The following is a 57,671-nucleotide window of genomic DNA, read 5'->3' as shown; positions in this document are numbered from 1 at the left end:
TGACAGCGATATGACCCGAGGCTTGATCCATGGTTGGCAAGAACATTTTGATCGTTGACGACGAAGCGCCCATCCGCGAAATGATCGCGGTGGCGCTGGAAATGGCTGGCTACGATTGCCAGGAGGCGGAAAACGCCCAGCAAGCCCACGCCATGATCGTCGACCGCAAACCCGACCTGATCCTGCTCGACTGGATGCTGCCCGGCACCTCAGGTATCGAGCTGGCCCGCCGGCTGAAGCGCGACGAGCTGACCGACAGCATCCCGATCATCATGCTCACCGCCAAGGGTGAAGAAGACAACAAGATCCAGGGTCTGGAAGTCGGCGCCGACGACTACATCACCAAGCCGTTCTCACCCCGCGAACTGGTGGCACGCCTGAAGGCTGTGCTGCGCCGTGCCGGCGCCGGCGATAGCGAGACACCGATTGAAATCGGCGGTTTACTGCTGGACCCGGTCAGCCATCGCGTGACCATCGACGGCAAGCCCGCCGAGATCGGCCCGACCGAATACCGCCTGCTGCAATTCTTTATGACCCACCAGGAACGTGCCTACACCCGCGGCCAATTGCTCGACCAGGTCTGGGGCGGCAACGTGTATGTCGAGGAGCGCACCGTCGACGTGCATATCCGGCGCCTGCGCAAAGCGCTTGGCGAAGCCTACGAGAACCTGGTGCAAACTGTACGCGGCACCGGTTATCGTTTCTCCACCAAAAGCTGACTCAGCCGCTTTGCTGTAACACCTTTGCTTTGGATATCCCGTGAATCAAAACTGGCACAGCGTCCTCCTCCGCCGCCTGCTCCTGATTATCGGCGGCTGCCTGCTCCTCGGCTTGTTGAGCGGTTACTACGCCTGGGCTCTGGTGCTCGGCCTGGGCGCCTACCTCGCCTGGAACCTGCGCCAACTGCTGCGCTTGCACACCTGGTTGAAACAGTACAAAACCGATGAGCCGCCGCCCGACGGTCATGGCCTGTGGGGCGAAGTGTTCGACAGCATCTATCGCCTGCAACGCCGCGACCAGCGCGCCCGTGGCCGTCTGCAAGCGGTCATCGACCGCGTGCAGGAATCCACCGCCGCCCTCAAGGACGCGGTGATCATGCTCGACCGCGACGGCAACCTGGAATGGTGGAACCTCGCCGCCGAAACGTTGCTGGGCCTGAAAACTCCGCAAGACAGCGGCCAGTCGATTGCCAACCTGGTGCGCCACCCGCGCTTCAAGGAATATTTCGAGCTGGGCAATTTCAGCGAACCGCTGGAACTGCCGTCGCCGCTCAACGACCACCTGCGCGTGCACTTCCAGATCACCCGCTACGGCAACGACGAACACCTGATGCTGGTGCGCGACGTGACCCGCGTGCATCTGCTGGAGCAGATGCGCAAAGACTTTATCGCCAACGTCTCCCACGAACTGCGCACACCGCTGACGGTGATCGCCGGCTACCTGGAAACCCTGCTCGACAATGTCGAAGAGGTGAACCCGCGCTGGCGCCGTGCCCTGCAACAAATGCAGCAGCAAGACCGACGCATGCAAACACTGCTCAACGACCTGCTGTTGCTGGCCAAACTGGAAGCCACCGATTACCCCTCGGACAACCAGCCCGTGGCCGTCGACCTGTTGCTGCTGTCGATCACCGCCGACGCCCAGGCGCTGTCGGGTAACCGCAATCACCGCATCAGCCTGGAAGCCGACAACCGCCTGCAGCTCAAGGGCAGCGAAGCGGAACTGCGCAGCGCCTTCTCCAACCTGATCTTCAACGCGGTCAAATACACCCCGGACGAGGGTAGCATCCGCGTACGCTGGTGGGCCGACGAAGCCGGTGCGCACCTGAGCGTGCAGGACAGCGGCCAGGGCATCGAAGCCAAACACCTGCCGCGCCTGACCGAGCGTTTCTACCGCGTCGACTCCAGCCGCGCAGCCACCACCGGCGGCACCGGCCTCGGCCTGGCCATCGTCAAGCACGTGCTGTTGCGCCATCGCGGGCGCCTGGAAATCAGCAGTGTGGTCGGCCAGGGCAGCATCTTCACTTGCCATTTCGCCCCCGGCCAGGGCTTCAAGCGCTAGGGTCTGTTGCCGGTTGATTCACACCGGCGGGGCTGGGCAAACCCAGCCTCAGCCGCTAATCTGCAGCACTGGCTGCGCACACCGACGCGCCGATTCCTGACCACCCGGAGCCGTTGAAACACCCCTATGGACCCTTCCCCTAGTTACACCGCCGCCTCATATTTCGCCGACTTCGGCCTTATCTTCTTCGCCCTGTTTCTGGTCTTGCTCAACGGCTTCTTCGTCGCCGCCGAGTTCGCCATGGTCAAGCTGCGCGCCACTAAAGTGGAAGCCATCGCCCAGCAAAACGGCTGGCGCGGGCATATCTTGCGCACCGTGCACAATCAGCTGGACGCTTACCTGTCGGCCTGCCAACTGGGCATTACCCTGGCCTCCCTGGGCCTGGGCTGGGTCGGCGAGCCGGCCTTTGCCCACCTGCTGCAGCCGCTGCTGCACTACGTCGGGGTCAACTCGGAAGCCGTGGCCCACGGCATCGCCTTCTTCACCGCTTTTTTCATTATTTCCTACCTGCATATCGTGGTCGGCGAGCTGGCGCCCAAGTCCTGGGCCATTCGCCAGCCCGAGCGCCTGTCGCTGTGGACAGCCGCGCCGCTGTACATGTTCTACTGGGCCATGTACCCGGCCATCTACCTGCTTAACGCCAGCGCCAACGCCATCCTGCGCTTCGCCGGCCAGGGCGAGCCGGGGCCGCACCACGAGCACCATTACAGCCGCGACGAACTCAAGCTGATCCTCCACTCCAGCCGCGCCAGCGACCCCAGCGACCAGGACATGCGCGTCCTAGCCTCTGCCGTGGAGCTGAGTGAACTAGAGGTGGTCGACTGGGCCAACTCCCGCGAGGACCTGGTGTTCCTCAACAGCACCGCCAAACTCGACGAAGTGTTCAGCCTGTTCCGCCGCCACAAGTACAGCCGCTACCCGGTGTACGACGAAGAAGCCGGTACCTTCATCGGCATCCTGCACATCAAGGACCTGCTACTGCAGCTGTCACTGTTGGAAATGCTGCCCTCGGCGTTCAAGTTGCAGGAGTTGCTGCACCCGGTTGAACGGGTGTCCAAGCACCTGGCCCTGTCCAGCCTGTTGGAGCGCTTCCGCCACGGCGCCGTGCACTTCGCCTTGGTCGAAGAAGCCGACGGCAAGGTGATCGGTTACCTGACCATGGAAGATGTACTGGAAGTGTTGGTCGGCGACATTCAGGACGAACACCGCAAAGCCGAGCGCGGCATCCTCGCCTACCAGCCGGGCAAACTGCTGGTGCGCGGCGACACCCCGCTGTTCAAGATCGAACGCATGCTTGGCGTCGACCTTGATCACCTCGAAGCGGAAACCCTCGCCGGGCTGATCTACGAAAGCCTCAAGCGCATGCCGGAAGAGGAAGAAGTACTCGACGTCGAAGGCCTGCGCATCATCGTCAAAAAGATGAAAGGCCCGAAGATCGTCCTCGCCAAAGTACTCAAGCAGGATTGATCTGCGCCAGAGGTGAGTGCCGGCAGGGCTGACTATACTTGCCAGCACTCACTGCCAAAGGCCGCGCCATGTCGCTACTGCACGATCTTCAGGAACAGAGCCCGCTGCAGCAGAAGCTGCACCAGCTCCTGCACACCCTGCAGCAAAAACACCCGCAGGTGCAGCGGTTGGCGGTGGCGTTGTACGACCACGGCAGTGACTGGGTAAAGACCTTTGTCGCGGTCGACGACCAGGCCAATCCACTGCCCCACTACCATGCGCGACTGAGTGAAACCACCTGGCTGCTGGACGTCGCGAACGCCCAGACGCCGCGGGTTATCAACGACTTCAGCGTGCTTGAGCACAGCCGCAAACGCCATATCGATGCCCTGATCGCCGCCGGCTACCGCAGCAGCTACACCGTGCCGATGTGCGTCAACGGCCATTTCTTCGGCTTTATCTTCTTTAACGCCAAGCAGATCGACGTGTTTTGCCAACCCCTGCTGAGCGAACTGGACATGCTCGGCCACCTGGCCAGCCTGATGGTCTACAACGAACGCGCCAGCGTGCGTACCCTGCTCGCCGCACTCAAATCGGCCACCCACCTGACCCATGCCCGCGACCCGGAAACCGGCAACCACCTAGAGCGCATGTCGCGCTACTCGCGCCTGATCGCCCAGGCCATGGCCGCGCAAAAGGGCCTGGACGACAACTTCGTCGAGCATGTGTATCTGTTTGCCCCGCTACACGACCTGGGCAAGATCACCATTCCCGACTATGTGCTGCTCAAGCCCGGACAACTCGACCCGCAAGAGCTGACCATCATGCGCCGGCATGCCCGTGCCGGCCTGGAGCTGGTTGATCAGATGCTGGGCAACTTCGGCCTGGCCGCCGTCAGTCAGGTGCAGATGCTGCGCAACATCATCCACTACCACCATGAACTGGTGGACGGCTCCGGCTATCCGGATGGCCTGGCCGGCGAGCAGATTCCGCTCGAATCACGGATCGTCACCGTGGCCGACGTGTTCGACGCCCTGACCAGCGAACGACCGTACAAACAGCCCTGGCCCAACGCCGAAGCCTTCGCCTTCCTGCGCCAGCAAGCTGGGCTGAAATTCGATCACGACTGCGTGATGGCCCTGCTGGAGCAAGCCGAGGATATCGAGCATATCCAGCAATGCTTCCGCGAAAACGCCTACGGCTAACTGACCAGCTCGGCCCGCGCCGCTGCCCGTGGCCGAACACTCTGGCGCAGAATCAGCTCAGCGGCTTTCTCGCCGATCATGATGCACGGCGCGTTGGTGTTGCCGCTGATCAGCGTCGGCATGATCGACGCATCCGCCACCCGTAAGCCCTCCAGCCCAATCACCTGCAACTGCGGGTTGACCACACTCAGGGCATCCACGCCCATTTTGCAGGTGCCCACCGGATGGAACACCGTGGCCCCATGCTCGCGGATATAAGCGAGCAACTGCGCATCCGTTTGCACCTCGGCGCCGGGCAGCATTTCCTTGCTGCGCAGGCCGTCAAAACCACGTTCGGCGAGAATCCGCCGGGCCAGTTTTAGTCCCTCAATCAGCACCCGTGCATCGTCCATGTCAGCGAGAAAGTTGAAGTCGATCTCCAGCTCGCGCTGGGCATTCAGCCGCAGCTCGCCGATGGATTTCGGCCGCAGCACGCAGGTGTGCACGGCATAGCCATGGCCCCACTCGAACAAACGACCGCGGTGGCTGCGATAACCGGGCACGAAGTGGAACTGCACATCCGGCAAATCCGTGGCCAGTGGCGTACGGGCAAAGCCGCCGGCCTCGACATAGTTGGTGGTCAGCCAACCCCTTTTCTGCAGCAGGTACTTGAACGGCGCGGCCACCACGCTGGCCAGCGAGCCCCAAGAAAAGCCTAAGGTCAGCGGGCTGGCCGAACGCACGGTTATCAGGCCGTCGAGGTGCTCCTGCAGATTTTTGCCCACGCCCGGCAACTCATGCACCACTGGCACGCCAGCGGCCTCCAACTCGGCGCGCGGACCAATGCCGGAGTTGAGCAGGATCTGCGGCGAGCCCAGGGCGCCGGCACACAGAATCACCTCGCAACGACAACCCAGGCGCAGGCTTTCGCCATCAACGCGCAGGGCCACGCCGCTGACCCGCTGCCCTTCGACAATCAGCGAGTCGACCTCGCAGCCGGTCAACACCGTCAGGTTGCTGCGCTCGCGGATCGGCGCGACAAAGGCGCGGTAGCTGGACAGGCGCTTGGCGTCTTTTTGCGTCAGGTTGTAGATACCGCAGCCTTCCAGCTCGCCGCCATTGAAGTCATCGTTGCGACGGATGCCGAGTTTTTCGGCCGCGCTGACGAACAGCCGCGACAGCGGATTGGGATCGCGGGCGCGGTCCACCACCAGTTCACCCTGGGTGCCGTGCAGCGCCGGGCTCTGCCCGAGCAGGTTTCGTTCGGATTTCTTGAACAGCGGCAGCACGTCGTGTCAGCCCCAACCCGTGCACCCCAACTCGGCCCAGCGGTCGTAATCCGAGGCATCGCCACGGATGTAGATCATGCTGTTCATCGAGCTGGAGCCACCCAGCGCTTTACCGCGCGGCGTGTGCAGGCGACGGTTGTTGAGTTCCTTCTGCGGCGTGGAGAAGAAGTTCCAGCTGAACACGCGGCTCTTGTACAGGCTGATGGTGCCAGCCGGCACTTGCACCCGCGGGCTGGCGTCACTGCCGCCGGCTTCCAGCAGGCACACACGCACCTGCGGGTCGGCGCTCAGGCGGTTGGCCAGCACGCAACCGGCGGAGCCGGCACCAACAATCAGGTAGTCATAGCTCTGGGCGAAGTTCGTCACTCAATGCACCTCTTCCATGTCGTCGTGCAGCAGCTCCAGAATCTGCCGTTTCATGCGGATGAACTCCGGCTCCATGACCACGTCGAGGCTGCGTGGACGGGCAATGGGCACGTCGAGCACCTCCTTGATCCGCCCCGGCCGCGCGCCCATCACGTAGATGCGGTCGGCCAGCAGAATGGCTTCGTCGATGTCGTGGGTGACGAACACGACGGTCTTCTTGCTGTTGCTCCAGACCTGCAACAGCAGTTGCTGCATCTGTAGGCGGGTCTGGCTGTCGAGGGCGCCGAACGGCTCGTCCATCAGCAGAATTTGCGGGTCGTTGGCCAGCGCCCGGGCAATCGCCACGCGCTGCATCATGCCGCCGGAAAGCTGCTTGGGATAATGCTCGGCAAACTTCTTCAAGCCGACTTCACCGAGGTAGAACTCGACGATGGTGCGGATCTCGTCCGACATCAGGCCGCGGCGGCGCAGGCCGAATTCGATGTTCTGCCGCACCGTCAGCCAGGGGAACAGGGTGTAGCCCTGGAATACCATGCCGCGGTCCACGCCCGGCCCGTCGACCTTGCTGCCGCCAACGTAAATCTCGCCTTCGCTCGGCTCAGCCAGACCGGCGGTGAGGTACAGCAGGCTCGACTTGCCGCAACCGGACGGCCCAACGATCACCGCAAACTGCTGGTCCGGCACCTCGAACGAGACCTTGTCGAGGGCGGTAAAGGTTTCGCCAGTGGGCGACTGGTAGCGCAGGCTCACGCTGTCCACGCGCAGGCGCGATTCGACGGCGGCGTATTCGCTCAGGGCCGGCATGATGTAGTGCTTGTGGGGTGCCCGGGGGCTCTTCGCCGTTGCCGTCATTGGGATGTCGCCTCGTTCTATTGTGCCCATGCCGTCACCTTCAAGCGCAGCAGTCGAAACAGTTGATCGGTCATCAGGCCCAGCAGGCCGATAATGGCGATGGCGAGAAAGATCACGTCGACCTGAAAACCGCGCATGGCCTTCAGGCTGATGTAACCAAGGCCACTAGACGCCGCCACCAGCTCGGCCACCACCAGGTAGGTCCAGGCCCAGCCCATGGTCACCCGCAGGGTGTCCAGCACACCCGGCAGCGAAGCCGGAGCCAGCACATGCAGAACCACGTCACGACGGTTGGCGCCGAGGGTGTAGCTGGCATTGATCAGGTCCTTGGACACGCCCTTGGAAACGTCGGCGATCATCACCAGTTGCTGGAAGAACACGCCGAAGATAATCACCGCGACGCGCTGCTCCAGACCGATGCCGATCCACAAGATGAACAGCGGCACAAACGAGGTCACCGGCAGGTAGCGGATAAAGTTCACCAGCGGTTCGAGCAGCGCCTGGACGATGCGAAAGCTGCCCATCAGCAAGCCCAGCGGCACCGCCACCAGCGACGAAATGGCAAAGCCGATCAGCACTACTTCCAGGCTGGCTAGCACATGCTTGCCCAGGGTGCCGTCAGCCCCCAGGCGCACACCCGCCGCCAGCACATCGCCCGGCGAGGGCAGAAACATCGACGGCACCAGGCCGCCATACGACAGGCCAACCCACACCGCCAGCACGCTCAGCCAGCACAGGGTGCTGGCCGTAAGCACCAGCGATGCAGGCAGCCCGACCTTGGGAGTCAGGCAGCGCTGCAACCAGGATTTTGTGGCCATAAGCGCCACCTCCGTTTGCGGAAAACGAGTGAAAAATGGGATGCACAGGACCCCATAGGCGCGGCGCAAACCGCTCCCACGGGCAGGCCCTTAAGGCGTCACGAAGCGGGTATCGACCAGGTCTTCATAGGCCACGTTGTAGGGCTTGCCCTGCAACTGGCTCCAGGTCTCGTTGGCCAGGCTGATGATGGCGGCGATATCACCCGACTTGCCGGGAGTGCCGAGCAGCTTCTCGCTCATGGCCTGATCGAAGAAGCGCACGCCCTTGGCGGCGGCGGCCAGCTCGACCGGATCGGCCAGGTAACCCCCCACGCCCTTGGCCATCACCGCGTAAGCCTCCTTGGGATGGCTCTTGGTGTACTCGACCGCCTTGTACAGGCCGCTGACCAGGGCCTTGACGTCATCCGGCTGCTTGTCGATCACGTCGCAGGACAACGCCACCACATCGACAATCACTCCTGGTGTGCTGCTGCTGTCGATCAGCACCTTGCCCTGGCCCTTCTGCTTGACCAGCGACAAGTGCGGCTCCCAGGTCACGGCGGCGGGCACGCGACCGGCGATAAAGGCCGTGGCGGCATCATCAGCAGTCATGTTCTGGATCTCCAGATCAGCCATCTGCATGCCGTTTTTCTTCAGCAGGTAAGACAACCAGAACTGCGACACCGAGCCCTCGTTGACCGCCACCGATTTGCCCTTCAGTTGGGCCAGGCTGCTGACGTCCTTGCCCACTAGCACGCCATCGCCGCCAGCACTTTCATCCAGCGCGGCAACCGCCTTGAAGCAGAAGTCCTTGGAACGGTACTTGAGGATTTCATCGATGGTCGACGCCGAGCCAGACAACTTGCCCGAGGCCTGAGCGGCCATGTACATGGACGACTCCTCGATGGTGGTCAGCTCCACCTCCAGGCCCTGCTCCTTGAAGTAGCCGAGGTCGCGGGCCAGGTACAGGGTGCCGTAACCGACCCAGGTGGTATGGCCGATCGACAGGGTGCCGGCCTGGGCCAGCGAACTGACGCTCGCCGCCAGGGCGGTGCAAGCAAAGGTAAAAGCAAAATGCGTGCGCAAGGACTTGATCATAAAACGCTCCCACAGCCTGTTGGCTTTAGTTATTGAATGCGGGGCAGTGCTGGCCAACGGCCAAAAGCGTGCAGTGATCCAGGCCTCAGTCGGGCCCGAATTCAATTTTTCGATAACGGTTTAAGCACTTATTCAGTGCAGCCGGCACGATGGTTTCAGGGTCGGGCCGGCCTCGGGTAGCGCTACAGCAGACCCAGTTCCTGCGCGGTGCGGTCCACCGCGCGCTTGGTTTTTTCCACCAATTCATCCAGTTCGGTACGGCTGGCGACCAGCGCTGGCGCCATGATCATGCGGCCCTGGGTCGAGCGAATAATCAGCCCTTCCTCGAAGCCCAGGGTGCGGCAACGCCAGGCGATATCGCCCTCGTTGGCGAAGCGTTTGCGACTGGCTTTGTCCTCGGCGAACTGCAAGGCGGCGACCAGGCCGACGCCCTGAATATCACCCACCAGCGGGTGCTCACTGAAGGTCTCGCGCAGCAGCGTTTGCAGGTACGGACCCGTGTCGGTTTTCACCCGAGTGACGATCTGCTCATCACGCAGGGCCTTCAGGGTGGCGATGGCCACGGCGGCGGCTACCGGGTGACCGGAATAGGTCAGACCGTGGGCAAACACGCCGCCCTCATCGACCAGCGCCGAAGCGATGCGTTTACTCAGCACCAGGCCGCCCATGGGGATGTAACCCGAAGTCAGGCCCTTAGCGATGGTCAGGGTGTCCGGCTGGAAATCGAAGTGCTGGTGGGCGAACCATTCGCCGGTGCGGCCAAAACCGCCAATCACTTCATCGGCGCACAGCAGCACGTCGTATTGACGGCAGATACGTTGAATTTCCGGCCAGTAACTTTCTGGAGGGAAGATCATCCCGCCCGCGCCCTGGAAGGGTTCGGCGATAAAACCGGCGACGTTCTCGGCACCCAACTCGAGGATTTTCGCCTCCAGTTGCAGGGCGCAGCGGCGGCCGAATTCCGCCGGGGTCAGGTCGCCGCCTTGGGCGTACCAGTAGGGTTCGTCGATGTGGGCGACGTCTGGGATCATGCCGCCCATCTCGTGCATAAAACCCATGCCGCCGAGCGCGGCGCTGGCTAGGGTCGAGCCGTGATAGCCGTTCCAGCGGCCGATCATGATCTTCTTCTGCGGCTGCCCCTGGATTTGCCAGAAGCGCCGCACGGTGCGGATCAGCGCCTCGTTGGCCTCGGAGCCGGAGTTGGTGTAAATCGCGTGGCTGTAGTGCGCCGGCAGCAAGCTAAACAACAGCTCGGACAGCTCGATCACCGCCGGGTGGGTGGTGTGGAAGAACAGGTTGTAATACGCCAACTGCTCCATCTGCCGGGCCGCAGCGGCGTTCAGGTCCTTGCGCCCGTAACCGAGGCAGGTGCACCACAGCCCAGACATGCCATCCAAGTAGCGCTGGCCGTCGTTGTCCCACAGGTACAGGCCCTCGCCCTTGACGATCACCCGCGCGCCTTCGGCGTTCAGCGCCTTCTGGTCGAGAAAGGCGTGGATATGGTGCGCAGCATCCAGGGCCTGATAGTCGGCGGTGGTACGGCGGGGGGTCATCGGCATTGTCATCGCAAGGGTCCTCGTGTCCCGATTCTCAGCGCAGCTGGAACCAAGTAGTTTTTAGCTGGGTGTATTTGTCGAAAGCATGCAGCGACAGGTCGCGGCCAAAGCCCGATTGCTTACCGCCGCCAAACGGCACCGTCACATCCAGAGCATCGACGGTGTTCACCGACACCGTGCCGACCTTGAGCTGCCGGGCCACGCGGTGGGCGCGGTGCAGGTCGTCGGTCCACAGCGAGGCGGCCAGGCCGTAGATGCTGTCGTTGGCCAGGCGCACGGCCTCTTCTTCCGTATCGAAGGCCGTGACGGCCAGCACCGGGCCGAAGATTTCCTCACGGGCCAGCCGCGAATCGGCGCGCACGTTGGTGAATATGGTGGGTTCGATAAAGTTGCTGGAGCCGTTGCAGCTGAGCTGGCGACCGCCGCACACCAGGGTCGCGTCCTCGGCCTCGGCACCGCGGATAAAACCCATGACCTGCTCGGTCTGCCGTCCATCGACAATCGCACCAGCGGCACTGGCCGGGTCCAGCGGATCGCCCGGCAGCCAGTTACACGCCTTGGCCATCACCAATTCGACGAACTCGTCGTGGATTGAGCGTTCAACCAGCAGCCGCGAGTTGGCGGTGCAGACTTCGCCCTGGTTGAAGAAGATGCCGAAGGCGGCTTTTTCCGCTGCCAGATCGAGATCACGACAATCCGCGAACACTAGGTTGGCGCTCTTACCGCCGCACTCCAGCCAGATCTGCTTGAGGTTGGATTGCGCCGAGTAGGCCATGAAAAATTTGCCCACTTCAGTGGAGCCGGTGAAGGCCAGGCAATCCACATCCATGTGCAGACCCAAGGCCTTGCCGGTACTTTCACCCAGGCCCGGCAGCACGTTGAATACGCCCGCCGGAATCCCCGCTTCCAGCGCCAGTTCGGCCAGGCGCAGAGCGGAAAACGGCGACTGCTCGGCCGGTTTGAGAATCACCGAATTACCCGCAGCTAGGGCTGGCGCCAGCTTCCAGGCCGCCATGTCCAACGGGAAGTTCCATGGCACCACGGCGGCGACCACGCCGAGCGCTTCGCGGGTAATAGTGGCCAGCACGTTGGGCGCGCTCGGGGCGACTTGATCGTAGAGTTTGTCGATGCTTTCGGCGTACCAGCGGAACACCCCAGCGGCGCCCGGCACGTCGATGTTCCAGGCATCCATCACCGGCTTGCCCATGCTCAGGGAGTCGAGCAGCGCCAGCTCATCGCGGTTGGCCAGGATCAGCTCGCTGAGCTTGAGCAGCACCTCTTTGCGCTCGCTCGGCGCACAGCGCGACCAGGCGCCGCCTTCGAAGGTCTGCCGTGCGGCCTGCACGGCCAGCTCGACATCCGCCGCGCCGCAGGCCGCCACATTGGCCAGCAACTGATTGGTGGCCGGGTTGTGCACGGCAAACGTGGCGCCGTCGACGGCGGCAACAGCACAACCGGCGATCAATGCACGGTCGATAAAGCGCTGTTGGGCGGCCTTGTTTTGCCAGTCGTTAAGCTCGAACACCACTAACCCCCTAGGTACGGAAAACCCGCGAGGCGGGTCTGCTGGTTGGCACTTGTGAAGCGATAGTGGCCCATGCCCGAGCAGAGGAAAATTATTAAAAATGTCATCGGGACATACGAAAAAACTGGCTTGCCGCGCACCATTAAGGCGCCCTGTGCCGGCTCGTGGTGCAGTGCGCAGCGCCCTCAGGGAGCAGGCTTATTCACCGCAGCCAATACACCCCAGCACCAGGCCGAGCCGAGTGCCATTCGCGTCAGCGACCGCCGCTGGCGCGTAGCGTGCAAGCCCTCTGGCCAACGGGCCATTGCGCCGCCAACACGCACCATCCTGACGCAGCCACAGCCGCCAATGGCCGCGCCACACAGGCCATGAAAAATATTGTCGTTGGCGAAAAAAATCGTCAGCAGCCCGGCAGCCTGCACCCGCCCTCAACGCGGTAAGGTGTGCCGGTTAACGAGCACTCAGAGGTTTACCGTGGCCGCTTATTCGTTGCGCCAATTGAAATACTTCGTCACCACCGTCGAATGCGGCAGCGTCGCCGAAGCGTCGCGCAAGCTGTATATCGCCCAGCCGTCGATCTCCACGGCGGTCAAAGGCCTGGAAGAAAGTTTTGGCGTGCAGTTGTTTATCCGCCACCACGCCCAGGGCGTGTCCCTGACCCCCAGCGGCGCGCGCTTCTACCGCAAGGCTCAGGAGCTGCTGCGCATGGCTAAGGAGTTTGAACAGAACGCCCTGGCCGACAACGACATCGTCGCCGGGCAGATCGATATCGGCTGCTTTGAAACCGTGGCGCCGCTGTACCTGCCGCGCCTTATCGCCGGCTTCAACGCCCTCTATCCCGGAGTGGAAATCCGCATCCGCGACGGCGAACAACAGGAGCTGGTGCAGGGCCTGACCTCTGGCAGCTTCGACCTGGTGATCCTCTACGAACACGACCTCGACGGCACCATCCAGACCCAACCGCTGATGGCCCCGCAGCGGCCCTACGCCCTGCTGCCCGCCGACCACCGCTTTGCCCAGCAGACCCAGGTGTCGCTGCGCGAACTGGCGCTGGAACCGATGATCCTGCTCGACGTACAACCGAGCCGCACCTACTTCGTCAGCCTGTTCGACGAGCTGGGCCTAACGCCCAATATCGCCTTCAGCTCACCCTCGATCGAAATGGTCCGTGGCATGGTCGGCCAGGGTTTCGGCTTCTCGATCCTGGTCACCCGCCCGCACAGTGAGCACACCTACGACGGCAAGCGCGTGGTGTGCGTCGACATCGCCGAAGACATCACCGGCTCCGCCCTGGTCGCCGCCTGGCTAAAACGCGCGCAACTGACCAAGTCGGCGCAATTGTTTGCGGATTATTGCGCCGAGCAATTGGCGCAGCCGGCGGTGGAGTGAAGGGCTGACGCGCACGCTAGACCACCGTAGGATGGGTTGAGCGCAGCGACACCCATCGTCGGTAAACATATGAAATATCTGAGCAGTAACTGAGCGGGAATTATGACAACGACCATCCAAAGATATATGGATCTCCCAAAATTCATAAGCCTTCTTCAGACTAATTCGCTCTACCTAGCGAAAATGTCTATTTTTGAAGATGCATTGGAGGGTGGCTTAACAGCTACAGATTATCTCAAAACATCCAATGATCTCGCACTGCTAGATTTGGCAATCAACGGATTACTTCCAGTTGCAAACGAGGCCGAACACACTCGAACTCATCGTTTGGAAAATGCCCAGAGAATTTCAAAAGAAATTTCTGCTAGAAAATTTGAAACGCCTTTCGGCTCATTTCTTTGCGACAAAGCAGATACAGTTTTTCCTGCTTGCCGAGAATGGCTCTATGTAAGCTGCTGGCATGAATCAGAGCATGAGTGCTCTGCCATGTGGAAATTATATGGAAATGACAAAAATTCATTATGTTTATTTTCCACACTAGAAAAACTGAAGGGGAGTTTGAGCCGCAAAAGTTCACTTAACCAACTCGAGATTGAACCAGTAAACTACATAGATCATAAAAGAGATATACTTCCCTCCAAACCCATCAGTCCATTTATTGCAAAATCAAAACCATATTCATTTGAAAAAGAAATTCGACTTATAGCCTGGAATTCTGAGATAGATATTTCAATAAACCCGAAGAACGAGAAAACAGGCATCTTTATTGACACCAACCTACATACGCTTATTGAGAAAATTATTATCTCACCGCATGCGGACAGCTGGTTTAAAGCCACAGTAGAAAAGCTTTGTCGTGATTCTGGCTTAAATGCTGAAATCCAAAATTCTTCTATTCACATGCAGCCAATAACGGACATATATCAGGCGGCGCGATGGGTTACGCCGCTGCGCGGCTAACCCATCCTACGAACGTCCCCCCTCTCCCGCCACGCGCTTATTCGCCTTGTTGTAGCCACTCGACCAACCGCCCAAGCATGGCGTCGCACTGCGCCAGTTGCTCGACGCTGACAAACTCGTCCGCCTTATGGCCCTGGTCCATGCTTCCGGGGCCGCAGACCACGGTAGCGATGCCGGCCTGGTCGAACAGGCCGCCTTCGGTGCCGAAGGCGACGGTGCCAAAGTCATCACGACCACACAGCAGCGCCAGCAGTTGCGCGGCGGCGCTGTCGGGCGCGGTGGCAAGGCCGGGGTAGATGCATAGCGGGGTGAAGCGGATATCCGTGGCGGGCTGCACGGCCCGCATCTGCGGCAGCAATTCGCTGGCGGCGTAGGCCTGCAGTTCGGCGGCGACTTGCTGCGGATCGTCGGCCGGCAAGGCACGTACTTCGAAGTCGAACTGGCACTCGGCGGGGACGATATTCAGGGCGCGGCCACCGCTGATCATGCCGGTCTGCACGGTTGAATAGGGCGGATCGAAACGCGGGTCATGGCGTTCTGGCGCAGCCAGGCGTTGGCCGATTTCGCCCAGGCGACCGATCAACCGTGCGGCGTATTCGATGGCGTTCACCCCTTGCGGCGCGTAGGCGGAATGACAGGCGGCGCCGTGCACGGCGCAGCGGATCGCCAGCTTGCCCTTGTGGCCGAGCACCGGGCGCATCTGTGTGGGTTCGCCGATCAGGCAGATGGCCGGTTTGTCCGGCCGGGTGGCCAGCTCGGCGAGCAGGCTGCGCACGCCGAGACAGCCGACCTCTTCATCGTAGGAAATGGCGATATGCACGGGCAGGCGCAGCGGCTGGGCAAGTAAGGCCGGCACGGCGGCCAACACGCAGGCGAGGTAGCCCTTCATGTCGGCACTGCCGCGGCCATACAACTTGCCGTCGCGCTCGGTCAGCTCGAACGGCGGCACACTCCAGGCCTGGCCGTCCACCGGCACCACGTCGCTGTGCCCGGACAACAGCACCCCGCCCGCCCCGCTCGGCCCCAGGCGCGCATAGAGATTGGCCTTGCACCCATCGGCGCTGAACAGCAATTGGCTGTCGACACCGAAACCGGCCAGATAAGCACGCACAAATTCGATCAGCGCCAGGTTGGACTCGCGGCTGACGGTGTTGAAGGCAATCAGTTCGGCCAACAGGTCACGGCTGGTGCGCATGCCGGTATCTCCTCAATAGGGGCGATAAGAGCGGTGGTAATCACTCATCGCCCGGTACGCCGTAGCTGGGCGCCTGGGTCGGGTCGAGGGCGCGGGTTACATAGTCATTCATCTGCGGACGATAGGCGCTCCAGAGCTTGCCCAGCTCGCCGATGGGGTCGTGTTCGGCCCAATCCACGCGCAGGTCAACAATCGGCCAGAGCAGGTCGCTGACCACCGACAGCGCCGCCGAATGCACCGGCCCGGCTTCGCCACCGGCCGCCATGGCCGCCTGCATCGCCGCCAGCAGGCGGTCGGCCAGGAGCTCACCGGACGCAGCGGCAAACGCCTGGACCATAGCGGCGATCACCTGCGGGCTGGCCAGTAGATTACCGGCGGCCACGCATTGCTCACCGGCCAGGGCGTTGTGCACACCGAGGGCTTCGCTGCCGGTGAACAGCGCGGTAGCGCCATGCTGGTCGATCACCGCGACCTGGCGATATTGGCTGTAGCCATGCCGGGTCAGGGCTTTGTCCAAGGCCGCTGCGGCGGACTCGCCGGCTTCAAGTAGGTCGAGAATTTCCGGGCCCAGGGCCGGCAAGGTGATGTTCTGCGTGGCAACCGCCCCGACACCGCCACGCACCCAAGGGCAGCGGGCGCCAACGGCGATGCTCGACGAGCTAATGGCGATGCCCAATTGCCCAGTTTCAGCACAGCGGCCAACGATGGAAAAGGTCATGGGAACTCCTTAGTTGGCCTGCCAGTCGTCCGGCACGACGGCGATCACATCAATCTCCATCAGCCACTGCGGCTGGCCGAGGGCCGACACCACCAGGCCAGTGGAGATCGGAAACACACCTTTAAGCCATTTGCCGACCTCCTGATAGACCGGCTCGCGGTAACGCGGGTCGATCAGATAGGTGGTGGTTTTAACGATATGGCTGAGGTCACTGCCGGCTTCTTCGAGCAGTTGTTTGACGTTCTTCATCGCCTGTTCCGCCTGCGCGCGCGGGTCACCCAGGCCGACCAGGTTGCCGGCGAAATCGGTGCCGACCTGACCGCGCACATACACCGTATTACCGGCCCGCACGGCCTGGCACAGGTCGTTGTCGAGGGTCTGGTTGGGATAGGTCTGCTTGGTGTTGAACATGCGAATGCGGGTGTGGGTCGGTGTGCTCATGGCGGTCCTCGGGAGCTCCCGCCGGCGCGGGATTGGCGGCGACACATAACGGCAGGGGAATTCATTCTGGCCAGAGCGATCAGCCAGCGAAATGAGGATTTTTGTCGTCGCTGGCCATAGAAAACGTCGCCACGGGTGCTGAGCGGTGCCGGCCTGGGCGGGCCGGGGGCTATAGGCAATTTAGTGTCTAGGCCGAGGAATTAACTAATTTCGCCGGGCGTTATTCCCTCGCACTATCGCCCCACTGCTGCATGGCCGCCCCTGACGCTGCGTTAGGCGGCAGCTCTGTTCAATGGCCTGCGGCCCAACCCAAGCCGGCGGATGCGGGCACGTTTCTGACTTAACCATTCAAGGGCACAGGCATGACAGTTGAGAAAGTAGACACGCTTATCATTGGGGCTGGCCAAGCTGGCGTGGCCATGAGCGAACACCTGAGCAACCTTGATGTGCCGCACCTGGTGCTGGAGCGCAGCCGCATCGCCGAACGCTGGCGCAGCGAACGCTGGGACTCGCTGGTGGCCAACGGCCCGGCTTGGCATGACCGCTTTCCGGGCCTGGAATTCGATAGCGCAGCCGACGCCTTTGTGCCGAAAGAACAAATAGCCGACTACTTCGTCACCTACGCCAAAAACATCAACGCACCGATCCGCACAGGCGTCGAGGTGTTGCAGGTAACGCGCAACACGGGCCGACCGGGCTTCACAGTGCAAACCTCGGCCGGCGTGATCGAAGCCAACCGCGTGGTGGCCGCCACCGGGCCATTCCAACGCCCGGTAATTCCGCCGATTGCGCCCAAGGATGAAGGCATTACGCAGCTCCACTCGGCCGCCTACCGCAATCCACAGCAGTTGCCGGAAGGCGCGGTGCTGGTGGTCGGTGCGGGTTCGTCCGGGGTACAAATCGCCGATGAGCTGCAACGTGCCGGCCGGCAGGTGTACCTTTCAGTAGGCGCCCACGACCGGCCGCCGCGCAGCTATCGCAACCGCGACTTCTGCTGGTGGCTGGGCGTGCTTGGCGAGTGGGATGCGCAGGCAATGAAGCCGGGCACCGAGCATGTGACCATTGCCGTGAGCGGCGCCCATGGCGGCCATACCGTGGATTTTCGCGAGCTGGGCCAGCGCATCACCCTGGTCGGCATGACCCAGGCGTTCAACGCCGGCGTGGTGAGCTTCCAGACGGACCTGGCCGCCAACATCGCTCGCGGTGATGAAAATTACCTGGCGTTGCTGGATGCCGCCGACGCCTATATCGAGCGCAATGGCCTCGACCTGCCGCCCGAGCCTACCGCGCGCACGATGCTGGCGGACCCGCAATGCCTGAGCCAGCCGCTGCTGGAACTGGATCTGGCCAAGGCCGGGGTGAGCACGATCATCTGGGCCACCGGCTTTGCGGTTGATTACAGCTGGCTGCAGGTCGATGCCTTGGATGAGCACGGCAAGCCGCAACATCAGCGCGGCGTGTCCCGCGAACCTGGGGTGTATTTCGTCGGTCTGCCGTGGCTGTCGCGGCGCGGCTCAACCTTTATCTGGGGGGTCTGGCACGACGCCAAATACATCGCCGACCATATCGCCACCCAACGCAAATACTTTGCCTATCGCGATGGCGCACAGCGCTAGGGAGCGGCCTATGTCGGGGCGACATGCGCGGCTGAAGCTGCTCCTACGGGGTGACGCGGTGCCGCAACAGTAACAGCGGCTTACTGCCTGACCACGGCGAAGTTCGGCAGGCTGCCGACGGGTTGGTTGAAGTCGAACGGAATTGACTCCAGCGCCAGACCGACATTGCGCTGCACCACGAAGTGCAAGTGCGCACCGGTGCTGTTGCCGGTGTTGCCGGAGCGGGCGATCAGGCTACCGAGCTCGGCGCGCTGGCCCACTTGCGCGGTGACCGAACCACGCATCAGGTGCAGGTACACGCCCATGGTGCCGTCGTCATGGAGGATGCGCACATAGTTGCCGGATGGATTGTTCCCACGCCCGCTCTGGTGGTTTTCAATGCTCACCACCATGCCCGCCCGCGCGGCGAGAATCGGCGTGCCTTCGGGCATGGCGATATCAATGGCATAGCGGCCCTTGGGGGTGAAGTGGCTGTACTTGCCATTGGCGCCTTGGGTCAGCTTGAACGGCCCGCCGCGCCAGGGCAGCGGATAGTCATAATCCTTGGGCAGCAGGCGCGGGTCACCAAGGGCGGTGCGCAGCCTGGGTTTGTAGTGCATCGGCTGGGCCGGATCGAGCGGCGCCAGGGTGGCCAGGCGGATCTTGCTGCGCGGCGGCAGCACCCAGCGAATCGGTTTGTCCGGCACGCCGCCGGCATTTTGCAGTTGCTCCAGACGCAGCTCAATCTCTACCGGGGCGTAGAGGTCATTGCGCACCAGTAGGGTCTCACCGGCGTCATGCTTCTTGGTTTCCAGCTTCACCTGCTGCTGGATGCGCTCGACCATACGGTCGCGAAACACGAACACCTGGGCACCGGCGGCGGCTTTGTCGGTATAGGTCACCACGCCATTGGCATCGGTGTATTTGTAGATGGTCAGGGCCCTGGCCTGGGTGGCCAGCAGCAACATGACGCAAACGGCTAGGAAACGCCCTGGCATAAATTCTCGGACTGCCTGCAGCGGGTTCAGGGATTGGCAAGACTAGCAGCGCCCGGCGCCAATCGCGAGCCGGTGCGCCCGGCTGTGTGCACCAGTCGGCATTGCCATGCCGACGGCTCAGGCGCCTGGAACGAAGTGCTTCTGCACCGTGCCGCGGGCGATCAGGCGCGACAGGTAGTCCATCTTCTGCGGATCGCGGTCAACGAAGCGGAAGGTCACTTGCAGCCACTCGCTGTCGGGCTTGGGCTCGAAGGCGGCGATGGCGTGTAGGTAGCCATTCAGGCGCGCCACTTCACCACCCTCGCCCTGTTCCAGATCGAGCACGGCGCTCTCCAGCACCTGGGGCAACAGTTCGGCGCGTTTGACCAGCAGCAGAGCATCTTTGAGGCTTAGGGCCTTGATCACACAGGCGAGCATGCCGCCGGGGAGGCGCAACTGGCCCTGGCCACGATTACCGCCCGCCGCCGGGGCCGCCTTGCTGGCCGGTGCCGCCGGCTTGTTACCGGTCAGAGCTGCCAAGGAATCATTGCCTGGACTCGGCGCTTTGGCCGCCGGGGCAACGTTAGTCGGTTTGCCGCCGGTCAGCGCCGACAGCGAATCGTTGGCAAAAGGGTTGCTGGCGCTGGTCTTGGTCGGCGCACCGGCAGCCAGGGCCTGCAACTTGCCGGCTTTGCTCAAGGCCTTTTGCACCTTGCTGATCAGCTGCTCGCTGGAGAAAGGTTTACCGATAAAATCGGAAACGCCGGCCTGAATGGCCTGCACCACGTTCTCTTTGTCGCCACGGCTGGTGACCATGACGAACGGCGTGGTTTTCAGCCGATCTTCACTGCGGCACCAGCTGAGCAGCTCCAGGCCAGACAACTCGGGCATTTCCCAGTCGCAGAGAATCAGGTCGAAGTCCTGTTTGCCCAGCATCTGCTGCGCCTTGCGACCGTTGACGGCTTCTTCGATATGGATGCCGGGAAAGTGATTGCGCAGGCTTTTCTTCACCAAATCGCGAATAAACGGCGCGTCATCCACCACCAGCACACTGACTTTGCTCATTGACCACTCCCTTACGAATGGCTGTAAGCATAGTCGGGGAGGTAGCGCCAACGCCAACGCAAAAACGCCGAGGGGCTGGCAACTGACATGCAGTTGACAACCCCTCGGCGAACGCCTGACGTAATCTGCGACGCTTACTCCGCCGGCTTGCCCTGCACTTCTTCCTGCATACGCTTGAGGCCGAGGTGACGTACGTCGGTGCCGCGCACCAGGTAGATCACCAGTTCGGCGATGTTGCGCGCGTGGTCGCCGATACGTTCCAGGGAACGCAGTACCCAGATGATGCTCAACACGCGAGTGATCGAGCGCGGGTCTTCCATCATGTAAGTAACCAACTCGCGCAGCGCAGTTTTGTATTCGCGGTCGATGGTTTTGTCGTACTGGGCCACCGACAGGGCCAGGTCGGCGTCGAAACGGGCGAAGGCGTCCAGCGCCTCCTGAACCATCTTGCGCACCTGGTCGCCGATGTGGCGGACTTCAACATAACCGCGCGGCGCTTCGCCTTCTTCGCACAACTGGATGGCGCGTTTGGCGATCTTCGAGGCTTCGTCACCGATGCGCTCGAGGTCGATCACCGACTTGGAGATGCTGATGATCAGGCGCAGGTCAGACGCCGCCGGCTGACGACGGGCGAGAATGCGCAGGCATTCTTCGTCGATGGTGGTTTCCATCTGGTTGATCTGTTCGTCGATCTCGCGCACTTGCTGGGCCAGGCCCGAGTCGGCATCGATCAGCGCGGTCACCGCATCGTTGACCTGCTTCTCGACCAGACCGCCCATCGCCAGCAGGTGGCTACGGACTTCCTCCAGTTCGGCATTGAACTGGGCGGAGATGTGATGGGTGAGGCTGTCTTTGTTGATCATGTAAAAATCCTGGACCGGGTGTTGTCTCCCCCTCGCCCGCAAGCGAGGAGCCGGAGGAAAGGGCCTGCGCGCAGCACCCTTTCCCTAACTCTCCCGCCGGCGGGAGAGCGAACGGGCTGAATCAGCCATAGCGGCCGGTGATGTAGTCTTCGGTCTGCTTCTTCGCCGGGTTGGTGAACAGCGTGTCGGTGTCACCGAACTCGATCAGTTTGCCCATGTACATGAACGCCGTGTAGTCGGAAACCCGCGCGGCTTGCTGCATGTTGTGGGTAACGATAACGATGGTGAACTTGGACTTCAGCTCGCAGATCAGCTCTTCCACCTTGAGGGTGGAGATCGGGTCGAGGGCCGAGCAGGGTTCGTCGAGCAGCAGCACTTCCGGCTGCACGGCGATGGTACGGGCAATCACCAGACGCTGTTGCTGACCACCGGACATGCCCAGGGCCGAGTCGTTCAGGCGGTCCTTCACTTCATCCCAGAGGGCTGCGCCGCGCAGGGATTGCTCCACCGCTTCGTCGAGGATGCGCTTCTGGTTGATGCCTTGAATGCGCAGGCCGTAGGCGACGTTCTCGTAGATGCTTTTCGGGAACGGGTTGGCCTTCTGGAACACCATGCCGACGCGGCGACGCAGGTCAGCCACATCTTCGCCTTTGCGATAGATGTTGCGGCCGTCCATGTTGATTTCGCCTTCGATGCGGCAGCCATCAACCAGGTCGTTCATCCGGTTAAAGCAGCGCAGCAGGGTCGATTTACCGCAACCCGACGGGCCGATAAAGGCGGTTACGCGCTTCTTCGGAATGTTCAGGCTAACGTCGAACAAGGCTTGCTTGTCGCCGTAGTAGAGGCTCAAGCCAGGCACTTGCAGGCCGACTTCTTCCTCGGCCAGGCGCAGGCTCTGCTTGTCGCGGCCGAGGCTGGCGATGTTGATTCCGTGGGTATGTGCTTCGTGTTGCATGTCGTACTCCACTGTTGATTCGGTTGCGCCCGCCGCAGCGGGCATCACGCGCGGCCTTGGCCGCGCCTGGCAATAAACTTAGTGATCGAGGGCCTTGTACTTCTCGCGCAAGTGGTTGCGCAAGGTCACGGCGGAAACGTTAAGCAGGGCAATCACCAGCACCAGCAGCATCGCGGTGGCGTACACCAGCGGCCGCGCGGCCTCGACGTTGGGGCTTTGGAAGCCGACGTCGAAAATATGGAAGCCCAGGTGCATGATCTTCTGATCCAGGTGCAGGTACGGGTAGTTGCCATCCAGCGGCAAGGCCGGCGCCAGCTTGACCACACCCACCAGCATCAGCGGTGCAACTTCGCCTGCGGCACGGGCCACAGCGAGAATCAGACCGGTCATCATCGCCGGGCTGGCCATCGGCAGCACCACCTTCCACAACGTCTCGGACTTGGTCGCACCGAGGGCTAGGGAGCCTTCACGCAGCGCCCGCGGAATCCGCGCCAGGCCTTCCTCGGTGGCTACGATCACCACCGGCACGGCGAGGATCGCCAGGGTCAGCGAAGCCCACAGCAGGCCCGGCGTACCCAGGGTCGGCGCCGGCAGCGCCTCGGGGAAGAACAAGCGGTCCAGCGAACCACCCAGCACGTAGACGAAGAAGCCCAGGCCAAACACGCCGTAGACGATCGCCGGCACGCCGGCCAGGTTGTTGACCGCGATGCGGATGATCCGCGTCAGGGTGTTCTGCTTGGCGTATTCACGCAGGTACACCGCCGCCAGCACGCCGAACGGGGTGACGATGATGGCCATCAGGATGGTCATCATCACGGTGCCGAAGATCGCCGGGAAAATCCCGCCTTCGGTGTTGGCTTCCCGCGGGTCGTCACTGAGGAACGACCACAGGTTGCTGAAGTAGGTGCCCAGTTTGGCGAACACCGACATGTTGTTCGGCTGCAGCGCCTTGACCAGTTTGCCCAGGCTGATTTCCTTCTCTTCGCCGCCGACTTCACGGACCACCAGGCTGTCGCGGTCAACTTCGCCGTGCAGACTCACCAGCTCGCCTTCCAGGGCCTTGTAACGGGCTTCCAGGGCGGCGCGCTCGGCGTCGATATCGGCTTGGGCAGTCGCGTCCAGACGGCCTTCCAGCTCCAGTTTGCGGGTTTGCAGACGCAGACGCTCAAGGCCATGGTTGATGGCGCTGATGTCCTTTTTCTCCAGCGTGGCCAGCTTCTCGGCCAGGTGGTTGACCCGCGCCAGGCGCTCCTGCAGCACCGGCCAGGCAGCCTCGCCCTCGGCGATGACCTTGCCGCTTTCCTTGACGCTGACGATGTAGCCGTAGAAGTTGCCCCACTCACGACGCTCCAGCGCCACCAGGTCCTTGGGATAGCTGTGATCGGTCAGCCACTCACCGATCACCCAGGAGAAGTCGCTGCCGTAGACTTCACGGTTGCCGACTTTGATCAGGTCGCGGGTCATGAACTCCGGACCCGCATCGGTCACTGGGAAGCCGGCGCTTTTCAGGCGTGCGCGGCTGACTTCTTCTTCCTGAACCAGCTCGCCGACGATCAAGCGGGCTTCCTGGCCAGGGATCTGGTAACGGGCCTGCACCAGGTCCGCCGGCCAGAAGTAGCCGAGGCCACGGATGCCGATCATCAACAGCAGGCCGATGGTCATGATGACCGCGATCGACACTGCACCGGCGCTCATCCACACACCGGGAGCGCCACTTTTAAACCAACTCTGCAAGGAATGCTGTTTCACGGATAACTACCTTTATTCCACGCTTAGAGCGACGCGTATTTGTTACGCAGACGCTGGCGAATCAGCTCGGCCAGGGTGTTCATCACGAAGGTGAACGTCAGCAACACGAAGGCCGAAAGGAACAGCACGCGATAGTGCGAACCACCGACTTCCGACTCGGGCATTTCCACCGCGACGTTGGCCGCCAGGGTGCGCATGCCTTCGAAGATGTTCATCTCCATCACCGGGGTGTTGCCGGTGGCCATCAGCACGATCATGGTCTCGCCGACGGCGCGGCCCATGCCGATCATCAGGGCGGAGAAGATGCCCGGACTGGCGGTGAGGATGACCACCCGCGTCAGGGTCTGCCACGGCGTCGCACCGAGGGCCAGGGAGCCCAGGGTGAGGCTGCGCGGCACGCTGAACACGGCGTCTTCGGCAATCGAGTAGATGTTCGGGATCACCGCAAAACCCATGGCCAGGCCAACAATCAGGGCGTTGCGCTGGTCGAACTGAATGCCGAGGTCATTGGAGATCCACAGGCGCATGTCGCCACCGAAGAACCAGCTTTCCAGCAGCGGGCTCATGCCCAGGGACAGCCAACCCACCAGCAGCACCACAGGGATCAGGATTGCTGCTTCCCAACCATCCGGGACACTCTGGCGCAGGGTCGCTGGCAGACGGGTCCAGAGGAAGCCAGCCAGCAGAATGCCGATTGGGGTCAGCAGCAACAGGCTGAAGATGCCCGGCAGGTGCAGCTCCACATAAGGGGCGAGGAACAGGCCGGCGAAGAAACCGAGGATCACCGTCGGCAGCGCTTCCATCAGCTCGATCACCGGTTTGACCTTGCGGCGCATGCCCGGAGCCATGAAGTAAGCCGTGAAGATTGCCGCCGCAATCGCCAGCGGTGCCGCCAGCAACATGGCGTAGAAGGCCGCCTTCAAGGTGCCGTAGGTCAGCGGCGCGAGGCTCATCTTCGGCTCGAACTCGGCGTTGGCCGCGGTCGACTGCCAGATGTACTCAGGCTTGTCGTAGCTCTCGTACCAGACCTTGCTCCACAGCGAACTCCAGGAGATCTCCGGGTGCGGGTTGTCCAGTTTGTAGGTCAGCAGTTGCGGGCCAGCCTCCACCAAAATGCGGTTGGCGCGCGGCGACAGGGCCATGATGCGTGCATCGGCGCTGATCGGCTCGATCAGCAGGGTACGCTCAGCAGTGCTGTGGAACACCCCAACCTGACCGGCAGCGTCCAGCACGACAAAACCCTTGCGGCGCTCTTCGGCGACGATCTGGCGAATGGCGCTGTCGCCCATCTGGAAGTCGCGGATGTGCTTGAGGCGCTGCTCGTCATCCGGGTCACGGGCCATAAACCACTGGCTGACGTTACCCTTGGAGTCGCCGATCATCAGCGAAATGCCGCCCAGCAGCTGAGCGCTGGTGGTGACTTCGGCGCTGGCGTCCTGAAGCAATTCATAACGGCCATTGAGGTTGCGCTTGGCCAGGTTGAACACGTCCAGGTGTGCACGACCGTTGAGCACGAACAACCAGTTCTGCCGCGCATCGATGTACATCGCCTTGATCGGCTCAGCCAGTTGCGGCAGTTCGATCTGGGTTTCGGTGAGGGCGACCTCACCGGTAAACATGTTCTCTTCCTTGAGCAGAGACAGTACATGCAGCTGATTGCCGCTGGAGCCGGCGAGCATCAAGCTGTCTTCATGCACGCTCAGATTCACGTGTTCCAGCGCGCGGCCCTGGGGATCAACCTGCAACGGCGCAACGCCGTAAGGGAACTCCAGCTCCGGGGTGATGGTTTTCTTACCGTCCGGGTAGGTCGCTTTGTAGGCGTGGCGCAGAACCAGGGCCTGACCGTTGGACAGACCCACAGCCACCAGCGAGCTGCCAGGCTGGCCTTGCTGCAGCGAAGTCACCTGGGTGCCCGCCGGCAGCGGCAGGCTGCTGCGCTTGAGTTCGGCACCGGTTTTCACGGTGAAGAATAGCGCTTCGCCCTGGGCAGAAATACGCAGACCGATCTGGTTCTGCTCTTCCACTGTCAGCAGCAGCGGCTGACTACCGTCCTGCAGCCAGGCCGGGCTCTGGGCCGGCTTGGCACTCAGCTCGGCGCCCTGGAACAGCGGCATAACCACATAGGCCAGGTAGAAGAAGATCAGGGTAATGGTCGCCAGCACGGCGAGGCCGCCGACGAACACATACCAGCGTGTCAGGTGGTCTTTCAGCGCGCGCAAACGGCGCTTGCGCTGCAATTCAGGCGTATTGAAATCAATCCGCGAGGAAGAAGTAGTAGTCATGGGAGAGTTGGCCAGATCGTTCATGCGAATACCCTAACGGCCCTTTATGACAAAAAGATGACAGAGCACAGACGCAAAAAGCCCGCCGACCAGTGACACCAGCGGCGGACCCAGAAAATGCTGAGGCCAGGCTCTCGCCTGACCTCGACGGGCGTCCTTGCCCGACAGGTCTAGTTACAGACCCAAGTCTTTCATTGCCTTGGCAACAACCTTAGCCGGCAGCGGGATGTAGCCGTCTTTGACTACAACCTGCTGGCCTTGTTGCGACAGCACCAACTTGATGAATTCAGCTTCCAGCGGGGCCAGCGGCTTGTTCGGCGCCTTGTTGACGTAGACGAACAGGAAACGCGCCAGTGGGTACTTGCCGTTCAGGGCGTTGGCTTCGTTGGCTTCTTCAATTTCGCCACCGTCTTTCTTCGACAGCGGTACAGCACGGGTGCTGGAAGTCTTGTAGCCGATACCCGAGTAACCGATACCGTTCAGCGACTGGCTAACCGACTGCACCACGGAAGCCGAACCTGGCTGCTCGTTGACGTTGCCACGGAAGTCGCCTTTGCACAGGGCCGCTTCTTTGAAGTAGCCGTAGGTGCCGGATACCGAGTTACGACCGAACAGCTGAATTGGCTTGTCAGCCCACTCGCCGGTCAGGCCCACGTCGCCCCAGGTCTTGATGTTCGAGCCACCGCACAGACGGTTGGCCGAGAAGATGCCGTCAACCTGAGCCATCGACAGGCTCTTGATCGGGTTATCTTTGTTCACAAACACGGCCAGGGCATCGACGGCTACCGGTACGGCAGTCGGCTTGTAGCCATACTTGCTTTCAAACGCCGACAGTTCCACATCCTTCATCGCGCGGCTCATTGGGCCGAGGTTGGAGGTGCCTTCAGTCAGGGCAGGTGGCGCGGTGGAGGAACCGGCAGCCTGAATCTGGATGTTCACGCTCGGGTAGAGCTTTTTGTAGTCTTCAGCCCACAGGGTCATCAGGTTGGCCAGGGTGTCGGAACCGACACTGGACAGGTTGCCCGATACACCGGTGGTCTTGTTGTAGGCCGGGATCGACGGATCAACATTGGCCACGGCGCTGGCGGTAGCAACACCAGCAGCCACAAAAGTCAGGGCCGTCATCAAACGCTTCAGTTTCATGCCTTACTCCGAGCAGGATAGGGTTAGATCGGGGGCCAGTATCGGTAGGCCGTATGAACACTCTATGACGCGATTGTTACAGTTAGATGAAAGCCTAGCCGCTGCGTGACGCATCCGCTCACGCGAATACTGCTGAGGAAACTGCCCATGAAAGCCGTTCATCTGTTGCCGCTCGCCCTGCTGGCCATGGCCTGCAGCGCCTGTGCCGAGCAAGCCACCCTCAGCGTGCCGCAAGGCAGCGGGCCCAACCCGCAGTTGCCGGCGCCCAATCCGGGACTGCTGCCGACAGTAAACATCGCCCCGGCCGTGGGCTGGCCGGCGGGCGGCAAACCCACGGCTGCCGCCGGCACCCAGGTCAGCGCCTTTGCCGAAGACCTCGACCATCCGCGCTGGCTGTATGTGCTGCCCAATGGCGATGTGCTGGTGGCGGAAAGCAATGCGCCGGCCGCCAACAGCGGTTTCAGCCTTAAGGGCTGGATTGCCGGCAAGATCATGGCCCGCGCCGGTGCCGGCGTGCCCAGCGCCAACCGCATCACCCTGCTGCGCGACAGCGACCATGACGGCGTGGTCGACCTGCGCACGGTGTTTCTGCACAACCTGCACTCGCCGTTCGGCATGGCCCTGGTCGGCAATGACTTCTATGTCGCTAACGCCGATAGCCTGCTGCGCTTTCCCTATAGCAGCGGGCAAACCCAGATCACGGCGGCGCCCAGCGTAATCACCGAACTGCCGGCGGGCCTCAATCACCACTGGACCAAGAACGTCATCGCCAGCGCCGACGGCCAGCACCTGTACGTCACCGTCGGCTCCAACAGCAACGTCGGTGAAAACGGCATGGATATAGAAGAAGGCCGCGCCGCGATCTGGCAAGTCGAACGCGCCAGCGGTGCCAAGCGCCTGTTCGCCACAGGCCTGCGCAACCCCAACGGCCTGGCCTGGGAGCCCCACAGCGGCGCCTTGTGGACGGCAGTGAACGAGCGCGACGAACTGGGCAGCGACCTGGTGCCGGACTACATCACCAAGGTCGAGGACGGCGCGTTCTATGGCTGGCCCTACAGCTACTACGGCCAGCACGTGGACGTGCGCGTGCAGCCGCAAAACCCCGAACTGGTGGCCAAGGCGCGCAAGCCCGACTACGCCCTCGGCCCACACACCGCCTCGCTGGGCATCGCCTTCGGCCAGGGCAGCCAATTACCGGGCCTGCAGGAGGGCCTGTTCGTCGGCCAGCACGGTTCGTGGAATCGCCAGCCGGCCAGTGGTTACAAGGTAATTTTCGTGCCGTTCAAGAATGGCCAGCCGGACGGTTTGCCGGTCGACGTGCTGACCGACTTTCTCAACGCCGCAGGCCAGGCCCAGGGCCGCCCGGTGGGCGTGGCGCTGGACAGCCAGGGCGCGCTGCTGGTCAGCGACGATGTTGGCAACAAGGTCTGGCGCGTCAGCGCCAAACCCTGAGCACGGTCGCTACGTTAGCGGCGCTGGCTGAATAGATAGAGGCCAATCAGCAGGCCCAGGCCGCACAGGGCGATCACGTAATAGGCCGGGCCCATGGGGCTGAACTTGAGCAGGAAGGCCACCACCATGGGTGTCAGGCCGCCGAAGATCGCGTAGGCCAGGTTGTAGGAGAACGACAGGCCGCTGAAACGCACCGCGGCCGGGAAGGCTTTGACCAGCACATAGGGCACCGCGCCAATCATGCCCACGCCCAGGCCGGTCAGGGCGTACAACGGCAGCAGCCAGTCCGGATGCGCTTTGAGGTTGCTGTAAAAGCTCCAGGTCAGGGCCGCCAGCAGCAGGCTGCCGAGGATAAACACCCGGCCGGCGCCAAAGCGGTCGGCGAGCATGCCGGCCAGCACACAGCCCAGGCTGAGAAAGACGATGGCCAGGCTATTGGCTTCCAGGGTCTGGGCCGGAGCAAAGCCGTAGGCCGTCTGCAAGACGGTGGGCGTCATCAGAATCAGCACCACGATGCCGGCCGACAACAGCCAGGTCAGCAGCATCGACAGGATGATGGCGCTGCGGTGCTCACGCAGCACAGTCTTCAGCGGCAGCTCGGCGGCCAGTGCCTTGCGCAACTGCAGCTCGGCAAACACCGGCGTCTCGTGCAGCCAGCGGCGCAGATACACCGCCAGCAGACCAAACACCCCACCGAGCAGAAACGGCACCCGCCAGGCGTAATCCAGCAGCTCCTCGGGGCTGTACAGGCGGTTGATCGCCGTAGCCACCAGCGAGCCAAGCAGAATGCCGATAGTCAGGCCGCTGGTCAGGGTGCCGCAGGCCAGACCGATGCGCCGCTCGGGCACATGCTCGGCGACAAACACCCAGGCGCCCGGCACTTCACCGCCAATCGCCGCACCCTGGATCACCCGCAGCAGCAACAGCGCCAGCGGCGCCCAGATACCGATTTGCGCATAGGTCGGCAGCAAGCCCATCAGCAGGGTCGGCACCGCCATCATGAAAATGCTCAGGGTGAACATCTTCTTGCGCCCCAGCAGGTCACCGAAGTGGGCCATGACGATGCCACCCAGCGGCCGCGCCAGGTAGCCGGCGGCGAAGATGCCGAAGGTCTGCAACTGGCGCAGCCATTCCGGCATGTCCGCCGGGAAAAACAGCTTGCCGACCACGGCGGCGAAGAACACAAAAATGATGAAGTCGTAGAACTCCAGCGCGCCGCCAAGGGCCGACAGCGACAGGGTTTTATAATCGCTACGGTTCAACGGGCGGGATGCAGGGGTTTGCAGGGCATGGGCGGCGGGCATGGGCTTCTCGTCGGAGGCTTCTTATTTGGGGGCTTAACTGGCGGCGGCACCATAGCAAATTGGCCGGCGGCCTGACACAGTGCGCAACAGACTCAGCGGTCAATTCCTGAATGCCAGCATCGTCGTCCGGCGCAAGCCCCGATATACTGCGCGGCGGCGAAAACGCTGGCTGACTCAACCGCTGACTTCAGCTTTATTCGTGCCATTTAATAAGAATTTAGGGGCAAGAGGCCCCCAGGCATGCTCGAACTCGAACAAGACGATCCTATTCCGCAGGGCGACCTGGCCTTGCAAATCACCGCATTGCCGCGAGAAACCAATGGTTTCGGCGACATTTATGGCGGCTGGCTGGTCTCGCAGATGGACCTGGCCGGTACCGCCATGGCCAGCAAGATTGCCGGTGGCCGGGTGGCGACGGTGGCCATCGACCGCATGGCCTTCCTGGTGCCGGTGGCCGTGGGCGCCCAGTTGTCGTTCTACACCCAGGCGTTGGATGTAGGCCGCAGTTCGATCCAGATGATGATCGAGGTGTGGAGCGATGACCCGCTGTCCGGCGACTGGCGCAAGGTCACCGAGGCCGTGCTGGTGTTCGTCGCTATCGACGGCAGCGGTCGCACCCGTCCGGTACCGCCGCGCCGCGGCTAACAGTCGCTGAGGGCTTTGGGCGGCAGCGCGGCACGCAGGGCATTGAGCACGGCCAACACGTCTATCGCCTCCTGTGCCAGGGCCCCGGCCACCGGCGGCAGATAACCGGCCGCCGCCAGGAACATGCCCAGCACGCTCAACAGCATGCCGCCGAGCGCACTCTGCAGGGCGATACGGCGCATGCGCCGACCGATATGCAGCAGTTCATCGACCTTCTGCAGGGAACTGTCGAGGATCACCGCGCCGGCCGCCTCGGCGGTCACATCGCTGGCCTGACCAAAGGCGATACCGACGGTGGCGGCGGTCAGGGCCGGGGCATCGTTGATCCCATCGCCCATAAACACCGTATTGGCCCGCGCGGTTTCCGCGCGCACCAGCGCCAGCTTCTGCTCCGGGCTCTGGCTGGCATAGATTTCCTCGATGCCGACCTTGTCCGCCAGGTAGCGCACCTCGCTCTCGCGATCACCGGACACCAGCAACACTCGGCGAAAACCGTGCAGGGGCATCAGGTGACGAATAAACGACTGGCCTTCCGGCCGCGGCTCATCACGAAACCGGCAGACCCCGGCATAGACCCCCGCTAACAGCACCACGCATTCCAACCCACCCGCCTGCGGTGGCAGCTGAGTGCTGGCGGCGGGTAACTGGGCCAGCAGTTTCTTGCGGCTGGTGACCTGCACCTGACGGCCGTCGATCTCACCGCGCAGGCCCTCACCCGGTCGCTCGCTGACCGCGCTGGCCTCCAGCAACGATAAGCCCTGGGCCTGCGCCGCCTGTTGCGTGGCCCCCGCCAACGGATGGCGCGAATAACGCTCCAGACTGGCCAGTGCCTGCAACACCTGCGCCTGGGTAAAGCCGGGGGCCGGCAGCACCTCGCTCAAACTCGGCTGGCCACAGGTCAGGGTGCCGGTCTTGTCGAAGATCGCCACCTCGCAGGTGTCGATCTGCTCCAGTACGGCCGGGTCCTTGATGATGATGCCGCGCCGCGCGGCCAGCGACACCGAACTGATGATGCTGACCGGAATGCCGATCAGCAGCGGACAAGGCGTGGCCACCACCAGCACGGCGAGAAAGCGCAGAGCATCGCCGCTGAGCCACCAGGCCAGTCCGGCCAGCAGCAGGGCCAGCGGCGTATACAGCGCACCCAGTTGGTCGCCGAGACGGCGCAGTTTTGGCCGACGCTGCTCGGCGCTGCGCATCACCTGCATGATCTTGGCGTAGCGCGAGTCCACGGCGCGCTGCTCGGCCCGCACGATCAACGCGCCATCACCGTTGATCGCCCCCGACAGCACCGCCGAGCCCGGCGCCTTGGGCAGCACATAGGGTTCGCCGGTCAGGTAGGACTCGTCCATGCTCGACCGCCCTTCCAGCACCACGCCATCCACCGGGCAGGCCTCGTGGGGCAGCACGCGCAGCTCATCGCCCACCTGCAGCTCGGCCAGGGGCAAATCCTGCCACTCACCGTTGCGCCGGCAATGGGCCAGGGCCGGCAAGCGCGACGCTAGGGCCTGCAGGGCAAAGGACGCGCTGCGCACGGCATAGGCCTCCAGCGCCTGGCCGCCGGCTAGCATCAGCACCACCAGGCTGGCAGCGAGGTATTGCTGCAACCACACGCCGGTAACGATGGCCACGGCGGCCAGCAGGTCGGCACTTAATTCGCGCCGCAACAGGCGTCGGCCAATCACCCGCAGTAGCGGCAGGCCGCCGACCAGCAACACGGCAAACAACGGCCACAGCGCCCATGGCTGACCCAGCCAGCCACCGGCCGGCGTCCAGGCAAAGCGCAGCAACAGATGCAGGGCCAAACCGACACAGCTGCCCAAGGCAATCAGTACGCTCTGACTGCGCCAAGCACTCACGGGTGTGGCAACAGGGCTCATGGCAACACTCCAATTCGTCAGTCTGTGGGCATGGCGCACCTTGGTGTTTGCCCGCGACTGCGGTCAAATAGCCGGCAACCGATTCAGGAACGCCTTAATGCCTACCTTAACCCCTGCCCCATCGATTGAAACCCTGCAACTGGGCGAACTCGCCTGCTGGCGCGTGCGCCATGGCGACGGCGAACTGCTGATCAGCCAGCAGGGGGCGCAGATCCTGCGTTATGGCCGTGACGGGCAACCACCGCTGATCTGGCTCAGCGAACAGGCCACGTACCGCCGCGGCCAGGGCGTGCGCGGTGGTGTGCCGGTCTGCTGGCCGTGGTTCGGCGACCTCAAGCGCAACCCGCCGGCGGTCCAGGCCCTGGCCCCGGACCTCGATAGCGCAGCCTTTCATGGCGGCGTGCGCAGCCTCGACTGGCAACTGGTCAAGAGCAGCGTGGATGGTGACGGCGTCAGCCTGACGTTCAGCGGCCCAACCCCGGCCGTTGGCAATCCGGCCTGGCCGCCCGAGCTCACGGTCAGCCTGCAGATTCGCCTCGACCAGCAGCTGCATATCCGCCTACTCAGCCACAACCACGGCACCCAGCCGTTGACCCTCAGCCAGGCTCTGCACAGCTACTTCGCCGTCAGCGACATCCGTCAGGTCGAGGTCGAAGGCCTGGCCGGTTGCCGCTACATCGAAACCCTCGACGACTGGCAAGAGCGCCAGCAAGCCGGCGCCCTGGGCTTTGCCGGCGAGACCGACCGCATCTACCTGGGCCTGCCGGCGCACCTGAGCCTGGTCGATCACGGCTGGCAACGCCGGATCAGCCTGCACAGCCAGGGCTCGGCCTCGGCGGTGCTGTGGAACCCGTGGGTGGATAAGGCCCTGCGCCTCAGCGACTTTGCCGCCGACGCTTGGCAGCGCATGCTTTGCATCGAAACAGCAAACCTCTGGGACGACTGCGTACACCTGGCCCCTGGGGCGAGCCACTGCCTGGACCTGCGCCTGAGTTGCGAGCCGCTCTAGGAGCGATCGCTACAGATCACTTTCCTCGACCAGTCTTACCGCGCTGGCATCCAGGGCGTAGGCGGCATCGGCGAGGTCATTGCTGACCGCCTCGACCTTGAGCGCACCACTGACCCAGATCGGCGCGTAGATATCCTCCAGGGCAATGCCCTTGGGGTAGCGCACCAGGATCAGCTGATTGGGTGGTGGTGGCGGCACATGGATGCAGGCCCCCGGATAAGGCACCAGGAAGAACAGGGTGCTGGCGCCCTTGGCATTGCTCTCCAGCGGCACCGGATAGCCGCCGATACGGATGGTCCGGCCATTCATGGCCGCCACCGTCTTGCTCGAATACATCACCGCCGGCAGGTCTTTATCCTGCTGCTTGAGACCGCCCTTGTTGCTGAATACGCCCTCGCCTTCCGCCGTGTCATGGCTGATTTCCGGCATGTTTTCCAGGGCCTGGCGATCACTGGCCGGCAGCAGTTGTAGCCAGTCGGTTTCCGCCAGTTCAGCGCGGGCGGCAGTACTCAGCAGCAATAGGGCGAGGAGCAATAAGGGGCGCATAAGTACTCGCGTAGGGTGGACAACTGCGAAGCATTGTCCACCGTGAAATCAGGCCAATAGGTGGACAAGCTGCGCGTTGTCCACCTATTGGCCTTGTTACGCCTGGTCGATCAGCGATTCGACGGCCGTGATCTGCCGGTCGAGGGTGGCGCGGTCGACGCTGCGCAGGGTGGCGTGACCGACCTTGCGCCCGGCCTTGAAGGCCTTGCCGTAGTGATGCAGGTGGCAGTCGTCGATGGCCACCACCTTCTCCACCGCCGGCACCGTGCCGATAAAGTTGAGCATGGCGCTTTCGCCGATCTTGCGGGTCGAGCCCAGCGGCAGGCCGGCCACGGCACGCAGATGGTTCTCGAACTGGCTGCACTCGGCGCCTTCGATGGTCCAGTGCCCGGAGTTGTGCACCCGTGGGGCGATTTCGTTGGCCTTCAGGCCACCGTCCACTTCAAAGAACTCGAACGCCAGCACGCCGACGTAATCCAGGGCCTTGAGCACCCGGCCGACGTAGTCTTCAGCGAGTTTCTGCAGCGGATGCTGGGTGCTGGCGATCGACAGGTTGAGCACGCCGTTGACGTGGGTGTTGTGCACCAGCGGGTAGAAGCGCGTTTCGCCATCACGGGCGCGCACGGCGATCAACGACACTTCGCCAGTGAACGGCACGAAGCCTTCGAGAATGCACGGCACGCTGCCCAGTTCGGCAAAGGCACCGATCACATCGGCGGCCTTGCGCAGGACTTTCTGACCCTTGCCGTCGTAACCCAAGGTACGGGTCTTCATCACGGCCGGCAGGCCGATGCTGGCCACCGCGGCATCGAGGTCAGCCTGGGACTGGATATCGGCGAAATCCGGAGTCGGAATGCCGAGGTCCTTGAACAGCGACTTCTCGAACCAGCGATCACGGGCGATGCGCAAGGCTTCGGCGCTTGGGTAAACCGGCACGAACTGCGAGAGGAAAGCCACGGTCTCGGCCGGCACGCTTTCGAACTCGAAGGTGACCAGATCGACTTCATCAGCCAGCTGGCGCAGATGGTCGAGGTCGCCGTAATCGGCACGGATATGCTCGCCCAGCGCCTGCGCGCAGGCATCCGGCGCCGGGTCGAGGAAGGCAAAGTTCATCCCCAGCGGGGTCCCTGCCAACGCCAGCATACGGCCCAGTTGGCCGCCACCGATTACACCGATTTTCATCTGCTTAGGCCTCGCGTGGATCTGAGTTGTCCAGCACCGCGTCAGTTTGCTCCTGGCGGAACTGCTTGAGCGCGACATGGAACTGCGGGTGTTGGTGCCCGAGGATGCTGGCGGCCAGCAGCGCCGCATTGACCGCGCCAGCCTTGCCGATGGCCAGGGTCGCGACCGGAATGCCGGCCGGCATCTGCACGATGGACAACAGCGAGTCGACGCCCGACAGCACGGCCGACTGCACCGGCACGCCGAGTACCGGCAGGTGGGTCTTGGCCGCACACATGCCTGGCAAGTGCGCCGCACCGCCAGCACCGGCGATGATCACCTGGATGCCACGCGCCTCGGCCTGTTCAGCGTACTGAAAGAGCAGGTCCGGAGTACGGTGGGCGGACACCACTTTGACTTCGTTGGGGATGCCGAGCTTGTCGAGCATCTCCACGGTGTGGCTGAGGGTGCTCCAATCGGATTTGGAACCCATGATCACGCCAACCAGTGCGCTCATCGTCTTGCCTCATCTCAGTGCGCCAACCGGCGCGACAAAAACTAACAAGCCACGCGGTGTGCGTGGCTTGTCATGTGCAGATCAAACCAGCCAACGGCCAGTTTTTAAGGCCGGGCAGTATACCGAAAAGCCGCGCCTGTCGCGCCCCCGCGATGACCGCTGGTCCAGAGGTCGCTGACGCCCGCGAAACGGCCCACCGAAGCATTCATAGCAAACACGACACAGCAGACGTAGCCCGGATGCAATCCGGGAACGAATCTGCAGAGAAGCGAACGCCCCGGATTGCATCCGGGCTACAAAAGATCACTCCCGAGCTTAGAGGGATGCCGCCCAGTGGTTTACTTCGCCGCGTCGATAAACGGCAAGGTGCCGTTAGGCAGCACGGTGGTGGGCAACTTGCCGTCCCAGCGCTCGGCCTTGGTCAGCTCGATCAGCATCGGGTTGCTGCTCAGGGCCAGGGTCTTGGCCTTGATCGCATCGGCTTCGGCGCTGCCGCGCAGGCGCGTGGCTTCGGCATCGGCCTTGGCCTGGGCGACCTTGGAGTCCGCCTCGGCCTGGGCGCGGGTGACCACGATCTGCGCTTCGACCTGCTCGGTGGCGAGCATCTGCTCACGGGTTTTCACCTCGACCTCGGCCTTCATGCGCAGGGCAATGGAGCGCTCGTAGTCATCGGAAAAGTCGATGTTCTCCACCTGCACGCCATCGATCACCACCGGCCCGGTCACCGAATCGCGGATCGCCTTGGTCACATCGGCAACAAACTTGCCACGGTTCTGCACCGCACTCACCGCGTTGTACTGACCGAACACGTTCTCCACCTGGGTGGGCACCTGGCGGCTGATCAGGCGCGAAACCAGGCCATTGAGGTCCTGGTACTGCATGTACACCTTGCCGACTTCCGCCGGCACCACATGCCAGGACACCGAGACATTCAGGGTCGCGGTCTGCTGATCCTTACTGTAGGCCTGCAAGCCCTGATAGGTGGTGGCATTGCTCTGTACCGAGATCAGTTTGACCGTCTCGATCAGCGGAATCTTGAACGACAGGCCCGGCTCGACCACGCCCACCAGGGCGCCATTGCGCAGCAGCACGCCACGCTCGGTTTCGTTCACCGTGTACCAGGAGCCCATCAGCACAATCAGCAGCAACACCGCCAACAGCCCGCCAGCAATGGATTTGAGGTTCAGCATCGGATTCATTCGGTTCTCCCTGTGACGTATCCGGCGTGGCTCCAGCGCCACCCGCAGCCGTTAAACCACATCAACGGTGTTTTTGCACGTCGGCGCTGGCAGGGGTGCCGGGGCGACAGCGCTGGCGCTGAGGCAAACAAATCTAATTTGACGATTGTTTTTATCGTTAATATGCGCTTTTTAATCAACTTATTGAGCCTATCATGGGCGCTACACCCACCCAGCCCCCACAAGGAGCCACCCCATGAAAAGCCAAGCCTTCGCCAGCCTGATCCTGGTCAGCCTGTCCTTTAACGCCTTTGCCCTGCCTGAAAGCCAACCTCAGCCGTTGCTGGGCGAACTGCGCAGCAGCCAGGCCGACGAGCAAAAACTCACCCCCACTCAACCGCTGGCCGAAGGCGGCGCCGACCGCCTGAACAATCGCCGGATTGCCGCTGATGGTGCCGATCGTGTCGGCCGTAAGCGCATTGCCGAGGGCGGTGCCGAACGCGTCGGCAACCGCCGTATCGCCGAAGGTGGCGCCGAGCGCTTGCTTAACACGCGCCAGGCCTGAGCCCTCAATGAGTCGGCAAGCCGCGCGGATCAGTCGTGCTGAGGCGAGAGCGTGAACGGCTCAGCACGATCGGCCATGGTCAGTTGCAGGTCCTCCAGTTCGGTGAACACGCTGCTCATGACCTGCACCAGATGCGGGTCGAAGTGCCCGCCGGCATTTTCGAGGATGTACGCCTGGGCACGCTCGGCACTCCAGGCCTGCTTGTAAGAGCGTGGCGAGCGCAGGGCATCGTAAACGTCACAGAGTGCGACGATGCGCCCGGACAGCGGAATTTCTTCGCCTTTCAGACCATTCGGGTAGCCACTGCCGTCCCAGCGTTCGTGATGGGAAACGGCAATTTCCGCAGCAAGATCGGTCAGTGGCGAGCGCTGTTGATCATGCAGGATGTCGTAGCCGATCTGCGCATGCAGGTTCATGTGCAGACGTTCTTCGCTATCCAAACGACCCGGTTTGTTGAGGATGGCATCGGGAATGCCGATTTTACCGACATCGTGCATCGGTGCCGCCAAGCGCAGTTGCTCGATCCATTTGCCATCCAGCCCCAGCGCACGAGCAATCAGCGCTGCCGACTCACCGATGCGCAGGATATGGTCGCCGGTCTCGTTATCCTTGTAACCGGCGGCGCGTGCCAGGCTGCGTATCACTGACTGGAAGCTGGCGCGCAACTGCGCGGTACGCTGCTGTACGCGCTGCTCCAGTTGGTCACGCTCCTGCTGCAGGGCCTGGCTGGCCAGGCTCAGCTGCAGGTTGTTGCGCACCCGCAGGAGCAGATCCGGCAGGTCCAGAGGCTTGCAGATGTAGTCGTTGGCACCCAGCTCCAGGCCGCGGCGGCGCTCGTCAAGGCCATTGAGCGCGGTGACGATGATCACCGGCGAGCGGCTGCGGTCGCGGTTTTCCAGCTGCTGCAGGATCTCAAAGCCGTTCGGTGCCGGCATGTCCAAGTCCAGCAGCAACAGGTCCCAGGGATTGGCCTGCAGCCAGGCCAAGCCTTCGACAGAATCGCTAAAGGTCTTGATCTCGCGCAGGCCAAAAGCCTTGAGGCTGGACTCCAGCAGGCGCAGGTTGGCACGCACATCGTCGATCACCACCACGGTGGCAAAGCGCAACACATCAGACAGCATCGGTCGTGACCTCGTGGAGCAGCGCACTCACCAGCCCGCGCAGCTCATCCAGATTGATCGGTTTGGCCAGCAGCCCCTGGCAATCGAGCATGGCCAACCGCGCCGCTTCGGCCGCAGCAGTCAGCACCACCACCGGCAGCTCGCGGGTTTTTGCATGGCGGCGCAGCTCACGCAGCAAGGCTTCGCCATCCATGTCGGGCAAATGGAAATCCAGCAACAACAGATCCGGCGGTGTGGCCAGGATGCGCTCCAAAGCTACCCGACCGTTGCTGGCCACATGCACCTCGGCGAGGTCACTCAGGGCCTTGCGCACCAGAAACTGGCTCGCAGGATTGTCTTCCACATAAAACACCTGACGGCGTACACGCGGGCTGGTCGCGTGCATCTCGACAGCCTCATCGCCAGGGATGTCGGTCGGTGTGGCGGTCGGCAACAGCGGCAGTTCAATCCAGAAGCTGCTGCCAATGCCTGGCTCGCTGTGCACGCCCATCTGCCCCTGCATCAGGCTGGCAAACTCACGGCACAGCGACAGGCCGATGCCGGTGCCCTGGATCGCGGTATTTTCCCGCCCAAGGCGCTGGAAGGGTTCAAACAGCTGGCTCTGCAGATCAGGGCTGATGCCCAGACCCGTGTCCTCGACCAGCAGGCGAATGTGCCCGGCAGCCACCTGGTAACTGAGGGTGATATGGCCATTCACGGTGTTGTACTTGATCGCATTGGACAGCAGATTGATCAGCACCTGGCGCAGCCGCCGCGGGTCTGCCGGCACCTGCAAAGACTGCTCGGGCAAGTCGAGGTTGAGGTGCAGGTCCTGGGCCAGCACCTCGACACGGACCATGTCGGCACACTCGTTCATCAACTGGGTGACATCCACCGGCTGCAGTTCGAGCTGCGGCTTCTCGGCCTGCACACTGGACCAGTCGAGAATGTCGCCAACCAGCTGGTTGAGGTGGGTGCTGGCGAGCATGATTTCATCGAGGTAATCGGCCTCGCTGCTGGCGCTTTCGACCGGGTGTTCCAGGCGCAGCAACTGGGCAAAGCCGTAGATGGCATTCAACGGCGTGCGCAACTCGTGGGTGATGCTGGAGATAAACCGCGACTTGGCCTGACTGGCCGCCTGAGCTTCAAGGTGCGCCTGCCGCAGGTCAGCCTCAGTCTGCTTAAGCGCGCCGATGTCCACATGGGTGCCGGCCAGCATAAGCGCCTGCCCGGTCTGCGGATCGCGCTCCACCACCCGGCCGCGACTGAGCAACCAGTGGTAATGGCCAGCGGCATCGGCGAAGCGAAACTCAGCCTCATAGCGGTCGCTGCCCGAGTCGTCGAGCAGTTGCCGCGAGGTGTTCATCCGCGCTACATCATCGGGGTGCACGCGCTGGATAAACGCGTCATCGCTGATTTCACTGCCGGGTAGGCCGAAGCGCTCAGCGAAACGCCCGCGCAAGCTGACCAGGCGCGTATCAAAGTTGAGCTCCCAGAGGCTTTCCGTGGCGCTTTCCAGGACCAGCTCAAGGCGCTGCTGGGCACTCGAACGTTGCGCCTCGCTGTGCTCCAGTTGCACGCCCAAATCGACGGCATGACCGGCCATTTCGTCCAGCTCGCCGATGTCCGAAGACACCCGCGCGGGACGCCGGTTACCGCGACCAATCTCGCGCATCATCTGTGAGATACCGGTAATCGGCTGGCGCAACTGAGTACTCAACTGCTTTGCGCGCACCCACATAAAGCTGAAAAACACGGCATAGAACAGCACCAGACCAGCAATCAGCAGGTAGCCGATTTCCTTGTAGCGCTGGGCCAGGCTGTTGGTCTGGGCAAATACGTCCGCCTCGGCCACCACCGTGAGCAAATGCCAGTCGGTTTGCGCGATGCTGGCCCAGGCCACCAAGTGGGCCTGGCCACCGAACTGCACGCGCTCGATGCCGGCGGCCTCGCTTGCTACACGCTCTGCCAGGGCACGGGTTTCAACCCGCTTGCGCAGGTTGAAGTCCTCAGGCTTGAACAGTTCGCGGCGAATGGCTTCGGCGTAGGTGTGCTGGGTCAGCTCGTCGAGACCAAAATCATCTTCGCCGGCCTTGGGCAGGGCCATGATATTGAGGTCCTTGCTGACCAGCATGGCGTAGCCGTTCCACGGCACCTGCAGCTGGCCGATCTCTTTGAGGATGCCGTCCACGGTGATATCGATACCCACCACGCCCTCGAGGAAATCACCGCGATAGACCGGGGCGATGGCCGAGGCCATCCAGCCCTGACCCGCCGGGTCGAGGTAGACATCGGTCCACACGACCTGGCGCTGCGGGTTGTGCTTGGCATCGGCGAGGTAATAGAAGTTGTAGTCGGGGATCACCATGTCATGGGGGTACTGGTCCGGGGTGTTGAACCAGGGGTAGATATGGTTGAGGCTGTCCCAGCCGTTGAAATACAGCGCCGCCACCAGCGGGGTGTGGGTCTTGATCTGCTGCATCAGCGGGTCAAGGCGAGCCAGGCGGGCCACCTTGTCCAGGTCGTGTTTGGCCGGCGCCGTGCTGTTGGGGTAGAACACCGCCGCGCCACCCTCGTCGCGCGGGCTGTAGCGCACGCCGTCGGCACTCAGGGCCAGGTTGTGCACCGGGCTGGGCGCCGGCTGTTGCAGGGCCTGGGCCGTGAGGTTGCGATACAGCTCTGTCACCCCGCCGACCTTGGCCAGCTGCTCTTCCACCACCCGCCCTTGGAGCGCCGCTGCGGACTTCAGCTCAGCCACGGCGCTGTCGCGCAGGTAGTCGATCTGGGTTTCACGAATCGAACTGTTGCTCAGCAGATAGACGGCAATCAGCACCGTTTCCACCAATAACAGCGGAATCAGCGCGCTTTGCGCAAAGGCCCGCCATATCCATTGACGCAAACCGATTTGAGAGTTCGATGACACAGAGGGTACTCCGCAAGCGAGGATCACCCGTGGCGGACAACTTGCCTGGCCTGAGTGATGTCACGATGATATCAGTGAGTAGCAAAGGGGCACTTCGCCCTTAGTCGTATACGGTTCAGTCAATCTAGACCGGTTTAATCCTCGACGCCCATGCCCGCCTCCAGCTTGCGCCACAGCAATCGCACCGCCGCCTTGCGCTGCAAGGCACTGCGATAGAGGCGGATCTCCAGCGGCACCTGCCAATGTTCATCACCGCAGATAACCAGTTCGCCGCGGGCCAGTTCGGCGGTTACCGACAGGCGTGGCACCCAGGCCACGCCGAGGCCCTGCAAGGCCATGCTCTTGAGGCTGTCGGCCATGGCCGTTTCGTACACCGTGGTGGCGCGCAGGCCGCGCTGGCGGATCAGCGCATTCACCGAGCGGCCGAGAAAGGCCCCGGCACTGTAGGCCAGCAGCGGCACACTCTGGCCGTTATCCAGGGCAAACAGCGGCGCGCCCTGCTCGTCCACCGCGCATACCGGCAGCATTTCGGTGTGGCCCAGGTGCAGCGACGGGAAGATTTCACTGGTCAGCTGCAAGGCGGCATCCGGGTCGTAGTAAGCCAGGATCAGGTCGCAGGCGCCTTCGCGCAGGGCATGCACCGCCTCGCCGACGTTACTCGCCACCAAGCGCGTATGCAGCGGTAAACCCTCACGGCGCAGGCGTGCCATCCAGGCCGGAAAAAAGCCCAGGGTCAGGGAGTGGGCAGCGGCGATCTGCAGCACCTCGCCCGGCTGGCCCTCGATATTGTGCAGGTGGCGCACCACCTCGCCGAGCTGCTCGCTGAGGTTGCGCGCGGTAACCAGAAACAGCTGGCCAGCCTCGGTCAGCTCGATCGGCGTATGGCTGCGGTTGACCAGGGTCAGCCCCAGTGCCGCCTCCAGGCTGCGGATGCGCCGACTGAAGGCCGGCTGGGTGACGAAGCGCTTGATCGCCGCCTGGGAGAAGCTACGGGTGGCAGCCAGGGCGACGAAATCATCCAGCCATTTGGTTTCCAGGTTCATTGCGCCACCCCGCTATCCGTTTGAAATTATGCACGCGCGACATTCATGGCGAGTCACGGCGACATTATGCCGATTGTGCATACCCCAGCAAGCAACGGCATTGGCCGATTCGCCGGCATAACCCCTACTCTATGGGCATCGCGGCATTTGCCGTACTGCCAAAGAGCCACACACATCATGTCAGCTGCTGCATCTACCCGTATCGAAAAAGACCTGCTCGGTAAACTGGAAGTGCCTTCTGATGCCTATTACGGCATTCAGACCCTGCGTGCCGTGCAGAATTTTCGACTCTCTGGCGTACCCCTGGCCCACTACCCGAAACTGGTGATCGCCCTGGCCATGGTCAAGCAGGCCGCCGCCGACGCCAACCGCGAGCTGGGCCACCTGTCCGCCGCCAAGCACACCGCGATCAGCACCGCCTGTGCGCGCATCATCCAGGGCGAGTTCCACGAGCAGTTCGTGGTCGACATGATCCAGGGCGGCGCCGGCACCTCGACCAACATGAACGCCAACGAGGTGATCGCCAACATCGCCCTGGAAGCCATGGGCCACGAGAAAGGCGAGTACCAGTACCTGCACCCGAACAACGACGTGAACATGGCGCAGTCGACCAACGACGCCTACCCGACCGCCATCCGCGTCGGCCTGCTGCTCGGTCATGACTACCTGCTCAACAGCCTCGACAAGCTGATCCAGTCGTTTGCCGCCAAGGGCCTGGAGTTCGGCCATGTGCTGAAGATGGGCCGCACCCAGTTGCAAGACGCCGTGCCGATGACCCTCGGCCAGGAATTCCGCGCCTTCGCCACCACCCTCGGCGAAGACCTGCAACACCTCAAGCGCCTGGCACCGCAACTGCTCACCGAAGTGAACCTGGGCGGCACCGCGATCGGCACCGGGATCAACGCCGACCCCGGCTACCAGCGCCTGGCGGTCGAGCGTCTGGCCATCATCAGTAACCACCCAGTCGTACCGGCCGCCGACCTGATCGAAGCCACCTCGGACATGGGCGCCTTTGTGCTGTTCTCCGGCATGCTCAAGCGCACCGCCGTAAAACTGTCGAAGATCTGCAACGACCTGCGCCTGCTGTCCAGCGGCCCGCGTACCGGCATCAATGAAATCAACTTGCCGGCGCGTCAGCCAGGCAGCTCGATCATGCCCGGCAAGGTCAACCCGGTGATCCCGGAAGCGGTCAACCAGGTGGCCTTCGAAGTGATCGGCAACGACCTGGCCCTGACCCTGGCCGCCGAAGCCGGCCAGCTGCAGCTGAACGTGATGGAGCCGCTGATCGCCTACAAGATCCTCGACTCGATCCGCCTGCTGACCCGCGCCATGGACATGCTGCGTGAGCACTGCATCGACGGCATCAGCGCCAACGAAGCCCACTGCCGCCAACTGGTGGAGCAATCCATCGGCCTGGTCACCGCGCTGAACCCTTACATCGGCTACGAGAACGCCACCCGCATCGCCAAGATCGCCCTCGACACCGGGCGCGGCGTGCTGGAACTGGTGCGCGAAGAGAAGCTGCTGGACGACGCCACCCTGGCCGACATCCTGCGCCCCGAGAACATGATCGCGCCGCGTCTGGTGCCGCTCAAAGCCTGATTCAACCGACTCATCAGGAGGGGCGCCTGCCCCTCATCCTTCAAGGATGGCTTCGGCCATCCTTTTTTTTGCGCGGCATCTGTCAGACGCCGCAGCCGTAGGATGGGTTGAGCCTGCGATACCCATCATGGCCGCGCATTCGACTGACTGCTCGATGGGTATCGCTGCGCTCAACCCATCCTACCCGTTACAGACTCCAGGCCTTACGCAATGCCTGCACGGCCGCGTCGATCTGCGCCTCGGGCACGGCGGCAAAGCCAAGGACCAGGCCGGCGCGCTGATCGAGTGGCGTGCTGCTGTCGGCCAGCCAGTAACCGCTCAGGGCGGTGACTTCGACCCCCGCTGCCAGGGCCGCAGCCACCAGCTCGGCCTCGCGCTGCACAGTGTCGACCCGCACGCACAGGTGCAGCCCGGCCTCCACTACCGGCAACGGCGCACAACCGGGAATGTGCGCGGGCCAGGCGGCCAGTAACGCATCGCGACGGCTGCGGGCCGCCACGCGCATACGCCTGATATGCCGCTGGAAATGCCCGCCGGCAATAAACTCGGCCATCACCACCTGGGTGCCGATTTCCGAGTTGCGCATGTCCAGGGCGCGGCGCTGGGCAAACAGCGGCGCCAGGGCCGGCGGCAGCACCAGATAGCCCAGGCGCAGGGCCGGAAAAGCGATCTTGCAGAAGGTGCCGACATAGATCACTCGCCCCTGACGATCCAGCGCGGCCAAGGGCGCCAGCGGCGTGCCGCTGTAGCGGTATTCGCCGTCGTAATCGTCCTCAATGATCCAGCCGTCCTGACGCTCAGCCCAGTCCAGCAACGCCAGGCGCCGCGCCAGCGATAGGGTCACTCCGGTCGGGTACTGGTGCGAGGGCGTGACATAGGCCAGCCGGCAATCCGGCACCCCCTCCAGCGCCGCCACATCCAGGCCGTCGCTATCCACCGCCACGCCGCACAACTCGGCACCCGCGGCGGCAAAGGCATGGCCGGCAGCGCGATAACCGGGGTTCTCGATGGCCACCCGGTCGCCAGGGTCGACCAGCAACTGCGCGCACAAACTGATCGCCTGCTGCGCACCGCAGGTGATGACGATCTGCTCAGGATCGCAGTGCAGCCCACGGCTGTTACGCAGATACGCCGCCACCAACTCCCGCAACTGCGCATCACCAGCTGGATCGCCATAGCCCAATCGCGCAGGCGACGGCTTGCGCCAGAAGCGCGCCTGCAGCCGCGCCCAGGTCTCGAACGGAAACAGGTCAAAGGCCGGCACGCCGACCCGAAACGCCCGTGGCGCGCCACTCGGCGGCACCCGCAACTGCTGCGCCTGCACCCGCTGCAAGGCTGCACTCGGCGCCGGGCTGCTGGCCACGCGGGGGGTCGGCTCGTTGTGCAGAGCCAGGGGCGCCACGTAGGTGCCATCGCCCACCCGCGCCTGCACGTAGCCCTCGGCATACAACTGATCGACCGCGCGCCCCACGGTATTGCGCGACACGCCGAGCAGCTCGGCCAACTCACGTCCCGCCGGTAGGCGCGTACCGCTGCGCAGGCGACCATCGAGAATGCGCTCGCGCAGGGCCTGATACAGCTGACGCGCCAGGCCGCGGCGCGGGTCGAGCTGGATACCGGCAAGGTCGAAAGGCAGTGGCGCGGGAAAGGTCATGGCAAATTGGCTCCATCAAACTCGCTATAAATGGCTCTTACAACAGGCCAATGGCTTGCCTAGGATGATGCCATCACCACCGGAGTTCGCCCATGTATATCCCCGCTCATTTCCGCCAGGATGACCTCGCCCAACTGCACGCACAGATGCGCCAGGCCCCACTGGCCACGCTGGTCAGCCACAGCAGCGCCGGCTTGCAAGCCAGTCATTTGCCGCTGTTGTTGGTCGCCGAAGAAGGCGAGTACGGCACTCTGTATGGCCACTTCGCCCGCGCCAACCCGCAGTGGCAGGTGTTTGCCGAACAGCCCGAGGCGCTGGCGATTTTCAGCGGTGCCGACGCCTACGTCAGCCCAAGCGCCTATCCGTCCAAGGCCGAACACGGCAAGGCCGTACCGACCTGGAACTACATCAGCGTGCACGCCCATGGTCAGCTGGACGTGTTTGATGACCCCGAGCGTCTGCGCCAATTGCTGGCGCGCATGACCGCCGTCCACGAAGGCAACCAGCCTAAGCCCTGGGCCATGGACGATGCACCGCGTGACTATATCGACAGCATGCTGCGCGCCATCGTCGGCTTTGCTCTGCCAATCCAGCGCCTGCAGGGCCAATGGAAACTCAGCCAGAACCGCAACGCCGCCGACCACGCCGGCGTGCAGCAAGCCCTGAGCGCCAGCCCGCAGGCCAAGGATCAGGCACTCGCAGCGCAGATGCAGCCCACTCACCAGCTATAAGGAGCGCCCATGTCCACGCTACAGATTCGCCTCGTCACCGCCGCCGATCACGCCGCCTGGTTACCGCTGTGGCAGGGCTACCAGCGCTTCTATAACGCCGACATTGCGCCCGAGGTCAGCGCCCTCACCTGGCAACGTTTTCTCGACTCGGCCGAGCCGATGTTTGCCGCGTTGGCCTTGCAAGACGGTGTGGCGGTCGGGCTGGTGCACTGGATCTTCCATCGCTCGTGCTGGACGGTCAGCGACTACTGCTACCTGCAGGACCTGTACGTGGCCGAAACCGTACGCGGTGGTGGCGTCGGTCGTGCGCTGATCGAACAGGTGTATGCCGCTGCCCAGGCCGCCGGTGCCAACCGCGTGCACTGGCTGACCCAGGAAGACAACACCCAGGCGCGCCAGCTGTACGACCGCATCGCCAGCCGCTCGGGGTTTATCCAATACCGCCAGTTATTCAGCTAAGTAGGAGCCCGCTATGCCCAGCACCGACCTGCAACACTGGCAAGCAGCCAGGACGCCGGATGCCGCCGTGTTGCACGGCAATCGGGTGCGCTTGGAGCGACTCGACCCGGCGCGTCACGGCGACGACCTCTGGCAGGCGCTGCAAGGCGCGGGTGCCGACCCGCACATGTGGACCTATATGGGCTACGGGCCATTTGCCAGTCCCGCTGCTTTCACACAGTGGCTGAACAGCCTCGGCAATTCTGGCGACGCCGTGTTTTACACGGTCATCGCCAACAGCAGCGGCCAGGCCCTGGGCCTGCTCAGCTACCTGAATATCTGCCCGGCCCACGGCAGCATCGAGATCGGCCATGTCTGTTTTGGCCATGCCCTGCAGCGCAGCACCCTGGCCAGTGAAACGGTCTACCTGCTGGCCCGCTACGCCTTCGAACTCGGCAACCGCCGCCTGGAATGGAAATGCGACAACGCCAACCTGCGCTCCAAGCGCGCCGCCGAACGCTTCGGCTTCACCTATGAGGGGCTGTTTCGCCAACACCTGATCCGCAAGGGCCGCAATCGCGACACCGCCTGGTTCTCCCTGCTCGACCATGAGTGGCCGGCCTGTTGCGCCGCTTTCGAACGCTGGCTGGCAGCAGACAATTTCGATGCCCAAGGCCAACAGCGCCAACGCCTGCAGGACCTACGCGAACACGCCTGAGCAAACAGCGCGGCAACTGACACGTCTTTAAATGGGCTAAAACCCTCTCAGCCGCTGCCTGTCCCCAGGGAGTAAAAATAGGTCCGTAGGAGCGGCTTCAGCCGCGAACTTTGCCTACATTTCCAGCGTGTTCGCGGCTAAAGCCGCTCCTACAAAAGCGCTCTCCCTTATCCAGCGCGGAACAAACACATCCTCAACATTGGCCACATTTATCCCCTACTGGCCATTCCTATCGTTCCCCGCCCGCCGCCACCCGGCCAACAATGCCGGCAGTCCCACGGTGCGAGAACAACAAGATGCTCACCTTTTACAGCGACGATCACCGCCTGCACCACGCCCAAGGCGAAATGCTCAACGGCGAACTGCAACCCTGCTTCGAGATGCCGGCACGCGCCGACCACGTACTGGCCCGCGTGCAACAGCAACAGCTCGGTGAGGTGCGCGCACCACTGGATTTCGGCATGGCGCCGATTGCGCGCATCCACACGGGTGATTATCTGCACTTTCTGCAAAACGCCTGGGCCGGCTGGGCCGCCCAAGGCAACACGGCCGACTTTCTCCCTGGCGTGTTCCCGGCTCGGCATATGCGCGCCAAACGCCCGAATGACCTTTACGGACAGTACGGTTTCCACAGCTTCGACTGCTTCGCACCGATCACCGCCGGCACCTGGCAGGCGGTGTATACCTCGGCCCAGGTCGCCCTCAGCGCCCAGCAACAGCTTGCACAGGGTATGCGCACGGCCTTCGCCCTGTGCCGCCCGCCAGGCCACCACGCCAGCGCCGACGTGATGGGCGGCTACTGCTACCTGAACAACGCGGCGATCACCGCCCAGGCCTTTCTCGACCAGGGCGCCCAGCGCGTGGCCATCCTCGACGTCGATTACCATCACGGCAACGGCACCCAGTCGATCTTCTACGGCCGCGACGATGTGCTGGTGGCCAATATCCACGGCAGCCCGAGTTTCGAGTACCCGCACTTTCTCGGTTATGCCGACGAAACCGGCGAAGGTGTCGGCACCGGTTTCAACCTCAATTTGCCACTGCCCGCCGGCAGTGCCTGGGACGTGTGGGGCGCGGCGCTGGAAACCGCCTGCCAGCGCATCGCCGCTTACGGCGCCGAGGTGATCGTGGTGTCGCTCGGCGTCGACACCTACATGAACGACCCGATCTCACAGTTCAAGCTCGACAGCCCGGACTACCTGCGCATGGGCCAACGCATCGCCGCCCTCGGCAAACCGACCTTGTTCGTCATGGAAGGTGGTTACGCGGTGGCAGAAATCGGCATCAACGCCGTCAATGTACTCGAAGGCTTCCAGGGCGCCTGAGCGCGCCCCTAGATCATCAGGAGAACAACATGAACAAACTCCAGCACATCCTCGGCGCCGCCCTCTGCGGCAGCGCCCTGCTCAGCTCCATGGCTCAGGCCGCAGAGCGCGAGCTGAAGGTTTACAACTGGGCCGATTACATCCTGCCGTCGGTGCCGAAAACCTTTGCCGAAAAAACCGGGATCAAACTGACCTGGGACATCTTCGACACCAACGAGTCCCTCGAAGCCAAGCTGCTCACCGGCAACTCCGGCTACGACCTGGTGGTGCCGACCAACACCTTCCTCGAAAACGAGATCAAGGCGGGCGTGTTCCAGCCTCTGGACAAGAGCAAGCTGCCCAACTGGCAGCACCTCAACCCGGAGCTGCTGCAACTGATGAGCGCCAACGACCCCGGCAACCAGTACGCCGTGCCCTACATGTACGGCACCGTGCTGATCGGCTTCAACCCGGCCAAGGTCAAGGCTGTGCTCGGTGAGAATGCCCCGGTCGACAGCTGGGACCTGATCTTCAAGGAAGAGAACATCAGCAAGCTCCAGCAGTGCGGGGTGGCCATGCTCGACTCACCCGGCGAGATTCTGCCGATCGCCCTGCACTACCTGGGCCTCGATCCGAACAGCCGCAACCCGCAAGACTATGAAAAAGCCGGCGCCTTGCTGCAGAAGATCAAACCGCACGTCGCCTACTTCAACTCGGCCAAGTACATGACCGATATCGCCAACGGTGACATCTGCGTGGCCATCGGTTACTCGGGCAGCTTCTTCCAGTTCGCCAACCGCGCCAAGGAAGCCGGCAACGGCGTGGTGGTCGACTGGCGCTTGCCCAAGCAAGGCGCCCCGCTGTGGTTCGACTCCTTTGCCATCCCCAAGAGCGCCAAGAACGTCGCCGAGGCCCATGAGTTCCTCAACAACCTGCTAGACCCCAAGGTGATCGCGCCGATCAGCGACTTCCTCGGCTACCCGAACCCAAACAAAGACGGCATGCCGCTGGTGCAGAGCGAGATCCGCGACAACCCCAACCTGACCCCGACCGCCGAGGCGCAGAAGAACCTCTACGTGCTGCAACCGCTGCCGCAGAAGATCGAGCGCATCCGCACCCGCGTGTGGAGCAACGTCAAGACCGGCAACTAAACAGGCAATCCAGCAGCGAAGGCTGAACCGCTACGCCCTTCGGTTTAGCCCATTAAACCTAGTGTGGATAGACAACTTCCGATCCATTGCAGCCTGTCGCAGAGGCCGGTGGACAAGTAAACGTTGTCCACCCTACAACACCCTCTAGTCCGCGTAGGGTGGGAAACCGCGAAGCGTTTCCCACCATGTAATGTCCAGGCTACTTGCTTGCCCGGCGCACGTACTTGGGCAGGTCGGCGTTGAGCGTAGCGAAGCCCAGCAGGCCGGGGCTGGAGCCTTGGGCATCTGCGCTGCGTGCCTCAAGCCAACCTACTTGGCAATGGATACCGCGCGTTAAAATTTTTGCCCAGCCTCTCCTAGGCGCCACAACCGTAGGATGGGTTGAGCCTGCGATACCCATGGGCTTGGCTACCGCCGAATGATTGATGGGTATCGCTGCGCTCAACCCATCCTACGCGCTGCCACAGAGGATGGTGGACAAGTAAACGTTGTCCACCCTACAACACCCTCCAGTCCGAGTAGGGTGGGAAACCGCGAAGCGTTTCCCACCGTGTAATGTCCAGGCTACTTGCTACCGCAACACTGCTCTGGCTTCACGCATCACCTGTTTTCTCGATTACCTGAGTAATCAGCTGGGATGCCTAGACATTTAGTCTGATCAGCTCTAAACACCTGTTTCGCGCAGCACCTCAGCTGCGTATTTAAACAACCGCCTAATCGATCTCGAACAGGCCATCGCGGATATGCGCTGAGGCCAGGCGCTGGCGGATGTCGGCGTCGATGCGTGGGTCGTCGGGGCTGTAGAGCATCACTTGGCGATAGGCATTGACCCGGTTGATGTCGGCGCCCAGGTAGTCCCAGACGACGCGGGTGCAGGCCGGGGTGCGCAGGTCGCCGCTGGAGACGCCGGTCTTCAGGCCATTGAGGCGATTGATGCGGCTCTTGAAGCTGGGGATGAGGATGGTCTGGCTCATCTCGTTGCCGGTCAGTGACTCGTAGTCGATCAGAAACAGCCGGTCCTGCAGGTTGAAGGCCGCGCCCAGGTAACGGCAGCGCACCCAGTCGTCGGCCTTGCCGCTACCGCCACGGGCCGGCTCCTGACGCTCCTGGCGCTCGAAAAGGTAACTGCCGCGCTCCTCGCGCAGGTGCACCAGCGACAACAGAATCTGCCCCGGCACCGACATGCAGTTGGCGTATTCGAAGTAGTAGCCGCAATAGCGCGCCAGGCTGCTGGAGTACTGGCGCAACGGCTGCACCAGCTCCAGCAACGGATCGCCAAGGGCGCGTGCCGGCTGATCGTTGCTGCGGGCGCCGATCAGGCTGGCGAACTGCTCGCCAGGCAGGCTCAGCTCATAGGCCTCGACGCCGAAGAAATCGCAGATGCGCTTGAGGTTGTAAGCCGTCGGCCGGCTCTGGCCGCTGAGGTACTTGTTGAACTGCGCGCGGTTGATCGCCAACTTGCGACACACCTCGGCAATCGAGCGGTAGTGGCTGCACAGCAGTTTGAGGTTGTCGCCGAAATACTCCGCCATGGCGCCACTCCTGATGATGAGATTGCTGATGATGCGAGTGACGCGATTCTAGCATCAACTCGCGCCAAGTCGCCGCGACCCGCGAAATTGTCTCAGGGGCGCCCTTGGCCAACCATTCGGGGGCCGCACGCTGGCGCGGCCTCGCCCATCCAGAACAACAAGAGAGACAACCTCATCATGCTCGATCTTCTTAACGACCTGCTCTGGAGCAAGGTCCTCATCGTCGCCCTGGTCGGTCTCGGCCTGTACTTCTCAATTCGCTCGCGTTTCGTGCAATTTCGTTACTTCGGCGACATGTTCAGCATCTTCGCCGAAGCCTTTGAGCGCAAACCTGGCCAGCTCAGCTCGTTCCAGGCCCTGATGCTCTCCGTGGCCGGCCGCGTTGGCGCCGGCAACATCGCCGGTGTGGCAGTGGCGATCATGCTCGGCGGCCCCGGCGCCGTGTTCTGGATGTGGCTGGTGGCGCTGGTCGGCATGGCCACCAGCTATTTCGAATGCTCCCTGGCGCAGCTGTACAAGCGCCGCGAGGCTGACGGCACCTACCGTGGCGGCCCGGCCTTCTACATCCTTCACGGTCTGGGCCAGCGCTGGCTGGCAGTGGTGTTCTCAGTCCTGCTGCTGGTGACCTTCGGCTTCGGCTTCAATGCCGTGCAGTCGTACACCGTGGCCACCTCGCTGCACGACACCTTCGGCTTGCCTACCTATGTCAGCGGCCTGGCCCTGGTGTGCGTGATCGGCCTGATCATCTTCGGCGGCATCAAGCGCATCGCCAGCATGGCTGACGTGCTGGTGCCGATCATGGCCTTCTCCTACATCGGCATGGCGCTGGTGGTACTGGGCATGAACATCAGCGAAGTACCGGAAACCCTGAGCCTGATCGTGCGTAGCGCCTTCGGTCTGGAACCGGCCTTTGCCGGCGGCATCGGCGCGGCCATCCTGATGGGCGTCAAACGCGGCCTGTTCTCCAACGAAGCAGGCCTGGGCAGTGCGCCTAACGTCGCTGCTGTGGCCGAGGTTAAGCACCCGGCCGCGCAAGGCATCGTGCAGTCGCTCAGTGTGTTTATCGACACCATTCTGGTGTGCACCAGCACCGCGCTGATCATCCTGCTCTCGGGCGTTTACCAGCCGGGCAGCGAGATGGCCGGCGTGGTTCTGACCCAAGCCGCCCTGGCCGCCGAAGTCGGCGAATGGGGCCGGGTGTTTGTCAGCACCGCCCTGCTGCTCTTCGTCTTCACCACCCTGGTGTACAACTACTACCTGGGCGAGAACGCACTGAGCTTCTTCAGCAGCAAGCGCTGGCTGGTGCAGGTGTACCGTGTGTTGGTGATCGCCCTGGTGCTGTGGGGTTCGATGCAGGACCTGTCCACCGTGTTCGGCTTTGCCGACGTGACCATGGGCCTGCTGGCACTGGTCAACCTGGCCGCGCTGTTCCTGCTGTTCAAGACCGGCCTGCGTTTGATGGACGACTACGACACGCAGATCAAAGCCGGTGTAAAGTCGCCAGTCTTCGATCCCAAGGCCTTCGCCGACCTGGACCTCGACCCCGCTGCTTGGTCCTCCAAGCCGCCAGTCGTCGACCAGGCTGCCATGGCCAACAGCGTCTATCAGCGCTAAACCGCTGACCAAGCTGTAACAAACAGGGGGCTTGGCCCCCTGTTTTTTTATCTGAACAAAGGTAGGCGCGCATGCGTTGCAAAAAACTTCTGCTGCTCTACACCGGCGGCACCATTGGCATGCAGATGGGTGCCGATGGCCTGGTTCCGGCGACCGGCTTTGAGGCGCGCGTGCGCGCGCAGCAGGCGCTGACGCCGACCCGCGAGCTGCCGCAATGGCTGTTTCGCGAGCTGCTGCCACCGATCGACAGCGCCAACATGGCTCACGGGCACTGGCTGGCGATGGTTGCGATGATCCGCGCCGGTGTCGAGGACGATGGCTGCGATGCGGTGCTGCTGCTGCAAGGCACCGACACCTTGGCCTACAGCGCGGCAGCCCTGAGTTTTCTCCTGCTCGGCCTGCCGGTACCGGTGCTGCTGACCGGAGCCATGCTGCCGGCGGGTGCCGAGGGCAGCGATGCCTGGGGCAACCTGTTTGGCGCCATGAGCGCGCTGCAGCAAGGCCTGGTCACCGGCGTGCAGCTGTATTTCAACGGCCAATTGCTGCATGGCGCCCGCGCCAGCAAATGGCACAGCGAGGCCTTCGATGCCTTCCGCGCGCTGCCGCGCCAGCGTCACGGCGCACCGGCGACCGAGTTGCCCGCTCGCCTGGATTACCGCCAGCCACGGCAGGCGGTGAACCTCGCCGTACTGCCGCTGTTTCCCGGCATTCAGGCCGCCCATGTGCGCGCCCTACTGAGCACCGGCGTGCAGGCGTTGCTGCTGGAATGCTACGGCAGCGGCACCGGCCCGGCGGCCGACAGCGAACTGCTGGCCGCGCTGCACAGCGCCCATGAGAAGGGTGTGGTGCTGGCAGCGATCAGCCAGTGTCCGAGTGGTCATGTGGAGTTCGGTGTGTATGCCGCCGGCAGTCAATTCGCCAGCTGCGGCCTGATCAGCGGCGGCGGCATGACCCGCGAAGCGGCCCTGGGCAAGCTGTTCACCCTGCTCGCGGCGGGCATGAGCCAGAGCGAAGTCGAACACTGGTTTGCCCTCGATCTGTGTGGCGAGTTGCTTGAGGGTTAAAACCGAGCGTGCGTAGGTCAGGCTGATGCCAACGTTGCTAGACACTCGTCCAGGCGCCGATGGTTGCGCTTGAAGCCACATAGAGCGGGGACTGCTAGAAGCTTCGCGGTCAAGACCGCTCCCACGGATCGTGCAGGCGCCTCGGTCCCCCGGTCCCGTCAGGAGGCCGAATGGAGGTGCTGTGGAGAGGGGCATTTGGCAGGGATGCCAAATGAGGCACGATGGGCCAAGGATGGCCCACCGTGACGACCCTCGGAACAGTGCCGAAGTGAGGGAAGTTTCGCGCAGCGAAACCCGGATGCCGGGTGCGCTTTCTCTTTGGTTACTTTCTCTTTCGCGCAAGCAAAGAGAAAGTGACTCGCCGTAAAGGCGAAATCGGTAGTGGCCATACGCGCAACCGATAACGGCTTAGGCGCCTCTAGGCAGCCAGTTAAAACACCGACCAACCAATCCGCTGGCTGAGCAACTCCAGGGCGGCCATGCCGGCCAGGGAGTTGCCGGCGGCGTTCAGCTCTGGTGACCACACGCACACACTGAACCGCCCTGGCACAACGGCAACAATGCCGCCACCAACGCCACTTTTACCCGGTAAGCCAACCCGGTAGGCGAAGTTGCCGGCCTCGTCGTAGAGGCCGCTGGTGGCCATGATCGCGTTGATTTGCTTGGTCTGCCGCGGGCTGAGAATCTGCGCGCCGCTGTGCAGGCAGTGGCCGTTGTTGGCGAGAAAACAAAACGCCCGCGCCAGGTCGACGCAGCTCATGCGCAGGGCGCAATAACCAAAGTAACTGCGCAGCACCGCCTCCACGTCATTGTGGAAATTGCCGAACGACTGCATCAGGTAGGCCGCCGCCGCATTGCGGGCGCGGTGCTGGTATTCGGACTCGGCCACCCGACTGTCGATCATGATCTGCTGGTTACCGGCCAGGCGCCGAACAAAGTCGCGCATCGACATCAGCGGGGCGGCGAAACGCGACTGGTTGATGTCGCAAATCACCAAGGCGCCAGCATTGATAAACGGGTTGCGCGGCCGCCCGCGCTCAAACTCCAGCTGCACCAGCGAGTTGAACGGCTGGCCAGACGGCTCGTGGCCGAGGCGTTGCCAGATCGCTTCGCCACTGTGCTCAATGGCCTGCACCAGGCTAAAAACCTTGGAAATGCTCTGCACCGAAAACGCCGTATCGGCAGCGCCCGCCGTGAACAGTTCGCCGTCGTTGCTGTACACCGCAATGCCCAGTTGCGCAGGCGCCACATCGGCCAAAGCGGGAATGTAATCGGCCACCTTGCCGCGACCAATCAGGGGGCGTACTTCATCAAGGATTTCATTCAGCAGCGCTTGCATGTTCGGGTCCGCGGCAGGGCCGGCAGAAGCGCCGGGCAATGCTTGCTAGACGCTTGGCAGCGGCCGCTGAGCACAACCCGAACGACACTGAACAGCCGCGCTACGCGGCGCGCGGCTCAGAATTTTTCCGGGCGCAGCACTTCCACCTGGGCCAGGTAGCAGACCATCGCGAAGTTGGCGTAGTACTTGGCTTGCAGGTGCGCGGCCAGACGTTCGGCGACATCACGGGCGCAGATGATTTCCACCCGGATATTGCCGTCGGTGTCCCAGCCGGCGCTGCGCACGCCACGGCCGCCACGGCCACGGGCGTCGGAGATGGTCCAGCCGGGAGCGCCGAGCTGCTCAAGGTCGGCCAGCAATTTCTTCTCCAGGGCGGCCTCGCAGATCACTGTCAGCAAGGTGCGTAGATGCGCGCTCATATCAGTTCCCCCACGCCATCAGGTATTCGGCCAGCAACAGGTAGAGCGGGATACCGAACAGGATATTGAAGGGGAAGGTGATCCCCAATGAAGCCGTCAGCGACAGCGACGGATTAGCTTCCGGCAGCGCCAGACGCATGGCCGCCGGTACGGCGATATAGGAGGCCGAGGCCGCCAGGGTGGCGAGGATCGTCGTGCCGCCCAGGGACAGGCCCATGCTACGAGCCAGCAGAGCGCCGATCAGCGCACCGAGCAGCGGCATCAACAGGGCAAACACCGCCAGGCGCAGGCCATGCTTCTTCAAGGCGCCGAGCTGGCCGGAGGCGATCAAGCCCATCTCCAGCAGGAAGAACGCCAGCACCGGCTTGAACATGCCGGTGTACAGCGGCTCCAGCGGCTTGATCGCCTCCTTGCCGGCCACCGCGCCGATGATCAGGCCGCCGAGCAGCAGCATGATGCTCTTGCCGAGGAAGATCTCCCGGCCCAGGGCGCGCCAGTCGGTGTCGCGGGCGATGCCCTTGGCCAGCAGGATGCCGACCAAAATCGCCGGAATCTCCAGAATGGCCACGAACAGCGGCATATAGCTTTCAAACTCGATGCCACGGGCGGTCATATAGGCCACCACCACGGCAAAAGTACCGGCGCTGACCGAACCGTAGTGAGCCGCCACGCTGGCGGCATTGACCCGATCAAAGCGCAAGCCGCGCAGCAGACCGAAGGCCAGCACCGGCAGCAGTACGCCCAGGCCCAGCACCAGCGCGGTCTGGCCAAACAGGCGGACACTGGCCTGCTCGGCCAACTCGACCCCGCCGTGCAGACCGATGGCCAACAGCAGCAGGATCGACAGGGTTTCATACAGCGCTGGCGGCAGTTTCAGCTCGCTTTTCAGCAAGCCCGCCGTCAGGCCAAAGACAAAAAACAGCACCACCGGGTCGAGACCCACCGCACGCACCTCCGCAGGTTAAATCACAGACAAAAAAAGGGGAGCTTGCGCTCCCCCAGGGGACTTACGCCTCAATCTCGATAAGGACTTCGCCCGGCGTCACCCGGTCACCTTTGACGATATGGATGGCCTTGACGGTGCCGTCGATCGGCGCCTGCACTTCGGTCTCCATCTTCATTGCTTCGGTGATCAACACGGCCTGGCCGGTCTTGACCTTGTCGCCCTCTTTCACCAACACGTCGACGATATTGCCCGGCATGGTGGTGCTGACATCGCCCGGCGCGCTGGCCTGTTTGCGTTTGTTGCCGGCCCCGGCGACGAACTGGTTGAGCG

General features: G+C 62.9%; 49 protein-coding genes and 1 pseudogene (1 of these 50 only partly in view). 19 read left to right on the top strand and 31 right to left on the bottom strand.

Annotated elements, in window-relative coordinates; all coding sequences use genetic code 11:
- Positions 1–29 precede the first annotated feature (29 nt).
- From phoB to AC56DI_RS15295, 4 genes are all read left to right on the top strand, one after another.
- Positions 30–719 carry a phosphate regulon transcriptional regulator PhoB gene (phoB, locus tag AC56DI_RS15310; protein WP_496346927.1) on the top strand — a complete coding sequence of 230 codons (690 nt, stop codon included), beginning with the start codon at positions 30–32 and terminating at the stop codon, positions 717–719.
- Positions 720–759: 40 nt separating this feature from the next.
- Positions 760–2,061, top strand: a complete 1,302-nt coding sequence (phoR, locus tag AC56DI_RS15305) for a phosphate regulon sensor histidine kinase PhoR (protein WP_496346926.1) — start codon at positions 760–762, stop codon at positions 2,059–2,061.
- Positions 2,062–2,187: 126 nt separating this feature from the next.
- A complete protein-coding gene (locus AC56DI_RS15300; RefSeq protein WP_496346925.1) occupies positions 2,188–3,528 on the top strand; it encodes a hemolysin family protein in 1,341 nt (446 codons plus the stop codon).
- A 68-nt stretch (positions 3,529–3,596) separates the two neighbouring features.
- Positions 3,597–4,712, top strand: coding sequence for an HD-GYP domain-containing protein (locus AC56DI_RS15295; RefSeq protein WP_496346924.1), 1,116 nt, complete (start codon positions 3,597–3,599; stop codon positions 4,710–4,712).
- Here AC56DI_RS15295 and AC56DI_RS15290 read toward each other — a convergent pair.
- The 6 genes and pseudogenes from AC56DI_RS15290 to AC56DI_RS15265 all read right to left on the bottom strand — a co-directional run bounded on the left by AC56DI_RS15290 (position 4,709) and on the right by AC56DI_RS15265 (position 12,174).
- Positions 4,709–6,346 (bottom strand): annotated as a pseudogene (locus AC56DI_RS15290) (GMC family oxidoreductase). The gene AC56DI_RS15295 and the pseudogene AC56DI_RS15290 sit on opposite strands and share 4 nt — an antisense overlap.
- Positions 6,347–7,150 (bottom strand): ABC transporter ATP-binding protein, encoded by an 804-nt coding sequence (locus AC56DI_RS15285; RefSeq protein ID WP_422589414.1) that lies wholly within the window; start codon positions 7,148–7,150, stop codon positions 6,347–6,349.
- 65 nt (positions 7,151–7,215) lie between these two features.
- Positions 7,216–8,016 (bottom strand): ABC transporter permease, encoded by an 801-nt coding sequence (locus AC56DI_RS15280; RefSeq protein ID WP_496346923.1) that lies wholly within the window; start codon positions 8,014–8,016, stop codon positions 7,216–7,218.
- 90 nt (positions 8,017–8,106) lie between these two features.
- Complete coding sequence (locus AC56DI_RS15275; RefSeq protein ID WP_496346922.1) at positions 8,107–9,093, bottom strand: ABC transporter substrate-binding protein; 987 nt, start codon at positions 9,091–9,093, stop codon at positions 8,107–8,109.
- A gap of 182 nt (positions 9,094–9,275) precedes the next feature.
- Positions 9,276–10,658 (bottom strand): aspartate aminotransferase family protein, encoded by a 1,383-nt coding sequence (locus tag AC56DI_RS15270; protein WP_496346921.1) that lies wholly within the window; start codon positions 10,656–10,658, stop codon positions 9,276–9,278.
- A 25-nt stretch (positions 10,659–10,683) separates the two neighbouring features.
- The gene (locus AC56DI_RS15265; protein WP_496346920.1) at positions 10,684–12,174 is read right to left on the bottom strand and encodes an aldehyde dehydrogenase; all 1,491 of its coding nucleotides are present in this window, start codon (positions 12,172–12,174) and stop codon (positions 10,684–10,686) included.
- A gap of 474 nt (positions 12,175–12,648) precedes the next feature.
- Between AC56DI_RS15265 and AC56DI_RS15260 the strand changes: the two genes are divergently transcribed.
- Entirely contained in the window at positions 12,649–13,563 is a 915-nt protein-coding gene (locus AC56DI_RS15260; RefSeq protein ID WP_496346919.1) for a LysR family transcriptional regulator, read from the top strand.
- Positions 13,564–13,665: 102 nt separating this feature from the next.
- Positions 13,666–14,523: a hypothetical protein gene (locus tag AC56DI_RS15255; RefSeq protein ID WP_496346918.1), complete on the top strand. Its 858-nt coding sequence runs from the start codon at positions 13,666–13,668 to the stop codon at positions 14,521–14,523.
- Between the two features lie 37 nt (positions 14,524–14,560).
- On the opposite strand, the gene argE is transcribed toward AC56DI_RS15255, so the two are convergent.
- Genes argE through AC56DI_RS15240 form a run of 3 tightly spaced genes read right to left on the bottom strand, consistent with a single transcriptional unit; the run spans position 14,561 to position 16,877 of the window.
- The gene (gene argE / locus AC56DI_RS15250; RefSeq protein WP_496346917.1) at positions 14,561–15,718 is read right to left on the bottom strand and encodes an acetylornithine deacetylase; all 1,158 of its coding nucleotides are present in this window, start codon (positions 15,716–15,718) and stop codon (positions 14,561–14,563) included.
- Positions 15,719–15,758: 40 nt separating this feature from the next.
- Entirely contained in the window at positions 15,759–16,436 is a 678-nt protein-coding gene (locus AC56DI_RS15245; RefSeq protein ID WP_496346916.1) for a DUF1028 domain-containing protein, read from the bottom strand.
- Between the two features lie 9 nt (positions 16,437–16,445).
- Complete coding sequence (locus tag AC56DI_RS15240) at positions 16,446–16,877, bottom strand: RidA family protein (protein WP_496346915.1); 432 nt, start codon at positions 16,875–16,877, stop codon at positions 16,446–16,448.
- A gap of 362 nt (positions 16,878–17,239) precedes the next feature.
- Here AC56DI_RS15240 and AC56DI_RS15235 point away from each other — a divergent pair, with 362 nt between their 5' ends.
- Complete coding sequence (locus AC56DI_RS15235; protein WP_496346914.1) at positions 17,240–18,493, top strand: flavin-containing monooxygenase; 1,254 nt, start codon at positions 17,240–17,242, stop codon at positions 18,491–18,493.
- An 80-nt stretch (positions 18,494–18,573) separates the two neighbouring features.
- Here AC56DI_RS15235 and AC56DI_RS15230 read toward each other — a convergent pair whose 3' ends face one another.
- The 7 genes from AC56DI_RS15230 to AC56DI_RS15200 form a co-directional block, all read right to left on the bottom strand.
- Entirely contained in the window at positions 18,574–19,470 is an 897-nt protein-coding gene (locus AC56DI_RS15230; protein WP_496346913.1) for a peptidoglycan DD-metalloendopeptidase family protein, read from the bottom strand.
- A gap of 117 nt (positions 19,471–19,587) precedes the next feature.
- Positions 19,588–20,514, bottom strand: a complete 927-nt coding sequence (locus AC56DI_RS15225) for a response regulator (RefSeq protein WP_496346912.1) — start codon at positions 20,512–20,514, stop codon at positions 19,588–19,590.
- A 134-nt stretch (positions 20,515–20,648) separates the two neighbouring features.
- Positions 20,649–21,377, bottom strand: coding sequence for a phosphate signaling complex protein PhoU (gene phoU, locus AC56DI_RS15220; RefSeq protein WP_324520510.1), 729 nt, complete (start codon positions 21,375–21,377; stop codon positions 20,649–20,651).
- A gap of 121 nt (positions 21,378–21,498) precedes the next feature.
- A complete protein-coding gene (gene pstB, locus AC56DI_RS15215) occupies positions 21,499–22,332 on the bottom strand; it encodes a phosphate ABC transporter ATP-binding protein PstB (protein WP_324520511.1) in 834 nt (277 codons plus the stop codon).
- A gap of 78 nt (positions 22,333–22,410) precedes the next feature.
- Entirely contained in the window at positions 22,411–24,027 is a 1,617-nt protein-coding gene (pstA, locus tag AC56DI_RS15210) for a phosphate ABC transporter permease PstA (RefSeq protein ID WP_496347526.1), read from the bottom strand.
- A 77-nt stretch (positions 24,028–24,104) separates the two neighbouring features.
- Positions 24,105–26,387, bottom strand: a complete 2,283-nt coding sequence (locus AC56DI_RS15205; protein WP_496346911.1) for an ABC transporter permease subunit — start codon at positions 26,385–26,387, stop codon at positions 24,105–24,107.
- A 150-nt stretch (positions 26,388–26,537) separates the two neighbouring features.
- Entirely contained in the window at positions 26,538–27,506 is a 969-nt protein-coding gene (locus AC56DI_RS15200) for a phosphate ABC transporter substrate-binding protein PstS family protein (protein ID WP_324520513.1), read from the bottom strand.
- A gap of 147 nt (positions 27,507–27,653) precedes the next feature.
- Between AC56DI_RS15200 and AC56DI_RS15195 the strand changes: the two genes are divergently transcribed.
- Positions 27,654–28,958 carry a PQQ-dependent sugar dehydrogenase gene (locus AC56DI_RS15195; RefSeq protein ID WP_496346910.1) on the top strand — a complete coding sequence of 435 codons (1,305 nt, stop codon included), beginning with the start codon at positions 27,654–27,656 and terminating at the stop codon, positions 28,956–28,958.
- A gap of 14 nt (positions 28,959–28,972) precedes the next feature.
- On the opposite strand, the gene AC56DI_RS15190 is transcribed toward AC56DI_RS15195, so the two are convergent.
- Positions 28,973–30,262: an MFS transporter gene (locus AC56DI_RS15190; protein WP_496346909.1), complete on the bottom strand. Its 1,290-nt coding sequence runs from the start codon at positions 30,260–30,262 to the stop codon at positions 28,973–28,975.
- A 240-nt stretch (positions 30,263–30,502) separates the two neighbouring features.
- Here AC56DI_RS15190 and AC56DI_RS15185 point away from each other — a divergent pair, with 240 nt between their 5' ends.
- Positions 30,503–30,907, top strand: a complete 405-nt coding sequence (locus AC56DI_RS15185; RefSeq protein ID WP_324520516.1) for an acyl-CoA thioesterase — start codon at positions 30,503–30,505, stop codon at positions 30,905–30,907.
- Here the strand turns inward: AC56DI_RS15185 and AC56DI_RS15180 are convergent.
- Positions 30,904–32,787 carry a heavy metal translocating P-type ATPase gene (locus tag AC56DI_RS15180; protein ID WP_496346908.1) on the bottom strand — a complete coding sequence of 628 codons (1,884 nt, stop codon included), beginning with the start codon at positions 32,785–32,787 and terminating at the stop codon, positions 30,904–30,906. The two genes, AC56DI_RS15185 and AC56DI_RS15180, sit on opposite strands and share 4 nt — an antisense overlap.
- 97 nt (positions 32,788–32,884) lie before the next feature.
- On the opposite strand from AC56DI_RS15180, the gene AC56DI_RS15175 reads away from it, so the two are divergent.
- Positions 32,885–33,796, top strand: coding sequence for a D-hexose-6-phosphate mutarotase (locus tag AC56DI_RS15175; protein ID WP_496346907.1), 912 nt, complete (start codon positions 32,885–32,887; stop codon positions 33,794–33,796).
- A 9-nt stretch (positions 33,797–33,805) separates the two neighbouring features.
- Here the strand turns inward: AC56DI_RS15175 and AC56DI_RS15170 are convergent, their stop codons facing one another.
- The 4 genes from AC56DI_RS15170 to AC56DI_RS15155 form a co-directional block, all read right to left on the bottom strand.
- Positions 33,806–34,342 (bottom strand): DUF3299 domain-containing protein, encoded by a 537-nt coding sequence (locus tag AC56DI_RS15170; RefSeq protein ID WP_496346906.1) that lies wholly within the window; start codon positions 34,340–34,342, stop codon positions 33,806–33,808.
- Between the two features lie 96 nt (positions 34,343–34,438).
- A complete protein-coding gene (locus AC56DI_RS15165; protein WP_496346905.1) occupies positions 34,439–35,524 on the bottom strand; it encodes a 5-(carboxyamino)imidazole ribonucleotide synthase in 1,086 nt (361 codons plus the stop codon).
- A 4-nt stretch (positions 35,525–35,528) separates the two neighbouring features.
- Positions 35,529–36,020 (bottom strand): 5-(carboxyamino)imidazole ribonucleotide mutase, encoded by a 492-nt coding sequence (purE, locus tag AC56DI_RS15160; RefSeq protein WP_324520524.1) that lies wholly within the window; start codon positions 36,018–36,020, stop codon positions 35,529–35,531.
- Positions 36,021–36,358: 338 nt separating this feature from the next.
- The gene (locus tag AC56DI_RS15155; RefSeq protein WP_496346904.1) at positions 36,359–37,219 is read right to left on the bottom strand and encodes a prohibitin family protein; all 861 of its coding nucleotides are present in this window, start codon (positions 37,217–37,219) and stop codon (positions 36,359–36,361) included.
- Positions 37,220–37,454: 235 nt separating this feature from the next.
- On the opposite strand from AC56DI_RS15155, the gene AC56DI_RS15150 reads away from it, so the two are divergent.
- Positions 37,455–37,763: a hypothetical protein gene (locus AC56DI_RS15150; protein ID WP_496346903.1), complete on the top strand. Its 309-nt coding sequence runs from the start codon at positions 37,455–37,457 to the stop codon at positions 37,761–37,763.
- 29 nt (positions 37,764–37,792) lie between these two features.
- Here AC56DI_RS15150 and AC56DI_RS15145 read toward each other — a convergent pair whose 3' ends face one another.
- From AC56DI_RS15145 to AC56DI_RS15135, 3 genes are all read right to left on the bottom strand, one after another.
- Positions 37,793–38,884, bottom strand: a complete 1,092-nt coding sequence (locus tag AC56DI_RS15145; RefSeq protein WP_496346902.1) for an HD domain-containing phosphohydrolase — start codon at positions 38,882–38,884, stop codon at positions 37,793–37,795.
- On the bottom strand, positions 38,874–41,786 hold the full coding sequence (locus tag AC56DI_RS15140; RefSeq protein ID WP_496346901.1) for a hybrid sensor histidine kinase/response regulator: 2,913 nt from the start codon (positions 41,784–41,786) through the stop codon (positions 38,874–38,876). The genes AC56DI_RS15145 and AC56DI_RS15140 overlap by 11 nt, the downstream gene beginning before the upstream one ends.
- A 134-nt stretch (positions 41,787–41,920) precedes the next feature.
- On the bottom strand, positions 41,921–42,829 hold the full coding sequence (locus AC56DI_RS15135) for a LysR substrate-binding domain-containing protein (RefSeq protein WP_496346900.1): 909 nt from the start codon (positions 42,827–42,829) through the stop codon (positions 41,921–41,923).
- A gap of 177 nt (positions 42,830–43,006) precedes the next feature.
- On the opposite strand from AC56DI_RS15135, the gene aspA reads away from it, so the two are divergent.
- Positions 43,007–44,431, top strand: coding sequence for an aspartate ammonia-lyase (aspA, locus tag AC56DI_RS15130; protein ID WP_324520530.1), 1,425 nt, complete (start codon positions 43,007–43,009; stop codon positions 44,429–44,431).
- A 187-nt stretch (positions 44,432–44,618) separates the two neighbouring features.
- Here the strand turns inward: aspA and pdxR are convergent, their stop codons facing one another.
- Entirely contained in the window at positions 44,619–46,085 is a 1,467-nt protein-coding gene (pdxR, locus tag AC56DI_RS15125; RefSeq protein ID WP_496346899.1) for a MocR-like pyridoxine biosynthesis transcription factor PdxR, read from the bottom strand.
- Positions 46,086–46,177: 92 nt separating this feature from the next.
- On the opposite strand from pdxR, the gene AC56DI_RS15120 reads away from it, so the two are divergent.
- The 5 genes from AC56DI_RS15120 to AC56DI_RS15100 all read left to right on the top strand — a co-directional run bounded on the left by AC56DI_RS15120 (position 46,178) and on the right by AC56DI_RS15100 (position 50,427).
- Positions 46,178–46,816 (top strand): FMN-binding negative transcriptional regulator, encoded by a 639-nt coding sequence (locus tag AC56DI_RS15120; protein WP_496346898.1) that lies wholly within the window; start codon positions 46,178–46,180, stop codon positions 46,814–46,816.
- Between the two features lie 9 nt (positions 46,817–46,825).
- Positions 46,826–47,275, top strand: a complete 450-nt coding sequence (locus AC56DI_RS15115; protein ID WP_496346897.1) for a GNAT family N-acetyltransferase — start codon at positions 46,826–46,828, stop codon at positions 47,273–47,275.
- A 13-nt stretch (positions 47,276–47,288) separates the two neighbouring features.
- On the top strand, positions 47,289–47,972 hold the full coding sequence (locus AC56DI_RS15110; protein ID WP_496346896.1) for a GNAT family N-acetyltransferase: 684 nt from the start codon (positions 47,289–47,291) through the stop codon (positions 47,970–47,972).
- Between the two features lie 296 nt (positions 47,973–48,268).
- On the top strand, positions 48,269–49,297 hold the full coding sequence (locus AC56DI_RS15105) for a histone deacetylase family protein (protein WP_496346895.1): 1,029 nt from the start codon (positions 48,269–48,271) through the stop codon (positions 49,295–49,297).
- Positions 49,298–49,326: 29 nt separating this feature from the next.
- Positions 49,327–50,427: a polyamine ABC transporter substrate-binding protein gene (locus AC56DI_RS15100; RefSeq protein WP_496346894.1), complete on the top strand. Its 1,101-nt coding sequence runs from the start codon at positions 49,327–49,329 to the stop codon at positions 50,425–50,427.
- Between the two features lie 713 nt (positions 50,428–51,140).
- Here AC56DI_RS15100 and AC56DI_RS15095 read toward each other — a convergent pair.
- Positions 51,141–51,959 carry a helix-turn-helix domain-containing protein gene (locus AC56DI_RS15095; RefSeq protein ID WP_422586723.1) on the bottom strand — a complete coding sequence of 273 codons (819 nt, stop codon included), beginning with the start codon at positions 51,957–51,959 and terminating at the stop codon, positions 51,141–51,143.
- Between the two features lie 177 nt (positions 51,960–52,136).
- On the opposite strand from AC56DI_RS15095, the gene AC56DI_RS15090 reads away from it, so the two are divergent.
- Entirely contained in the window at positions 52,137–53,573 is a 1,437-nt protein-coding gene (locus tag AC56DI_RS15090; protein WP_496346893.1) for an alanine/glycine:cation symporter family protein, read from the top strand.
- 71 nt (positions 53,574–53,644) lie between these two features.
- The gene (locus AC56DI_RS15085; RefSeq protein ID WP_496346892.1) at positions 53,645–54,637 is read left to right on the top strand and encodes an asparaginase; all 993 of its coding nucleotides are present in this window, start codon (positions 53,645–53,647) and stop codon (positions 54,635–54,637) included.
- 430 nt (positions 54,638–55,067) lie between these two features.
- Here AC56DI_RS15085 and glsB read toward each other — a convergent pair whose 3' ends face one another.
- The 4 genes from glsB to oadA form a co-directional block, all read right to left on the bottom strand.
- Positions 55,068–55,976 carry a glutaminase B gene (gene glsB / locus AC56DI_RS15080; RefSeq protein ID WP_496346891.1) on the bottom strand — a complete coding sequence of 303 codons (909 nt, stop codon included), beginning with the start codon at positions 55,974–55,976 and terminating at the stop codon, positions 55,068–55,070.
- 116 nt (positions 55,977–56,092) lie between these two features.
- Positions 56,093–56,395 (bottom strand): P-II family nitrogen regulator, encoded by a 303-nt coding sequence (locus AC56DI_RS15075; protein WP_324521127.1) that lies wholly within the window; start codon positions 56,393–56,395, stop codon positions 56,093–56,095.
- 1 nt (position 56,396) lies between these two features.
- The gene (locus AC56DI_RS15070; RefSeq protein ID WP_324521126.1) at positions 56,397–57,338 is read right to left on the bottom strand and encodes a sodium-dependent bicarbonate transport family permease; all 942 of its coding nucleotides are present in this window, start codon (positions 57,336–57,338) and stop codon (positions 56,397–56,399) included.
- A 64-nt stretch (positions 57,339–57,402) separates the two neighbouring features.
- Positions 57,403–57,671: the 3' portion of a sodium-extruding oxaloacetate decarboxylase subunit alpha gene (gene oadA / locus AC56DI_RS15065; protein ID WP_496346890.1), read on the bottom strand. The gene runs 1,540 nt beyond the window's last position; only the last 269 of its 1,809 coding nucleotides appear in the window; its start codon lies off the right edge, out of view; the stop codon is at positions 57,403–57,405.

The organism is Pseudomonas sp. BGA-UO-ETr-WB11, assembly GCF_059567785.1.
Note: the sequence above shows the minus strand (reverse complement) of the source record. Positions and strands in the feature narration are given on the sequence as shown.

Bases quoted from the DNA above. Each gene is read 5' to 3' on its own strand.
- phoB (WP_496346927.1), top strand. From the start codon at position 30: ATGGTTGGCAAGAACATTTTGATCGTTGACGACGAAGCGCCCATCCGC.
- AC56DI_RS15300 (WP_496346925.1), top strand. From the start codon at position 2,188: ATGGACCCTTCCCCTAGTTACACCGCCGCCTCATATTTCGCCGACTTC.
- AC56DI_RS15295 (WP_496346924.1), top strand. From the start codon at position 3,597: ATGTCGCTACTGCACGATCTTCAGGAACAGAGCCCGCTGCAGCAGAAG.
- AC56DI_RS15285 (WP_422589414.1), bottom strand. From the start codon at position 7,150: ATGCCGGCCCTGAGCGAATACGCCGCCGTCGAATCGCGCCTGCGCGTG.
- AC56DI_RS15280 (WP_496346923.1), bottom strand. From the start codon at position 8,016: ATGGCCACAAAATCCTGGTTGCAGCGCTGCCTGACTCCCAAGGTCGGG.
- AC56DI_RS15275 (WP_496346922.1), bottom strand. From the start codon at position 9,093: ATGATCAAGTCCTTGCGCACGCATTTTGCTTTTACCTTTGCTTGCACC.
- AC56DI_RS15270 (WP_496346921.1), bottom strand. From the start codon at position 10,658: ATGACAATGCCGATGACCCCCCGCCGTACCACCGCCGACTATCAGGCC.
- AC56DI_RS15255 (WP_496346918.1), top strand. From the start codon at position 13,666: ATGACAACGACCATCCAAAGATATATGGATCTCCCAAAATTCATAAGC.
- argE (WP_496346917.1), bottom strand. From the start codon at position 15,718: ATGCGCACCAGCCGTGACCTGTTGGCCGAACTGATTGCCTTCAACACC.
- AC56DI_RS15245 (WP_496346916.1), bottom strand. From the start codon at position 16,436: ATGACCTTTTCCATCGTTGGCCGCTGTGCTGAAACTGGGCAATTGGGC.
- AC56DI_RS15240 (WP_496346915.1), bottom strand. From the start codon at position 16,877: ATGAGCACACCGACCCACACCCGCATTCGCATGTTCAACACCAAGCAG.
- AC56DI_RS15235 (WP_496346914.1), top strand. From the start codon at position 17,240: ATGACAGTTGAGAAAGTAGACACGCTTATCATTGGGGCTGGCCAAGCT.
- AC56DI_RS15230 (WP_496346913.1), bottom strand. From the start codon at position 19,470: ATGCCAGGGCGTTTCCTAGCCGTTTGCGTCATGTTGCTGCTGGCCACC.
- AC56DI_RS15225 (WP_496346912.1), bottom strand. From the start codon at position 20,514: ATGAGCAAAGTCAGTGTGCTGGTGGTGGATGACGCGCCGTTTATTCGC.
- phoU (WP_324520510.1), bottom strand. From the start codon at position 21,377: ATGATCAACAAAGACAGCCTCACCCATCACATCTCCGCCCAGTTCAAT.
- pstB (WP_324520511.1), bottom strand. From the start codon at position 22,332: ATGCAACACGAAGCACATACCCACGGAATCAACATCGCCAGCCTCGGC.
- pstA (WP_496347526.1), bottom strand. From the start codon at position 24,027: ATGAGCGCCGGTGCAGTGTCGATCGCGGTCATCATGACCATCGGCCTG.
- AC56DI_RS15205 (WP_496346911.1), bottom strand. From the start codon at position 26,387: ATGAACGATCTGGCCAACTCTCCCATGACTACTACTTCTTCCTCGCGG.
- AC56DI_RS15200 (WP_324520513.1), bottom strand. From the start codon at position 27,506: ATGAAACTGAAGCGTTTGATGACGGCCCTGACTTTTGTGGCTGCTGGT.
- AC56DI_RS15195 (WP_496346910.1), top strand. From the start codon at position 27,654: ATGAAAGCCGTTCATCTGTTGCCGCTCGCCCTGCTGGCCATGGCCTGC.
- AC56DI_RS15190 (WP_496346909.1), bottom strand. From the start codon at position 30,262: ATGCCCGCCGCCCATGCCCTGCAAACCCCTGCATCCCGCCCGTTGAAC.
- AC56DI_RS15185 (WP_324520516.1), top strand. From the start codon at position 30,503: ATGCTCGAACTCGAACAAGACGATCCTATTCCGCAGGGCGACCTGGCC.
- AC56DI_RS15180 (WP_496346908.1), bottom strand. From the start codon at position 32,787: ATGAGCCCTGTTGCCACACCCGTGAGTGCTTGGCGCAGTCAGAGCGTA.
- AC56DI_RS15175 (WP_496346907.1), top strand. From the start codon at position 32,885: ATGCCTACCTTAACCCCTGCCCCATCGATTGAAACCCTGCAACTGGGC.
- AC56DI_RS15170 (WP_496346906.1), bottom strand. From the start codon at position 34,342: ATGCGCCCCTTATTGCTCCTCGCCCTATTGCTGCTGAGTACTGCCGCC.
- AC56DI_RS15165 (WP_496346905.1), bottom strand. From the start codon at position 35,524: ATGAAAATCGGTGTAATCGGTGGCGGCCAACTGGGCCGTATGCTGGCG.
- purE (WP_324520524.1), bottom strand. From the start codon at position 36,020: ATGAGCGCACTGGTTGGCGTGATCATGGGTTCCAAATCCGATTGGAGC.
- AC56DI_RS15155 (WP_496346904.1), bottom strand. From the start codon at position 37,219: ATGAATCCGATGCTGAACCTCAAATCCATTGCTGGCGGGCTGTTGGCG.
- AC56DI_RS15150 (WP_496346903.1), top strand. From the start codon at position 37,455: ATGAAAAGCCAAGCCTTCGCCAGCCTGATCCTGGTCAGCCTGTCCTTT.
- AC56DI_RS15145 (WP_496346902.1), bottom strand. From the start codon at position 38,884: ATGCTGTCTGATGTGTTGCGCTTTGCCACCGTGGTGGTGATCGACGAT.
- AC56DI_RS15135 (WP_496346900.1), bottom strand. From the start codon at position 42,829: ATGAACCTGGAAACCAAATGGCTGGATGATTTCGTCGCCCTGGCTGCC.
- aspA (WP_324520530.1), top strand. From the start codon at position 43,007: ATGTCAGCTGCTGCATCTACCCGTATCGAAAAAGACCTGCTCGGTAAA.
- pdxR (WP_496346899.1), bottom strand. From the start codon at position 46,085: ATGACCTTTCCCGCGCCACTGCCTTTCGACCTTGCCGGTATCCAGCTC.
- AC56DI_RS15120 (WP_496346898.1), top strand. From the start codon at position 46,178: ATGTATATCCCCGCTCATTTCCGCCAGGATGACCTCGCCCAACTGCAC.
- AC56DI_RS15115 (WP_496346897.1), top strand. From the start codon at position 46,826: ATGTCCACGCTACAGATTCGCCTCGTCACCGCCGCCGATCACGCCGCC.
- AC56DI_RS15110 (WP_496346896.1), top strand. From the start codon at position 47,289: ATGCCCAGCACCGACCTGCAACACTGGCAAGCAGCCAGGACGCCGGAT.
- AC56DI_RS15105 (WP_496346895.1), top strand. From the start codon at position 48,269: ATGCTCACCTTTTACAGCGACGATCACCGCCTGCACCACGCCCAAGGC.
- AC56DI_RS15100 (WP_496346894.1), top strand. From the start codon at position 49,327: ATGAACAAACTCCAGCACATCCTCGGCGCCGCCCTCTGCGGCAGCGCC.
- AC56DI_RS15095 (WP_422586723.1), bottom strand. From the start codon at position 51,959: ATGGCGGAGTATTTCGGCGACAACCTCAAACTGCTGTGCAGCCACTAC.
- AC56DI_RS15090 (WP_496346893.1), top strand. From the start codon at position 52,137: ATGCTCGATCTTCTTAACGACCTGCTCTGGAGCAAGGTCCTCATCGTC.
- AC56DI_RS15085 (WP_496346892.1), top strand. From the start codon at position 53,645: ATGCGTTGCAAAAAACTTCTGCTGCTCTACACCGGCGGCACCATTGGC.
- glsB (WP_496346891.1), bottom strand. From the start codon at position 55,976: ATGCAAGCGCTGCTGAATGAAATCCTTGATGAAGTACGCCCCCTGATT.
- AC56DI_RS15075 (WP_324521127.1), bottom strand. From the start codon at position 56,395: ATGAGCGCGCATCTACGCACCTTGCTGACAGTGATCTGCGAGGCCGCC.